This window comes from Streptomyces sp. AP-93, from assembly GCF_022808175.1.
In the GTDB taxonomy this organism is placed as follows: Bacteria; Actinomycetota; Actinomycetes; order Streptomycetales; family Streptomycetaceae; genus Streptomyces.
In genome coordinates this window covers 114,234-169,618 of record NZ_JALGBX010000017.1, presented here as the reverse complement: position 1 = coordinate 169,618, position 55,385 = coordinate 114,234, and the positions used below count along the sequence as shown (strand labels likewise).

Genomic DNA, 55,385 nt, shown 5'->3' with positions numbered 1-55,385 from the left:
GTACCCGGGAGGTGGCGGTGATCCGGCGGGCTCCTGAGAGTTCGGTCTCGGACGAGGTGTGGCTCTACCGGGCCGCGGACGGTGAGGATCCGGCCGCCTTCTCCGCCAGGATCCACGCCCTGGAGCCGCCCGAGGAGCGCCGGCCCCGCTTGGACGCCTACGCGGAGGCGGCCGAACTGGCTTCCGGGAAGCGCGCGTTCCTCGCACTGACCTGCGCGAGCGTGGCCCCCGAGGGCGGTTCGGGGACGGCCTACCGGCTCTTCCCCGGACCCGCCGAAGTACCCGGGTCCTTCGCCCGGGTGACGGCCGGGGACCTCGTGGCCGAGCTGAGCTGAGCCGAGCTGAAAGGCCGTAGGGCTTCGAGTGTCGGCGCGGGCCGATATCCTCTGTGACCATGCTCGCCGACCGTACGACCGCAGAGACGATGTGGCCGACCGCGTACCCACAGGGGTACGCGGTCGTCGACGTGGAGACCACCGGGCTCGCTCGCGACGACCGGATAATCTCCGCCGCCGTCTACCGGCTCGACGCTCAGGGCAACGTCGAGGACCACTGGTACACGCTGGTCAACCCGCTCCGGGACCCCGGGCCCGTGTGGATCCACGGTCTGACCAGCGACATGCTCCAGGACGCGCCGCTCTTCAAGGACATCGCCGAGGAGTTCGCCGGCCGGCTCGCCGACCGGGTGCTGGTCGCGCACAACGCGATCTTCGACTGGCAGATGATCGCCCGTGAATACGCGCGGGCCGAGGCGACCGCCCCGGTGCGTCAGCGGCTGTGCACCATCGCCCTGTCGAAGGAACTGAACCTCCCGCTGCCCAACCACAAGCTGGAGTCGCTCGCCGCGCACTTCGGCGTGGTCCAGCAGCGCGCCCACCACGCGCTCGACGACGCCCGGGTCCTCGCGGAGGCGTTCCGTCCGTCCCTGCACGCGGCCGCGCGGGACAACGTACGGCTGCCCCTGCTGGAATGCCGGCCGCTGACGGAGTGGTCGGACACCCCCGCCGCCCCGCGCGTCGGGTACCAGGCCTCGTACGGAGCAGGCGGCGGGAATGCCGGGTCCAGCTGGCGGGCCTCGCGCAAGCGGCCGCCGTGCCCGTACCCGAACCCGGGCCGGTGGGCGGACGGCACCCCGCTCAAGCAGGGCATGCGGATCGCGTTCTCCGGCGACACCTCGGTGGACCGGGAGCTGCTGGAGGACCGCGCCGTGGAGGCGGGCCTGCACATCGCGACGAGCCTGTCCCGGCTGACGAGCCTGCTCGTGACGAACGACCCGGACTCCTCGACGTCCAAGACGGTGAAGGCGAAGTCCTTCGGAACCCCCGTCGTCGACGAGGCGGCCTTCACCCAGCTGCTGCGGGACGTGGCTCCGGCGCGGGACTGACCGCGGGGATGTCCGGGGGGGACCTCCGGGGGCCGCCCGTTGGGCCGGCCGGGTGCACGCTCGGCGACTCACCCCGGTGGATCTTGTTCCGGCGGTCCGCCCTGCGCAGCATGCCGCGCATGGCACGTTGCGAAGTCTGCGGGAACGATTACGGCATGTCCTTCGAAGTCCACGCACAGGGTGCTGTGCACGTCTTCGACTGCTTCTCCTGCGCCATTCACCGCATGGCGCCCATCTGCGAGCACTGCCGGGTCCAGATCATCGGGCAGGGCGTCGAGGTCGAGGGACAGTGGTTCTGCGGAGGGCACTGCGCCCGCGCGGAGGGGAAGGTGGGCATCACCGACCGCGTCTGACTCCCGTCCCCCTCCCCACGGCCCGTTCCCTCTTCTCTCCTCTCCCCCTCCCCTCACCTCTCCGCCACGACCCCGGACGGCCACCCGGCCGCCGGGGTCCTCGCCGCTGGGGGTACCGTCGTGGGCGTGTACCGCTTTGTGCTGACCCGGCAGTGGGTGTGCCTCACCCTCATCGGCCTCGTCCTGATCCCCGCGATGATCAAGCTGGGCTTCTGGCAGTTCCACCGCCATGAGCACCGGGTCGCGCAGAACGAGCTGATCGAGACGAACCTGCGGGCGAAGCCGGTCCCCATGACCGAGGTCACCTCCCCCGGCCACGTGGTCCCGCGCGCCGACTACTGGCGTGCCGTGACCGCCACCGGCACGTACGACTCCGCGCACGAGGTCGTCGTGCGCATGCGCACCGACAGCGACGACAAGGTCGGCTTCCACGTCCTCACCCCGCTGGTCCTGGCCGACGGCCGGGCGGTGCTCGTCAACCGGGGATGGATCGCGGGCGGCGCCGACCCGCGCGCCTACCCGCCGGTGCCGGCCGCGCCCACCGGCGAGGTCACGGTCACGGGGCGGCTCAAGGCCGACGAGACCAGCGGCGGCAGCGGCATCAAGGACCGCAAGGGCCTGCCGGACCGCCAGGTGATGCTGATCAACAGCGCCCGGCAGGCGCAGTACCTGGGCAGGCCCGTCCTCGGTGGCTACCTGGAACTCACCGCGCCGGTACCGGCCGACGACAAGCCCGAGGTGGTCGCCGAGCCCGACCACGACTCGATCGGGGCGCACATGGCGTACGCCGTGCAGTGGTGGCTGTTCGCCTCCGCCGTGCCGGTGGGCTGGATCGTGCTCGTCCGGCGCGAGAAGCGCGACCGCGAGGCCGCGGCCGCCGACGGGAGCGCCGCATCCGAGCGGGAGCCGGTGGCGACCGCGTAGCGTGTCGGGCATGGATCTTGGACTGAAGGACCGTGTCTACGTCGTCACCGGCGCCACCCGGGGCCTCGGCTACGCTTCCGCCCGCGAACTGACCGCCGACGGCGCCAAGGTGGTGCTGACCGGCCGGGACGCGGGGCGCGCCGAGGCCGCGGCCAAGGCACTGGGCCCGAACGCGGTCGGTGTGGCCGCCGACAACTCCGACCCCGGGGCCGCCTCCCGGCTCGTCGCCGCGGCCCGCGAGCACTTCGGCCGCCTCGACGGCATCCTCATCAGCGTCGGTGGTCCCGCGCCCGGTTCGGCGGCGGACAACACCGACGATCAGTGGACGGCGGCCTTCGACTCGGTCTTCCTCGGCGCGGTCCGCCTCGCACGGGCGGCCGCCGCCGAGCTCTCCGACGGCGGGGTCATCGGCTTCGTCCTGTCGGGCTCCGTGCACGAGCCGATCCCTGGCCTCACCATCTCCAACGGCCTGCGCCCCGGCCTGGCCGGCTTCGCGAAGTCCCTCTCCGTGGAGCTGGGCCCGCGCGGCATCCGGGTGGTCGGCCTGCTGCCCGCCCGCATCGACACCGACCGGGTCCGCGAGCTCGACGCCCTGTACGGGGACGCGGACCTCGCCCGCACCCGCAACGAGGCGGGGATCCCGCTGCGGCGGTACGGCACCCCGGAGGAGTTCGGCCGCTCGGCGGCGTTCCTGCTCTCCCCGGCGGCTTCCTACCTGACCGGCGTCATGCTCCCGGTGGACGGCGGCTCCCGGCACGGCTTCTGACGCCCCGCCCGCGACAGGCCCTACGTCACCCGGCGCGCCCGGCGGGGGGTGACGTGGAGGCGGGCCTCCGTCGGGAGGGCCGGGAGCGCCGCCGAGTCGCGGGCCCGGCCCAGCACCGGGCCGGCGAGGGCCGCCAGTACGTCGGCCGGCACCGCGTGCGGCTCCAGCTCCAGGGCGACCCGCAGGGCCGGGGCCCCGCGCCGCCCCCACAGCGTGACCCGGCACCGGGCCACGCCCTCCACGGCGTCCTGGACGTCGGCCTCGACGGCCCCCTCCAGCGCCCGCCCGCGCAGCACCGCGAACGCCCCGTCCCCGGTGTCCACGAGCACCTCCGCCAGCCGGGCCCGGCGCAGTTGGGACAGCAGCCACCACAGCGCCAGCAGTACGCAGACCCCGAGTGCGGCGAGCACCGCCCACCAGGGCGCCGGCCAGCCCCGCCCGTGCGGCGCCAGCAGCGGTTCGTGGCGGCCCTCGAACGGCCCGGACGCGGTCAGCACCGACGCCCCCGCCGCCAGCAGGACCAGTCCGAGCAGGGCGAGCAGGACCCGGTTCACCGTCCCGAGGGTCACCGGCGGTTCACCCGTACCCTCGGCCGCAGCGCGTGGGCCAGGCCCAGCTCGTCGAGGCCGACGGCCAGCACCGCGTCCAGATCGGCCCGTACGTCGTCCAGTTCGCGGAAGTGGGACACGGCCCGGACCCCGATGTGGGCCCGGCCCACGCTGACGCGCACCGACCGGACCCCGGCCACCTCCATGACCCGGTCGCGCAGCACCTGCGCGGCGGCCTTGCGTTCCAGTCCGCCGCGGACCTCCGGGTGCCCCGAGCTCATCGGGAGGATCCCGCGCAGGCCCGGGGTGAGTGCGTACAGCAGCAGCGCGGCCCCGGCCGCTGCCAGGACTCCGCCGCCGATCAGCACGCCGGGGTCGGCCGGGGTGTGCCGCTCCAGCGCCCGGGAGAGCTCGTCGCGCCAGCGCATCCCCGGGCGGTGGGCCCGTACCGCCGCCAGGTCGTACAGGAACAGCCCCGCCACCCCGAGGACGGCGAACGCCCCGACGGCCGCCGGCAACCGCCGGGGCGACCGGAAGCGGGCGCTCACCGAACCCGCCGGTCCCGCCCGGCGGCGGGCCGCGCGGGGCGCAGGTGTTCGATGTCCACGTCCACCTCGGGTACGGCCATGTCCGCGCACTCCTCGACGCGCAGGGCGACGTGGCGGCGTACGGCCGCGCACTGGGCGGCGAGGTCGGAGGGGTAGGGAAGCTCCAGGACCACCCGTACGCGGGCGATGTCGTGGTGCACGGTGACGGTGGCGTGCGGCGGGGTCGCGTCCGGAGCGGGCCGGGTCAGCGCCTCCCGGGCGGCCTGGGCTGCGATCTTCGCCACGACCCGGTCGGCGATGCGGGTGGCTCCCCGTTCGGCGGCGGGCACCCGGGGCGGGGTGGGGCGGGGCGTGCTCATCGGTCCCGGTCCCCCCGGTCGCCCCGGTCCCGGTCCCGGTCGCGATCACGATCGCGGTCCCCGGGGCGGCCTTGGGGGCGGAAGAAGTCCCCCGGTTCCAGGTCCCCGTCGAGGAACCGGCCCACGACGAAGCCGATGGCGCCGAGCGCGGCCACCAGCAGGAAGGCCCCGAAGCCGCCGAAGTACCCGGCGAACCCCAGTGCCATGCCGGCCACCAGGCCGACGACCGCCATGCTCATGCGGGCTCCTCTACTGCAGTCGGGACTCCGGCTCCTCGTCGTCCTCGTCCGGCAGCTTGACGTCGCTGACCGCGATGTTGACCTCCACGACCTCGAGGCCGGTCATCCGCTCCACCGCCGAGACGACGTTCTCACGGACGGCCCGGGCCACGTCCCTGATCGACACGCCGTAATCCACGACAATCTCGAGGTCGAGGGCGGTCTGCACTTCGCCGACCTCCGCCTTCACGCCCCGGCTGACGGTGGACTTGGCCCCGCCGGGGACGCGGTCGCGGACGGCACCGAAGGTACGGGAGAGGCCGCTGCCGCTGCCCATGGCGTGGACGCCGACCACCTCGCGGGCGGCCAGGCCGGCGATCTTCTCGACCACGCCGTCGGCGATGCTCGTGCGGCCGCGGTCGGCGGGGGGCTTGGCGGTGCTGCCGGTGGCGGCGGACTCGGTCATCTCTGATCCCTTCGCGCGTACGGGCTCCCGACCCACGGTAAGGCGGCGCCCCCGTCGGCGCCCGTCCCGACGCGGCCGCGGGGTGACCGCTGCGCGGGGCGAAGTCCCCTCCCCGCCCTTCGCCCGTTCCCCGGGCGCTGCCCGGACCCCCCTGGGGCTCCGCCCCAGACCCCGCTCCTCAAACGCCGGAGGGGCTGGGACTTGCCACTGCGCGGCAAACCAGCCCCTCCGGGGCGCACGTGCAGCCCACGCCGGCCCGAATCCAGCCCCTCCGGCGTTTGAGGAGCGGGGGGTCCGGGGGCTGGTCCCCGGCAGCGGCGCCGCGGCTAGTCCGACAGGCCGGCCAAATCCCGCAGGCGGCGGCCCTGGGCGGCGCGCTCGGCGACCCGCTGGTCGTCGTAGGGCCGGGCCAGGGAACTCCGGAGCAGCGCCTTCGTCTCGACCACCGCGTCCCGCGGCGGAGCCAGCAGCGCGGTGGTGAGGTCCTGGACGGCCGCGTCGAGTTCGCCCGCGGGGACGACCAGGTTCGCGAGGCCGATCCGTTCCGCCTCCTCGGCGTGGACGAAGCGTCCCGTCGCGCAGATTTCGAGCGCGCGGGCATAGCCGACCGCCGAGGTCAGCGGCTGCGTGCCGCCGAGGTCGGGCACCAGGCCCAGCCCGGTCTCGCGCATGGCGAACTGCACGTCGTCCGCGACGACGCGCAGATCGCACGCGAGGGCAAGCTGGAAACCGGCACCGATCGCGTGCCCCTGAACGGCGGCGACGGAGATGATGTCGTTGCGCCGCCACCAGGTGAACGCCTCCTGGTACTCGGCGATGGTGGAGTCGAGCAGTTCCTCCGAACCGCGCGCCAGGTCAAGGAAGGACGGCTCGCCCTCGAAGCCTTCGGGGGTGAACGCCTGCCGGTCGAGCCCTGCGGAGAAGGACTGCCCTTCGCCGCGCAGCACGACGACCCGGACGGTGCCCGGCAACGACCTTCCAGCCTCCGTCAACGCCCGCCAGAGCGCGGGGGATTGAGCGTTTCGCTTGGCTGGATTGGTCAGTGTCACCGTGGCGACCGTGTCGTCGACGGTGAGCCGTACGCCGTCCTTGTCGAGCAGAGCCATCTGTGTGCCTCCGGTGGTTGTGCCGTCGTTCGGCCGCGATCTCGGCCTAAGTGACTGCACAGTAACCACCCGGCCGGCCATGGAGCCGACCGGGGGTCACCGAAGGACGGTGGAACTGGAACCGTGAAGCTGAATACGGAAAACCGTTGGAACCAAGGGGAACCAAATGGTCAGGCCGTAGCCGCCTTCTTGCCGCGCGTCGCGCCACCGCGACCACGCAGCGTGACTCCGGACTCGCTGAGCATCCGATGGACGAATCCGTAGGACCGGCCAGTCGATTCGGCCAGCGCCCGGATACTCGCACCGGAGTCGTACTGCTTCTTCAGGTCTGCCGCGAGCTTGTCACGCGCGGCGCCGGTTACCCGGCTGCCCTTCTTCAGAGTTTCGGCCACCCGTGCCTCCTCTATGGGAAGTGCGCTCTGGACTTCTCATGATCACCCCTCCCCGGCTTCCTGGCCACCCATTCAGCAAGGTCGGTACGGCGGCATTTCTTCAGCCGTGGACGCAGGAGCAGAACGGAATCTTCTCTTCCGCTGCATGACCTCCGTCACATTTCCGTTCCCCCGGTATGAATGGCCAGGTCAGGGGCCGGAGCGCAGAAGCGGAAGGCCCCGGCCGCACCTCCTGGGAGATGCGGCCGGGGCCTTCGTCAGGCACGGAGCGGTATGAGACCGTCTCACTCAGATGATGGATCACGTCTGAGCCGAATGATCCATAAGCAAAGGATCACGGAAGCGGAAGGGCCTCAGGCGAGCGACACCAGGTCCCGGTAGTCCGGACCCCAGAGGTCCTCGACGCCGTCCGGGAGCAGGATGATCCGCTCCGGCTCGAGCGCCTCGACCGCGCCCTCGTCGTGGGTGACGAGGATGACGGCGCCCTTGTACGTGCGCAGGGCGCCCAGGATCTCCTCGCGGCTGGCCGGGTCGAGGTTGTTGGTGGGCTCGTCGAGCAGCAGCACGTTGGCCGAGGAGACGACCAGCGTCGCCAGGGCGAGGCGGGTCTTCTCGCCGCCGGACAGGACGCCCGCGGGCTTGTCCACGTCGTCGCCGGAGAAGAGGAAGGAGCCGAGCGTCTTGCGTACGGAGACCAGGTCCAGGTCCGGCGCCGAGGAGCGCATGTTCTCCAGGACCGAGCGCTCCGGGTCCAGGGTCTCGTGCTCCTGGGCGTAGTAGCCGAGCTTGAGGCCGTGGCCGGGGACGACCGTGCCGGTGTCGGGCTTCTCGGTGCCCGACAGCAGGCGCAGGAGGGTGGTCTTGCCGGCGCCGTTGAGGCCGAGGATGACCACGCGGGAGCCCTTGTCGATGGCCAGGTCGACGTCGGTGAAGATCTCCAGGGAGCCGTAGGACTTCGACAGGCCCTCGGCGGTCAGCGGGGTCTTGCCGCAGGGCGCCGGGTCCGGGAAGCGCAGCTTGGCGACCTTGTCGGAGACGCGGACGGCGTCCAGGCCCGCGAGCAGCCGGTCGGCGCGCTTGGCCATGTTCTGGGCGGCGACGGTCTTGGTGGCCTTCGCGCGCATCTTGTCGGCCTGCGAGTTCAGCGCCGCGGCCTTCTTCTCGGCGTTCTGGCGCTCGCGCTTGCGCCGCTTCTCGTCGGCCTCGCGCTGCTGCTGGTAGAGCTTCCAGCCCATGTTGTAGACGTCGATCTGGGAGCGGTTGGCGTCCAGGTAGAACACCTTGTTGACGACCGTCTCGACCAGGTCCACGTCGTGGGAGATGACGATGAAGCCGCCGCGGTAGGTCTTCAGATAGTCGCGCAGCCACACGATCGAGTCGGCGTCGAGGTGGTTGGTCGGCTCGTCGAGGAGGAGGGTGTCGGCGTCCGAGAAGAGGATCCGTGCGAGCTCGACGCGGCGGCGCTGACCACCGGAGAGGGTGTGCAGCGGCTGGCCGAGCACCCGGTCGGGCAGGCCGAGGGCGGCGGAGATGGTCGCGGCCTCGGACTCGGCTGCGTACCCGCCCTTGGTGAGGAACTCGGTCTCCTGGCGCTCGTACTGGCGCATCGCCTTCTCGCGGGTGGCGCCGGAGCCGGAGGAAATGCGCTCCTCGTTCATCCGCATCTTCTTGAGCAGCACGTCGAGTCCGCGGGCGGACAGGATCCGGTCGCTGGCCAGCACGTCGAGGTCGCCGGTGCGCGGGTCCTGCGGGAGGTAGCCGACCTCGCCCGAGCGGGCGATGCTGCCGCCGGCCGGCGTTCCCTCGCCCGCGAGGCACTTGGTGAGGGTGGTCTTGCCGGCTCCGTTGCGGCCGACGAGGCCGATGCGGTCGCCCTTGGCGATGCGGAAGGAGGCGTTCTCGATGAGGATGCGGGCGCCGGCGCGCAGCTCGATGCCGGTGGCGGTGATCACGGAAATACTCCAGGGCGGGTCGGGACGGCGGAAGGGGGGCAGGACGCGATGCTTCTACGCCGCTAATCCGCGAGGAGATTTGCCATGGGAGTCATTCTACCGGGGGTGCGCAACTACTTTCGGGCCCGCCCGCCCCCGGCGGGACCGGTGCCGCCCCCACCCCCGTGTCCCCCGTTCGGCCCACGGAACACGCCTCCCCGCCAGGGGGCGTATGAGGATGAACGGGTTGATACTCACCGCAGGGGTGTACTCGTACCCCCCTCGGCAGGAATGGAGGGCGGTGCGGGATGCAGTTCGACGACAACGCCAATCTGGACACTTCCGAGGTCAAGGACGTGCGCGGCAGCCGCATCCCGGGCGGAAAGGCCACGATCGGCGGCGGCATCATCGGATTCATCGCACTGATCATGGGCCTGCTGTTCGGGGTGGGCCCGGAACAGCTGGGCCTGTCCGACGGAAGCCCCGAGCCCGCGTCGACCGCCTCCTCCGCCGCCCAGGTGCAGCAGAGCTGCAAGACCGGGCAGGACGCGAACACCAAGGAGGACTGCCGGCTGGTGGCGGTGATCAACAGCACCCAGGACTTCTGGAAGCAGGAGTTCGCCAGGCGCGGCGCCCAGTACAGCCCGGCGCAGACGGTGTTCTTCACCGGCAAGGTGGGCACCGCCTGCGGGGCGGCCACCTCGGCGGTCGGCCCCTTCTACTGCCCCGGTGACCGGCAGGTCTATCTGGACCTGGGCTTCTTCAACGAGCTCCGCACCAAGTTCGGCGCGAGCGGCGGCCCCTTCGCCCAGGCGTACGTGGTGGCCCACGAGTACGGCCACCACATCCAGAACCTGACCGGCACCCTGCAGAAGGCCCAGGACGGCCGGCAGGGCGCGAACAGCAACGCGGTACGGGTCGAGCTGCAGGCCGACTGCTACGCCGGGGTCTGGGCCCACAACGCGACGAAGACCCCGGACGAGTCCACGGGCAAGCCCCTGATCACCAGCCTCACCGACCAGGACATCAAGGACGGCCTGGACGCGGCGGCCGCGGTCGGCGACGACCGGATCCAGGAGAAGTTCCAGGGCCGGGTGACCCCGGAGTCCTGGACGCACGGCTCGGCCGAGCAGCGCCAGCAGTGGTTCTACCAGGGCTACCGCACGGGCGACATGGCCCAGTGCAACACCTTCCGCTGACTTCGCGCGGCGCCTGCCATGCTGTGACGTGGCTCACTGTCCACCCGCGGACCGTCAGCCCACGGTACGAGAGGGAGTGATCGTCATGGCAGGCGTTCCGTCCATCTGTCCGACCCTGCTGTACGCCGATGCCAAGGCTGCCATCCACCTGCTCACGGAAGCCTTCGGCTTCACCCAGGTCGCGGCCTACGAGGGCGAGGACGGCGCGGTGGTGCACGCCGAGCTGTCCTATGGGAACGGCATGGTGATGCTCGGCAGCAAGGGCACCGGCGGTGCCTTCGACAAGGCGATGGAGACGGCCGGCCCGGCCGGGGTCTACGTACGCGTCGACGACGTGGACGCGCACCACCGCCGGGCCGTCGAGCACGGTGTGGAGATCCTGATGGAGCCGACCGACCAGGACTACGGCTCGCGGGACTACATGGCCCGCGACGCCGAGGGCAACGTGTGGAGCTTCGGGACGTACGCCCCGCAGGTCTAGAACCTGCGGGCGCGTACGCCCCTCCCGCTACGGGCGCTACGCGCCGCCGGTGTGCACCTGGAACGCGGCTCGGCGCACCGCTTTGGCCAGGGCCGGATCGGGATGGGCGGCGGCCAGCGCGACCAGCACCTGCACCGTGCGGGGGTGCCCGACCGCGCGGACCTCGTCCAGCAGCCGCGGAACCGTGGTCCGCACCGCCGAGTCCAGGTGGCGGGCCAGCAGCTCGGCTTCGCCGTGGTCGGCGATGGCGGCCGCGGTGTCCACCCAGAGCCAGGTCTGCTCCTCGGCGGTGAGCACGTCCTGCGCCTCGTCGGGGTCGACCCCGTCGTGCTCGGCGAGCCAGAGCAGGGCGTAGGGGCGCAGCGCGGGCTCCCGGGAGGCCCCCCGCACCTCCGGTTCGGCCGGGGCTCCGACGACGCGCAGGGCTTCGAAGGCGAGCCCGCGCAACAGGGCGTCCTCGCCGCGGGCCGCGTGCAGCAGTTCGGAGACCGCGCGGCCGACGGGCCGGGCGGCGAGCCAGGCCAGGTATTCGGCGCGGGCCGGGCCGGGGGTGAGCCGCGCGCAGCCGTGGAGCATGGCGGCGGCGGACTGTTCGATGTTCCCGGCGGGGCTCTGCGCGGCGACGCAGATCTGCTCCAGCTTGACCCAGACTGCCCAGCTCCCGAGCGGGGTGAGGGTGGCCCGGGCGGGGCCGAGGGTGACGGCGTCCACGGCGGCGAGCCCGCCGAGCGCCCAGCGCAGCAGCCGGGCGAGCGGGACGGGCGGCGCGGCCGGTGCGGGACCGGCCTGCGGGGTCGCGGCGGCCTGCGCCGTGGACTCGTAGGGGACCTCGCACCGCTCGTCGCGCAGTTCGTCGACGCGCTGTCCGAGCAGGTCCAGCAGATCGGGGACGGTCACGGGACCGGCGGAGAGCTGGAGCAGGGAGAGCAGCTGGGGCATGGCCTCGACCACCTCGGCGACGGCCGCGGGGGCGATGTCGGCGGGGGCCGGGTGGACCAGTGACCAGGCGTCGAAGAGGGCGACCCAGCCGCGCAGGACGGCGGTGTCGTCCCGGTTCCAGGCGCGCAGGCGCCAGCCCGGGCGGGCGTGCCCGCCGTGCATCTCGATCAGGCCGGCGAGCCGGGCGCGGTCCCAGCCGACCCGGATCTGGCCCGGCGTCAGGCTCAGCTGGGCGGCGGCGCGTTCGGTTTCGGCGGCGGGCAGGGCGCCCGCCGGGGCGGGCCCGGCGCCGTCCGCGCCGCCGAGGTGCAGCTCGGCCCAGCGGGCGAGCCGTACCGCGTCGGTGAGGGAGGCGCGGGCCCTGTTCGCCAGGTCGGCCGTGGCGGGCGTGCCCGCCGGAGGCCGCGGGGCGGTCCGGGTGCGCCGGTCGGTCACCGCCTTGCGGGCCGTGGCCACGGACCGCGGGGCGACGAGTCGGAGTCTGGAGTCGCGAGCCAACTGCTCATCAGGCTTTCGGGACGTCACGTGAGCAGTCTCGCCCGTCACTGGCCGAAAGCCCAAACGGAACCAGCCATTGCCACAAGGCCCCCTGGGTACAGAACGGGACAACCCACCCTCCCCGCCCCGTCCGCCCCGCAGTCTTCGGACAACTCGTCCGACGGTCCGTCACCCGGTCCGTCACATCAAAGGGGTCAGGAAGCGGCGCAGCACCTCTTCGTACGCGGCGGGATCGGCGTTCCACATCGCCCCGTGGGCGGCGTCGGAAACGGAGTGCAGGGTGACGAGGTCGGGGCGGGCCGCGGCGAGCCGGCGGGAGGGTTCCCAGGGGGCGATCGCGTCGTCGGGGCCGTGGAAGATCAGTACGGGCACCTTCAGCGCGGCCGGATCCGACCCCGGGGCCCGCCGGTCGGCGCGCAGGCCCGCACGGCCCTCCGCGGCCTTGACCGCGAACGGGAGGAGCGGGGCCGGGGTGCGGCGCGCGGCGGCGAGGGCGCGCAGGGTGGCGTGCCAGTCCAGTACGGGCGAGTCGATGACCAGTCCGGAGATCCGGTCGGCCACCGCCGAGCGCTCGAGGGCGTGCAGGGCCATGGTGGCGCCGGTCGACCAGCCGTGCAGGACCACGCGGCGGGCGCCGTAGCGCAGGGCGTAGCGGATGGCGGCGTCGAGATCGCGCCATTCGGACTCGCCGAGGTGGCCGAGGCCGTCCGGTGACTCGGGGGCTCCGAGGTCGCCCCGGTACCCGAGGTCCAGGACGGGGAGCTTGTTGCGGTGGAGGAAGGGCATGACCGTCATCGGGTGCTCGCGGGTGGCGCCGAGCCCGTGGACGGTGATCACCCACGTGTCGCGGGCCGCGGGCACGAACCAGGCGGGCAGCGCGCCGAGCTCCCCGGGGACGTCCACGTCGGCGTGGTCCAGTCCGAGGGCGGTGCGCGGGTTGCCCAGGTGGACCTGGGGGGTGAGGGTGACGCGGGTTCCGGGGTCGAGGCTGCCGTGGGTGACGGCGAGGAGCCGGCGCACCACGGTGTCGGGGCCGTGCGGGGCGTCGGGGAGGACGGGCCCGACCACGGCGTGCACCCCGGGCGCGGTGAGCCCGTAGGTGCCGGGGCGCAGGGAGGCGAGGGACCGGGTCAGCTCGACCCGGCCGGCCGCGGTGGAATGGACGGTGAGCCGGGGGCTGCCGGGGAGCGGGCGGCCGGGCTCGGTCCGCAGGGCCGCGTCGGCGGCGTACCGGCCGGCGAGCGCGGCGGCGGTGACGGCGGCCGCGCCGGCGCCGAGCAGGGTCGTGGTGACGGCCGCTGCCGTCGCTGTGGCGGTACGCACTGCTCCAGTGTCGAGGCGGACGGGTCGGCGGGCCACCGGAGGGAATGACTCCGGCCGGCGCCCCCGAGGGGTGGCACGGAAGGTGATCTAGCTCTCTTCGGGGGTCCCGGGCGTGCGGGCGGGTTACCGGAAGTCCTGCCCCGAAGCGCGCGGACACCCCTGCTGCGACATGCATTAATCGATATATCAACGCACTTCCCGGGACGAAGGTCCCGATCGGGTGCCGTGCCGATACACCGCATGAACCCTGTCAGTTCACCTTCCGTTCATCCAGGTTATCTACGGTCCACGAACCACTGACGTCAAACAGAAGCCTGGGTAAATGGAGCACATAACGCTTCTCCTCGGGATCGTGATCATCACCGCTCTCGTGTTCGATTTCACGAACGGTTTTCACGACACGGCCAACGCGATGGCCACCACCATCTCGACCGGCGCCCTCAAGCCCAAGACCGCGGTGGCAATGTCCGCCGTGCTCAACCTCGTCGGCGCCTTCATGTCCGTGGAGGTCGCCAAGACGATCTCCAAGGGACTGGTCAACGAGGAAGGCATCCAGCCGGAGGTCATCTTCGCCGCCCTGGTCGGCGCGATCCTCTGGAACCTCGTCACCTGGCTGGTCGGACTGCCCTCCAGCTCCTCGCACGCCCTGATGGGCGGCCTGATCGGTGCGGCCGTGGCCTCCGCCGGCATGGGCGCCGTCAACGGCAGCGTCGTCGTCACCAAGGTGCTGATCCCCGCGATCGCCGCGCCGCTGGTCGCCGGCTTCGCCGCGTACCTGGCCACGAAGGTCACGTACAAGGTCGGCAACGGCATGGGTGAGAAGACCTCGGCCAAGGGCTACCGCGCCGGCCAGATCGCCTCCGCGGGTCTCGTCTCGCTGGCGCACGGCACCAACGACGCGCAGAAGACGATGGGCATCATCACGCTGGCGCTCGTCGCCGGCGGCGCCCTCGCGCCCGGCTCCAACCCGCCGGTCTGGGTCATCGTCTCCGCCGGTCTGGCCATCGCGATGGGCACCTACCTGGGCGGCTGGCGCATCATCCGCACCATGGGCAAGGGCCTGACCGACCTGCAGCCGCAGCAGGGCTTCGCCGCCCAGACCTCGGCCGCCAGCGTCATCCTGGCCTCCTCCTCCCTCGGCTTCTCCCTCTCCACCACCCACGCGTGCTCCGGCGCCGTCATGGGTTCGGGTCTGGGACGCAAGGGCGGCGTGGTCCGCTGGTCCACCGCCACCCGCATGTTCATCGCCTGGGGCCTGACCCTCCCGGCCGCGGCCCTGGTCGCCGCCGGTGCCGAGCTGGTCATGCGTACCGGGGACATCGGCATCGCCGGCGTCACGGTCTTCCTGATCGGCTCCTGCGTCGCCATCTGGCTCATCTCCCGCCGCCAGGTCGTCGACCACACCAACGTCAACGAGGTCGGGACGGCCGCCGCCGAGGAGCCGGGTGTCGTCACCACGGCCATCGCGGCCGTCAGCGTACCGCCGGTCACGGCCGCCGCAGTCGGCAGCACCGCCGCGGTGACGGACGAGGAACTGAAGGCCACCATCCCGGCCGCGACGACGACCCCCGCGGCCCCGGCCGCGGCCGTCTGACCCCGAGAACGACAGAGGATTCAGCGGTATGAAGATCGACTGGGAAGCACTCGGCTCCGTCTTCGGGGTCAGCCTCTCCGCCACCGTCGTCCTGGTGACCCTGTTCACCCTGGGCCTGATGGGGCTCTCCAAGCACGAGGCCGCCACCGAACAGGGCGGCGCCGCCACCCTGGCCCGCAGCGGTGCGTACGCCTGCTTCGCGCTCTGCGCGGCGGCCGTGGCCTACGGGATCTACCTGATCGTCGCCTGAGGCGCGGGACGGCACGTACGAAGGCTCCCTCCGGGTTCGTACCGGAGGGAGCTTTCGCATGCCCGGACCCCCTCCCCCGCCACCCCGCCGCAGGTCAACGGCGAGTTGACGGGCCTTCGCGCTGCGTGGTGGACTGCCCGAGCCATTACGGCGGCATGGAGAGGAAGTCCGGTGCGAATCCGGCGCGGTCCCGCCACTGTCACCGGCGCACGCGAGCCTTCGGCCGTGTGCGGCCGGGAGCCAGGAACTCTCGCCGCCGGACACGTCGAACCAGGGCGCGGACCCTGAGTGAGGACATACCTGCCACCATGCGTGCCGATCGCGTCTTCGCGTACGGCGTCACGGCGGGCCTGATCGGCGACCGGATCCTCGGGGATCCGCGCCGAGGGCACCCCGTGGCCGCCTTCGGACGAGCCGCCGCCGCCGTCGAACGCGCCCTGTGGCGCGACGACCGCGCGCGGGGCGCCCTGCACACCCTGCTGTGCGCCGGAGGCGCGGCCGCCGTGGGCGCGCTGGGCGCCCGCGCCGTGCGCTCCCGGCCCGCGGCCGCCCGCATCGCCCTCACCGCCGCCGCCACCTGGGCCGTCGTCGGCGGCACCTCGCTGGGCCGGGAAGCCCGCGCCATCGGCGGGGCGCTCGCCGCCGGGGACGCCGAAGTGGCCCGCGAGCGGCTGCCCCACCTGTGCGGGCGCGACCCGCAGGCGCTGGACGAGCAGCAGATGGCCCGCGCGGTCGTCGAATCGGTCGCCGAGAACACCTCCGACGCCGTGGTCGGGGCCCTGGTGTGGGGCACCGTCGCGGGCGTCCCCGGGCTGCTCGCCTTCCGCGCCGTGAACACCCTGGACGCGATGGTCGGCCACAAGTCTCCCCGCCACCTGCGCTACGGCTGGGCCTCCGCCCGGCTCGACGACGTGGCCGGCTGGCCGGGCGCCCGGCTGACGGCCCTGGCCGCCGTACTGGCCGGGCCCGACCGCCGGGGGGCCGTACGGGCCTGGCGCGCGGACGCCGCCAAGCACCCGAGCCCCAACGCGGGGCCCGTGGAGTCCTCCTTCGCCGGGGCGCTGGGCGTACGGCTGGGCGGGACCCTGGCGTACGCGGGCCGGGTCGAGCACCGGGCCGTGCTCAACGGTGCGGCCGGGCGGCCCGTGGAGGTCGCCGACATCGAACGGGCGGTGCGGCTGTCGCGCCAGGTGACGTGGGTGGCGCTGGGGGCCTGTGTGGCGGCCCGGACGCTGGTCGCCCAGACGCTGGTCTCCCGTATGGCGCACACGAAGAAGAAGGGGCGGCGCGCATGAGCGGCGGCGCGAAGCGCGGCGGGGGTCTCCTCGTCGCCGGTACGACCTCGGACGCGGGCAAGAGCGTGGTCACGGCGGGCATCTGCCGGTGGCTGGCCCGGCAGGGCGTGAAGGTGGCCCCGTTCAAGGCGCAGAACATGTCGCTGAACTCCTTCGTGACGAGGGAGGGCGCCGAGATCGGCCGTGCGCAGGCCATGCAGGCCCAGGCGGCCCGCGTGGAGCCGACCGCGCTGATGAACCCCGTGCTGCTCAAGCCCGGCAGCGACCGGAGCAGCCAGGTGGTGCTGCTGGGCAAGCCGGTGGGCGAGATGAGCGCGCGCGGCTACCACGGGGGGCGCCAGGAGCAGTTGCTCGGCATCGTCACGGACTGCCTGGAGCAGTTGCGGGGCACGTATGACGCCGTGATCTGCGAGGGGGCGGGCAGCCCGGCCGAGATCAACCTGCGCCGGACCGACATCGTGAACATGGGCATCGCGCGGGCCGCGCGGTTCCCGGTGGTCGTCGTCGGCGACATCGACCGGGGCGGCGTCTTCGCGTCCTTCTTCGGTACGACGGCCCTGCTGTCTCCCGAGGACCAGTCGCTGATCGCGGGCTACCTGGTCAACAAGTTCCGCGGCGACGTCACCCTGCTGGAACCGGGCATGGAGATGCTGCGCGGCCTCACCGGGCGCGCCACGTACGGCGTGCTCCCCTTCCAGCACGGGCTGGGCATCGACGAGGAGGACGGCCTGCGGGTCTCCTTGCGGGGTGCGGTACGGGAATCCGTGGTCGCCCCGCCCGTCGGCGAGGACGTGCTGCGGGTCGCGGTCTGCGCGGTGCCGCTGATGTCCAACTTCACGGACGTCGACGCACTGGCGGCGGAGCCGGGCGTGGTGGTGCGGTTCGTGGACCGGGCCGAGGAACTGGCCGACGCGGACCTGGTCGTCGTCCCCGGCACCCGTGGCACGGTCAAGGCGCTGGCCTGGCTGCGCGAGCGGGGCCTGGCGGACGCGCTGGCCCGGCGGGCCGCCGAGGGCCGGCCGGTCCTGGGCATCTGCGGCGGGTTCCAGGTGCTGGGCGAACACATCGAGGACGAGGTCGAGTCGAAGGCCGGCTCCGTGCCGGGGCTCGGGCTGCTTCCCGTGCGGGTCCGCTTCGAGCGGGAGAAGACCCTGGCGCGGCCGGTGGGTTCGGCGCTGGGCGAGCCGGTGGAGGGGTACGAGATCCACCACGGCGTGGCCGAAGTCCTGGGCGGGACCCCCTTCCTGGACGGGTGCCGGGTCGGGGAGGTGTGGGGCACGCACTGGCACGGCTCGCTGGAGTCGGACGGCTTCCGCCGGGCGTTCCTCCGCGAGGTCGCGGCCGCTGCGGGCCGCCGCTTCGTTCCGGCGCCGGACACGTCGTTCTCCTCCCTGCGGGAGGAGCAGCTCGACCTCCTCGGCGACCTGATCGCGGAGCACGCGGACACGGGCGCCCTGATGCGGCTCATCGAGGGTGGCGCCCCGTCGGGCCTCCCCTTCCTCCCGCCGGGCGCGCCATGAGCGGCGCAGCCCTGCGGGGGCTGTCCCCTACCCGCCCTTCCCCCGTTCCCCGGAGCTCCGCCCCGGACCCGTTGCCGCGTGCGGCGCCGTACCCGGGGGCCAGCCCCCGGACCCCCGCTCCTCAAACGCCGGAGGGGCTGGTTTTCGGCTGTGGCCCGCACGTCCAGGCTGACGCCGGCCACATTCAGCCCCGCCGGCGTTTGAGGCGCGGGGTCTGGGGCGGAGCCCCAGGAGGCCCGCGCACGCGTATCCGTACCCACGCTCCAGAAGGGGCCACCGCATGAGCACGCCCTACCCGTTCACCGCACTGGTCGGCCAGAACGACCTGCGCCTCGCGCTGCTGCTCAACGCGGTGAGCCCCGCGGTCGGCGGTGTCCTCGTGCGCGGTGAGAAGGGGACCGCCAAGTCCACCGCCGTCCGCGCCCTGTCCACCCTGCTGCCGCAGGTGGACGTGGTCCCCGGCTGCCGGTTCAGCTGCGCGCCCACCGCCCCGGACCCCGCCTGCCCCGACGGCCCCCACGAGCCGGGACCGGCCGCCGCGCGGCCCGCCCGCATGGTGGAGCTGCCCGTCGGTGCCTCCGAGGACCGGCTCGTCGGCGCCCTCGACATCGAACGCGCCCTCGCCGAAGGCGTGAAGGCCTTCGAGCCCGGCCTGCTGGCCGACGCGCACCGCGGGATCCTGTACGTCGACGAGGTCAACCTGCTCCACGACCACCTCATCGACCTGCTCCTCGACGCCGCCGCGATGGGCGCCTCCTACGTCGAGCGCGAGGGCGTCTCCGTACGGCACGCCGCCCGCTTCCTCCTCGTCGGCACGATGAACCCCGAGGAGGGCGAGCTCCGCCCCCAGTTGCTCGACCGCTTCGGCCTGACCGTCGAGGTCGCCGCCTCCCGGGAGCCCCTCCAGCGGGTCGAGGTCGTGCGTCGCCGCCTCGCCTACGAGGACGACCCCGCGGGCTTCGCGGGCCGCTGGTCCGGGGACGAGGAAGAGGTGCGTGCCCGGGTGGTGGCCGCGCGGGCGCTGCTCCCGCGGGTGCGCCTCGGTGACACCTCGCTGCTGCAGATCGCGGCGACCTGCGCCGGTTTCGAGGTCGACGGCATGCGCGCCGACATCGTGATGGCCCGTACCGCGACCGCGCTCGCCGCCTGGGCCGGGCGGACCGAGGTGCGCAAGGAGGACGTGCGGCAGGCCGCCCTGCTGGCGCTCCCCCACCGGCGCCGCCGCAACCCCTTCGACGCGCCCGGTCTCGACGAGGAGAAGCTGGACCGGATCCTGGACGGGTTCCCCGACGACGAGCCGGACCCCGAGCCCGAGCCGGAGCCGGAGCCGGAGGGGCCCGGTGAAGGTCCGCAGGACGACGGCCCGGACGGCGGCGGCCCCGACGGCGGGGGCGGCGTACCCCCGCAGGGGTCCGGACCGGACGCGCCCGAGGCCGAGTCGGAGGCCCCGGCCCAGCCCGAGCAGCAGCCCGAGCAGCAGCCCGAGACGCAGCCCTCCGCCCAGGAGAAGGAGGCGACGGACGGTCCGGCCGAGCAAGCGCCCGTACGGGCGGCCGAGCCGTTCCGCACCAAGATGCTCAGCGTCCCGGGTCTCGGCGAGGGCGCGTCCGGGCGGCGTTCGCGCGCCCGCACCGCGCACGGCCGCACCACCGGCGCCCAGCGCCCCCGCGGCCAGTTGACGAAACTGCACCTGGCGGCGACCGTCCACGCCGCGGCCCCGCACCAGAAGGCGCGCGGACGCACCGGGCGCGGGCTGGTCGTCCGCAAGGACGATCTGCGGCAGGCGACCCGCGAGGGCCGCGAGGGCAACCTCGTCCTGTTCCTCGTCGACGCCTCCGGCTCCATGGCCGCCCGGCAGCGCATGAGCGCGGTCAAGGGGGCCGTGCTGTCCCTGCTGCTCGACGCCTACCAGCGCCGGGACAAGGTCGGCCTGATCACCTTCCGGGGCTCCTCGGCCGAACTGGCCCTGCCCCCCACCTCCTCCGTCGACGCCGCCGCGGCCCGGCTGGAGAAGCTGCCGACCGGCGGGCGCACCCCGCTCGCCGCCGGGCTGCTCAAGGCCCACGAAGTGCTGCGGATCGAACGGCTGCGGGACCCGAGCCGCAGGCCGCTGCTCGTGGTCGTCACCGACGGGCGGGCCACCTCGGCCGGCGCCGTCGGTGGCCCGCACCATGACACGCCGCGCGAGCTCTCGGCGCGCAGCGCCCGGCTGCTGGCGGCCGGCGGGGTCGCGTCCGTGGTCGTGGACTGCGAGTCGGGGCCGGTCCGGCTCGGGCTGGCCGGCGTACTGGCCGCCGATCTGGGCGGCCCGGCCGTCACCCTCGACGGGCTGCGGGCCGATTCGCTGGCCGGGCTCGTCAAAAACGTACGTACCCCATCCCCGACCCTCAGGAGGGCCGCGTAATGCCGCAGGGACAGCCGTCCGTCGTTCCGGACGACGGACTCACGACGCGTCAGCGCCGCAACCGCCCGCTCGTCTTCGTCCACACCGGGCCGGGCAAGGGCAAGTCGACGGCGGCCTTCGGTCTGGCGCTGCGCGCCTGGAACCAGGGCTGGCCGATCGGGGTGTTCCAGTTCGTCAAGTCGGCGAAGTGGAAGGTCGGCGAGGAGAACGCGCTGAAGGTGCTCGGCGCCTCCGGCGAGGGCGGCTCCGTCGTCTGGCACAAGATGGGCGAGGGCTGGTCCTGGGTCCAGCGCGACGCGCAGCTCGACAACGAGCAGGCGGCCAAGGAGGGCTGGGAGCAGGTCAAGCGCGACCTGGCCGCCGAGACGCACAAGCTGTACGTGCTGGACGAGTTCGCGTACCCGATGCACTGGGGCTGGATCGACGTCGACGAGGTCGTCGAAGTGCTGCGCAACCGTCCCGGCACCCAGCACGTGGTGATCACCGGGCGCAACGCGCCGGAGAAGCTGGTGGAGTTCGCGGACCTCGTCACTGAGATGACCAAGGTGAAGCACCCGATGGACGCCGGCCAGAAGGGCCAGAAGGGCATCGAGTGGTGACCTCGTTCAACGTACCGAGACTGGTCATCGCCGCGCCCTCCTCCGGCAGCGGCAAGACCACCGTCGCGACGGGCCTGATGGCGGCCTTCTCGGAGCGCGGCCTCGCCGTGTCCCCGCACAAGGCCGGGCCCGACTACATCGACCCGGGCTACCACGCGCTGGCCACCGGCCGGCCCGGTCGCAACCTGGACGCCTTCATGTGCGGGCCGGATCTGGTGGCCCCGCTGTTCGCGCACGGGGCCGCCGGATGCGATCTGGCCGTCATCGAAGGCGTGATGGGTCTCTACGACGGGGCGGCGGGGCGGGGCGAACTGGCGTCGACGGCGCAGGTCGCGAAGCTGCTCCGGGCGCCGGTGGTGCTGGTCGTCGACGCGTCCTCGCAGTCGCGGTCGGTGGCGGCGCTGGTGCACGGCTTCGCCTCCTTCGACCCGCAGGTGCGCCTCGGCGGCGTGATCCTGAACAAGGTCGGCTCCGACCGGCACGAGGTGATGCTGCGGGAGGCGCTGGAGGAAGCGGGGATGCCGGTGCTCGGCGTCCTGCGGCGGGCTCCGCAGGTGGCCGCGCCCTCGCGGCACCTGGGGCTGGTGCCGGTCGCCGAGCGGCGGCGGGATGCCCTCGACTCCGTGACGGCCCTGGCCGAGCAGGTCCGCCAGGGCTGTGACCTGGAGGCCCTGATGGCCTTGGCCAGGACGGCCCCGGCCTTGGCGTGCGAAGCCTGGGCTCCGGACCAAGTTCTTCTCCCCCACCCCGCCCCTTCCCGAAACCGGGCTCTGCCCGGACCTGGTCCTCAAACGCCGGACGGGCTGGAAGATGCCGCTCAGCGGCAAATATCAGCCTCGCCGGCGTTTGAGGCGCGGGGTCTGGGGCGGAGCCCCAGCGGCGGCGCCGCACCTGTCATCGCCGTCGCGGGCGGGGCCGCGTTCACCTTCTCCTACGCCGAGCACGCGGAGCTGCTCACCGCCGCCGGGGCGGAGGTGGTCACCTTCGACCCCCTCCGGGACGAAGCGCTCCCACCCGGCACCACCGGCCTGGTGATCGGCGGCGGGTTCCCCGAGGTGTACGCCCCGGAGCTGTCAGCCAACGAGCCGCTCCGCAAGGCCGTCGCCGCCTTCGCCGCGGCCGGCGGTCCGCTGGCCGCGGAGTGCGCGGGGCTGCTGTACCTGGCCCGTTCGCTGGACGGGAAGCCCATGTGCGGGGTGCTCGACGCCGACGCGCGGATGTCGGAGCGGCTCACGCTCGGCTACCGCGAGGCGGTCGCCGTCTCCGACAGCGTCCTCGCACCGGCCGGGACCCGGCTGCGCGGGCACGAGTTCCACCGGACGGTGATCGAGCCGGGCGCCGGCGCCGCACCGGCGTGGGGCTTCACGCATCCGGAACGCCGGGTCGAGGGGTTCGTAGCGGACGGGGTGCACGCCAGCTACCTGCACACGCACTGGGCGGCGGAGCCCTCCGTGGCCCTGCGGTTCGCCGAGGCAGCGGCAGCGGCAGCGCATCGGTGAACCGGAAACGCCCGGGGCCGGCCCGGTCACTCCGCCAGGCCCACGACCAGCCAGATCCCCGCCACTCCGCCCACGGTGCACATCAGGGTGGACAGCGCGGGGTGCTTGTGGTGGGCCTCGGGCAGGATCTCGGCGGCGGCCAGGTACAGCAGGACGCCGCCGAAGAAGCCGAGGTAGGCCCCGAGCGGTTCCTCCGGAAGGGTGAACAGCAGAGTGGACGCGGCGCCCACGACGGGGGCCACCGCGTCCGCGAAGAGCATGAGCAGGGCCTTGCGACGGGCGTTCCCGTACAGCCGGGTGAGGGTGTACGTGTTGAACCCGTCGGCGAAGTCATGGGTGATGACGGCCAGCGCCACGGCCACGCCCATCCCCCCGCCGACCTGGAACGCGGCTCCGAGGGCCACCCCGTCGGCGAGGCTGTGGCCGACCATGGCGGCGGCGGCCGTCAGGCCGACCTGGGGGACCCTCTTGCCGTGGTCCGGGTGCCCGTCGCCGTTCGTGGCCCCGTGGGAGGCCTGACGGACGGCCAGGAGGCGTTCCACGCAGTGCGCGGCGAGGAACCCGCCGACGAAGAGCAGCAGGGCGAGCGGGACTCCGAACAGTTCGTCGCCGGCCGCGTGCATGGCCTCCGGGAGCAGGTCGAGGCCCACGACGCCGAGCATCAGCCCGCCGGCCAGGCCCAGCACGAGGTGGCGGCGGTCGGTGACGCGCTGCGCCGTCCATCCGCCTGCCAGGGTCATCAGGAACGCACCCAACGCCACGATCACGGCCATGTGCCCCTGCATACCGACTCCGCGCCGCCCGCGCACTTCCGCGCCCGGGTGGCGGACCACGGAGGGTTGACGGGCCGGCCGCACACGAGCACGAACACGAACACGACGACGGAGAACGGGTGAACCTGTTGGGCGAGTACGCGACGCAACTGGTCGTCGGGGTCGGCGGCCGCGCGGGCGTGTCCGTGGCGGAGGTGTGCGCGCTGGTGGAGGAGACCCTGCGCGGCGCCGGGCTGGCGTCGGAGTCGGTGACGGCCCTGGCCACCGTGGAGGGGAAGGTGCTGGAGGCGGGGATCGCGGGTGCGGCGGAACGTTTCGGCGTGCCCCTGCTGAGCTACCCCGCCGAGCGGCTGGCCGCGATCCCGGTACCGCACCCCTCGGACGCCGCCCGCGAGGCCGCCGGCACCGCGTCGGTGGCGGAGGCGGCCGCACTCGCCGGCGGCGGGGAACTCCTCGTGCCCAAGCGCCGGTCGGTGGCGGCGACCTGCGCCGTCGCCACGGCCCACACCCACGACCTGCGCCACCACGGGGACGCGGAGGTCTCGGACGGGGGCGCGGGGCTCGTCGATCTCGCGGTGAACGTACGGTCCCACACCCCGCCGCAGTGGCTGAAGGACCGGATCGCGGCTTCGCTCGACGTCCTGTCCGCGTACCCCGACGGCCGCTCCGCCCGCGCGGCCGTGGCCCTTCGCCACGGGCTGCCGGTCGAGCGGGTGCTGCTGACCGCGGGCGCCGCGGAGGCGTTCGTACTGATCGCGCGGGCGCTGGGCGCCGTACGGCCCGTGGTGGTGCATCCGCAGTTCACCGAGCCGGAGGCGGCCCTGCGCGACGCGGGCCACCAGGTGGAGCGGGTCGTGCTGCGGGCGGCCGACGGCTTCCGGCTGGACCCGGCGGCGGTACCCGAGGAGGCCGACCTCGTGGTGGTCGGGAACCCGACCAACCCGACCTCGGTGCTGCACCCGGCGGCGACCCTGGCGGCGCTGGCCCGGCCCGGGCGGATCCTGGTGGTCGACGAGGCCTTCATGGACGCGGTCCCCGGCGAACGCGAGGCGCTGGCCGGGCGGACGGACGTACCGGGCCTGGTGGTGCTGCGGAGCCTGACCAAGACCTGGGGCCTGGCCGGGCTGCGCATCGGCTATGTCCTGGCCGAGCCCGGGGTGATCGCGAAGCTGGCGGCGGCGCAGCCCCTGTGGCCGGTGTCCACGCCCGCGCTGGTGGCGGCCGAGGCGTGCGTGGCCCCCGCGGCGCTGGCCGAGGCGGAGGCCGCGGCCCGGCAGATCGCGGTGGACCGGGAGCACCTGCTCGCGGGGCTCGCGGAGTTCGAGGAGATATCGGTGGCGGGGACGGCGGCGGGGCCGTTCGTGCTGATCCGGGTCGAGGGCGCGGCGGAGATCCGCACCCGCCTGCGCGCGCTGGGCTTCGCCGTGCGCCGCGGGGACACCTTCCCGGGCCTGGACCGCTCCTGGCTGCGACTGGCGGTCCGCGACCGCGCGACGACGGGCCGCCTCCTCCAGGCCCTCGACCTGGCCCTCGCGGGCACGCTGACCAGGAGCTGAAGGCACAACCACCGGGGTGGGCCCCGCCCCCGCCCGCGCGGGCCTCACCCCCACGGCGCGTTTCCGTGAGTCGTACACGGGGACGCCCTCACCAGTGCGCGACTATTTTCGCAGGCAGCGACCGCGCGACACCGGGGGGTACGGGGATGAAGACAGTCGGGAAGATAGGTGCGGCCGTGGCCGGACTGGCCGTGGTGGGAGGCGCCGCCTACGGCGTGACGCACCTGGCCGGCCGGGACGGCGGCGGGTCGGCCGAACAGCGTCTGGGGGCCAAGCCGGGGGCCGCGGCGAGTCCGGGCCGCGACGCCGCGGCCGGAGCCACAGCCGGAGCCGGTGCCGGTGCCGGTGCCGGAGCCACGGCCACAGCAGTGCCCGACGGGAAGCCGTTCACCCTCGTCGGCACCGGCGACATCATCCCGTACCCGTCGATCATCCAGCGGGCCGCCGACGACTCCGCGGAGAAGGGCGGATACGACTTCCGGAAGATACTCGCCGGGGTCAAGCCCATCGTCTCCGCCGCCGACCTGGCGATATGCCACCACGAGATACCGTACGGCCGGCCCGGCGGCCCCTACACCGGATACCCCCTCTTCAAGGCCCCGCACCAACTGGCCGACGCCCTCAAGGACACCGGCTACGACAGCTGCTCGACCGCCTCGAACCACACCCTGGACGACGGGTACGACGGCCTCGCCCGCGTCCTCGACCACCTCGACCGCGTCGGCATCCGCCACGTCGGCTCGGCCCGCGGCGCCGAGGAGGCCAAGGCCCCGGCCCTGCTCGAAGCCGGCGGGGCCGAGGTCGCGCAACTGGACTACACGTACGGGACGAACGGCATCCCGCTCCCCGACGGCAAGCCCTGGGCCGTGAACCTGATCGACCCGGCGCGGATCATCGCCGACGCCCGCGCCGCGCGCGCGGCCGGCGCGAACGTCGTCGTCCTCAGCGTCCACTGGGGCTCCGAGTGGCAGACCGCCCCGGACCGGCAGCAACTGGACCTGGCCCGGGCACTGACCGCCTCGCGCGGGGCGGACGGCCTCCCCGACATCGATCTGATCCTCGGCACCCACAACCACGTGCCGCAGCCGTACGAGAAGGTCAACGGCACCTGGGTGGTGTACGGCATGGGCGACCAGGTGGCCAGCTTCTACGAGGCCGAGAAGGCCCGCGGCAACATGTCCTCGGTCCCCCGCTTCACCTTCGCCCCGGCGGCCGCGCATCCGGGCCGCTGGGAGGTGGTGAAGGCCGAGTACCTCACCCAGTTCTCGGACATGCGGCCGCCGTTCCGCGTCGTCTGCACCTCCTGCGAGGCAGCCGCCTCCTCCGGCGACGGCGCGTACGCCGCCGCCGACCGCGAGATCACGAAGGCCGTGATGTCACGCGGCGCCGCAGAGCAGGGACTGACGCGCGCGACGAAGTAGGGCGCGGCGGCGGCGGGCGGTGCGGGCCCGGCGGCTGCCCCCACCCCCGGCGCCCGCCCCGAAGGACACGTCCCCGGCCTACGAGGCCCTGCCCCGCCGGGTCACGACCAGTGCGGCGGCGCCGAAGCCGAGCAGGAGCAGCGCACCGCCCGTCACGAACGGGGTGAGCGAGCCGCCTCCGGTCTCGGCGAGGCCGGCCGGGGACCCGGAGCCGCCCGCGGTCCCCGTCTGGGGCTTGATGTTTTCGGGCAGCTTCGAAGCACTGGCGCTGGGGGCGGGGGCGGCCGGGGACTCGCAGCGGGCCTCGGCGAGCACGATCTCGCCCTCGACCTGGGCGACGTTCAGATCGAGGGGGTTCACCGAGACCTTGAGCCGCAGCGCGGCCGCGGCGGCCGTGGTGGAGGTGGTCTCGGCGGCGGAGAGCTCCAGGCTCACCAGGCCGACCTTGGGGACCTCGACCTTGGTGGGGCCGCCCGCCGAGAGGGTGACCTTCTTGCCCAGGACGGTCACGGCGCCCAGGACGTTGGAGGTGGCGACCGGCTTCCTGCCCGCCTCGCAGACGGCCTTGGAGCTGACCTTCTCCACCTGGATCAGGGACAGCAGGGGCAGGCCCGGTACGTGGACCCGGGCCTTGGCGAGGTTGGCCTCCGCCACGGCCCGGTGGGAGTCGGCGGTGGCCTTGGAGGTGGCGACGTCGGCGCGCAGGATGCGCACCGGCCTCCCTCCGTCGACCCCGTCGAGGGTGACGGTCAGCGCCGTCTTCTCGGCGTCCGCCGGGGCGCTGACCTCGTTGAGGGTCGCCTTCAGCGGGACGTGCACGGTCTTGTTGAGCAGGCCCACGTCCAGCGTGGTGCGCAGGACGACGGCGCTTGCCTTGCCTTCGCCCGGGCGGGATCCGGTGGAACCGGCGGAGCCGGTGGCGAAGGCGGGCGGGGCGGCGAGGAGGGCAACCGCTCCCGTGGCGACGAGCGCGGCCACGGGCATGCGGAAGGTGTTGCTGTTCAAGGTGGTGGAACCCCCAGGGAGATGGGAGCCGTCGCGCCGCCAATGGGGGACATTGCGCGCGCCGACGGCCTCGACCCCGGAATCTTTACGCACTGAGAGTGAACAGGGGTGAACCCGACGTGAGTTCACCCCAAAGGGTGGTTTCCAGGCATAGGTTCGAATAAATACGCCTCACCCGGAACGGGAGTTCCCTCTCATCCCGGGAATCCTGTCCGCCGGGACCCGTGCCGGGCGTACACAACGACCGCGCGGCCGCCGGCGTCACGCCCCGTCAACTCCGGCGCCCTCGCACCCCATCGGCCTCGCACCCTCGGGCGCCCCATCGGCCCCATCGGCCCCATCGGCCCCGTGCCCCTCAGGCCACCACCGTGCCGTTCACCACCACCCGCAGCGGCTCCGCCAGCGCCCGTACGTCGGCCCGCGGATCTGCCTCGTAGACCACCAGGTCGGCCGGCGCGCCCTCGGTCAGGCCGGGCCTGCCGAGCCACTCGCGCGCGCCCCAGGCCGTCGCCGAGAGGGCCTGCAGCGGCGGGATCCCGGCCTTGACGAGCTCGCCGACCTCGGCCGCGACCAGGCCGTGCGGCAGGGAACCCCCCGCGTCCGTCCCGACGTAGACCCCGATGCCCGCGTCGTAGGCGGAGCGGACGGTGTCGTAGCGCCGCTCGTGCAGCCGGCGCATGTGCGCCGACCACCGCGGGAACTTCGCCTCGCCGCCCGCGGCCATCTTCGGGAAGGTCGCGATGTTCACGAGGGTCGGGACGATGGCCACCCCGCGCTCCGCGAACAGCGGGATGGTGTCCTCGGTCAGCCCCGTGGCGTGCTCGATGCAGTCGATGCCCGCCTCGACCAGGTCCCGCAGGGAGTCCTCGGCGAAGCAGTGCGCGGTGACGCGCGCCCCGAGGCGGTGGGCCTCGGCGATGGCGGCCTCGACCTCGGCGCGCGGCCAGCAGGCCGTCAGGTCCCCGGCCTCGCGGTCGATCCAGTCCCCGACCAGCTTGACCCAGCCGTCGCCGCGCCGCGCCTCGCGGCCGACGTACTCGACGAGGTCGGCGGGCTCGATCTCGTGGGCGAAGTTGCGGATGTAGCGGCGGGTGCGGGCGAGGTGCCGGCCCGCCCTGATGATCTTCGGCAGGTCCTCGCGGCCGTCGATCCAGCGGGTGTCGGACGGGGATCCGGCATCACGGATGAGGAGGGTGCCGGCGTCCCGGTCGGTCAGGGCCTGCTGTTCGGCAGTGTCCGCGTCCACCGGCCCGTGGGCGTCGAGCCCGACGTGGCAGTGCGCGTCGACCAGGCCGGGGAGCACCCACCCGGTGACCTCGGTGACCTCCCGGGCACCGCGCGGACGCTCGTAGGAGATCCGGCCGCCCACCACCCAGAGCTCGTCGCGGACCTCCTCGGCCCCGACCAGTACCCGCCCCTTGACGTGCAGTACCCGCCCTTTGACGTGCGGCAGCCCCGGACTCGCGCCGTCACCGTTGACCTCGTCGCTCATGGCCGCACTCTATGCGCGGGCTCGGTAGGCTCTCCAGGTCGGTCCGGACTTTTCCGGACGAACGGCCCAGGACCGCAAGAGCCGTCCCGGACTCGGAGCACGACCACAGACCCAGAGCACGACCCCAGACCGAGAGAACGAAGAGAGCGGCGCCGTGACCCACCCCCTCCTGGACCTTCCGCCCCTGACCGCCGCGCGCTTCGCGTCGATCGAGCGGGGGGTCGCGGAGCTGCTCGGGACCCGGGCCGACGTGGTGATCACCCAGGGCGAGGCCCTGCTGCCGCTGGAGGGGTGCATCCGGTCGGGCGCGCGGCCCGGTTCGACCGCGCTGAACGTGGTGACCGGCCCCTACGGGACCACCTTCGGCAACTGGCTGCGCGACTGCGGGGCGAGCGTCGTGGACCTGGAGGTCCCCTTCGACACGGCCGTGTCCGCGGCTCAGGTGGACCGGGCCCTGTCGGAGCACCCGGAGATCGACTTCGTCTCCCTGGTCCACGCGGAGGCGGCCACCGGGAACACCAACCCGGTGGCGGAGATCGGCGAGGCCGTACGGGCCCACGGGGCGCTGTTCATGCTGGACGCGGTGGCCTCGGTGGGCGCGGAGCCGCTGCTGCCGGACGCCTGGGGCGTGGACCTGTGCGTGATCGGCGCACAGAAGGCGATGGGCGGACCGGCGGGCGTCTCCGCGGTGTCGGTCTCCGACCGCGCCTGGGCCCGCTTCGCGGAGAACGCCTCGGCGCCGCGCCGCTCGTACCTCTCCCTGCTGGACTGGAAGGAGCGCTGGATCGACAGCGGGCGCACGGCCCTGCCGCACGCGCCGGCGCAGCTGGAGATGCTGGCGCTGGAGGCCTGCCTGGACCGGATCGCCGCCGAGGGCCTGCCGGCGGTGACGGCCCGCCACGCCGCCGCGGCGGCGGCGACCCGCGCGGGCGCGGTGGCGCTGGGCATCGCCCCGTACGTCGGCCGGGACGAGGCGGCGGCCCCGGTGGCCACCACCCTGCGGGTCCCGGAGGCCTCCCTGGTGGTGGCGAAGGCCCTGGCGGCGGATCCGGCGGCCCCGCTCGCGGCGGGCGGCGGCGCGCTGGCCCGGGAGATGGTCCGGGTCAACCACTACGGCACAGCGGCCTCCCCGGACACCGTCGGCGCCTGCCTGACGGCCCTGGCCGCGGCCCTGTCGGTGGACCCGGCCGGGGCTCTCGCGGCGGCGGGCTCCGCCTGGTCGGCGGCGGCCCCGCCCTCCGCCTGATCCGGTCAGCCCTCCAGGAGGTTCAGCAGCCGGTCCACGTCCGCCTCGGTGTTGTAGAGGTGGAAGGAGGCCCGCAGATGGCCCGCGCGGGCGGACGTGACCACACCGGCGGCGAGCAGGGAGGCCTGACGGCCGGCCAGGCCCGGCACCGAGACGATCGGAGATCCGCCCGGGACGGGCTCGTGGCCCAGGCGGGCGAGGCCCGCGCGGTAGCGGGCGGCCAGTGCGGTGTCGTGGGCGTGGACGGCGTCGATGCCGATCCGCTCCAGCAGGGCCAGCGAGGACTCGGCGGCGTGGTAGGCCAGGAAGGCCGGGGACTCGTCGAAGCGCCGTGCCCCGTGGGCCAGTTCCCGCAGCGGGCCGTAAATGGCGTCCCACATGTCGGCGAGCGCCACCCAGCCGGCGTGCAGCGGGGTCAGGGCGTCCTGGGCCTCCTGCGAGACCGTGAGGCAGGAGACCCCGCGCGAGGCAAGCAGCCACTTGTACCCGGCGGTGACCGTGTAGTCGTAGGGGCTCGCGTCGAAGGGCAGCCAGCCCGCCGCCTGCGAGGCGTCGACCAGCATCCGCGCCCCGTGCGCGGTGGTCGCGGCGCGTACGGCCGCCAGGTCCGCCGTACGCCCGTCGGCGGACTGTACGGCGCTCAGCGAGACCAGTGCGGTGTCCGGGCCGACGGCTTCGGCGAGGGACTCCAGCGGGGCGAAGCGGACCTTGAGGTCGTCGCGCACCACGAAGGGGTTGATGACCGAGGCGAACTCCCCCTCCGGGCACAGGACTTCGGATCCGGCCGGGAGGGAGGCGGAGACCAGGCCGACGTGGGTGGAGACGGCCGAGCCGACGGCCACCCGGTCCGCCCGGACCCCGACGAGGCGGGCGAACGCCTCCCGGACCCGTTCGACGCGGCCGAAGTCGCCGAAGCCGGCCGGGAGTCCGGCCCCGGCCGCCTCCGCGAGCCGCCGCACCTCGGCGACGGCGGCTCGCGGGAGGATCCCGCAATTGGCGGTGTTGAGATAGGTGGTGGAGTGCGCGAACTCGTCGCGGACGGCTTCGGGCGCAAGGAGGTCCATGACCTTCACTCTGCGCCAGGACCACCCCAAAGTCCATTGCCGAGTTTGGCGCACCATACCAAAGGATTACTTATGACGACGCCTTACGGGCGCGGCACCGCGCACGCGCCGTCGGGCTCGCACGCCTCGCCCTCGGGGGCGGCGGGCACGAGGACCTCGCGGCCGGCCCAGGCCTGCTCCAGCGCCTGCGTGAACACCTCGGCGGGCTGGCCCCCGGAGATCCCGAGGCGACGGTCGAGCACGAAGAACGGTACGGCGTTCGCGCCCAGCTCGGACGCTTCGCGCTCGTCGGCCCGCACCTCGGCGGCGTACGCCGACTCGTCGGCCAGCACCGCGCGGGCCTCCGCCTCATCCAGTCCGGCCTCGACGGCGAGCTCCACGAGGACCTCGGGGTCGAAGACGGAGCGCTCCTCGCCGAAGTTGGCGCGGTAGGCGAGGTCGAGCAGCTCTTCCTGGCGGCCGCGGTCGGCGGCCAGGTGCAGCAGGCGGTGGATGTCGAAGGTGTTGCCGTGGTCACGGCCCTCGGTGCGGTATGTCAGCCCCTCGGCGCGGGCGCTCGCGGCGACGTGCTCCTCCATGCCGCGGGCCTCTTCGAGGGTGCGGCCGTACTTCTTGGCCAGCATCTCCACGACGGGCGCCACCTGGCCCTTGGGTCCGTTCGGGTCGAGCTCGAAGGAGCGGTAGACCACCTCGACCTCCTCGCGGTGTGCGAAGCCGGCCAGCCCCTTGGCGAACCGGGCCTTGCCGATGTAGCACCACGGGCAGGCGATGTCGCTCCAGATCTCGACGCGCATGTTCCTTCTTCTCTCCACGGAGTCAACTGTTCCGTGTTCAACCATCCGCGGCGGCGTCTCATTCCCCGGACGGGTCATCCCTCGGACGGGTCCCCGACCGTGTCCACCGTGAGCCACAGGATGCGGTGGGAGCCCGCGGCCCGGGCGCCGGCGGGGTCCGGGAGCCAGCCGTGGGTGGCGTAGAAGGCCTGGGCGCGGAGGTTGTGCTCGTAGACCTCCAGGCGGACCCTGCGGATGCCCGCGCGGCGCCAGGCGTCGAGGCAGGCGGCGTGCAGGGCCGCCCCGGTGCCCCGGCGCCAGTGGACGGGGTCCACGTGCAGCTGGGTGAGGGTGGTCTCGCCGTCGGCGGTGCGGAAGGCCGCCACCCCGGTGAGCTCGCCGTCCCGCTCTGCGCAGAGCACCCCGCCGTCGGCCGCGTCCCGGGCCACCGCCCTGGACCAGCCCTCACGGGTCCGCGCCAGTTCGGCGGCGCCGCCATAGACCTCTTCGGCTGTCCGGCCCCGGTAGTAGGTGGCGCGGGCCCGGGTGTGGAGGGCGGCGATGGCGTCGAGGTCTTCGGGCTGCGCGGTCCTGATCATGGGAAGGAGAACGCGCCGGGAATCCTGCCGGTTCCCGGCGCGGCCCAGTTCTACTTCTTCAGCCAGGCCTGCATCATCTTCTGCGCCACCGGGGCGGCCAGCTTGCCGCCGCCGATCTCGGAGCGGTCGGTGTCCGAGTTCTCGATCACCACGGTGACCGCGATCTGCTTGCCGTTCATCTTTCCGTACGTGGTGTACCAGGCCAGCGGCGGCAGGCTGTTGTTCACGCCGCGCTGGGCGGTACCGGTCTTGGCTCCCGACTCGACGCCCGGGATCTGGACGTTCTTGCCGCCGCCTTCGGTGGCGACCGTCCGCATGGCGTCCTGGACCATCGAGGCGGTCTTCGCGCTCATCACCTGCTCGGACTTCGGGTTCTTGAAGCTCTCCAGCACGTTGCCGTTGGAGTCGGTGACCTCGGAGACCTCGTGCGGGGAGACCAGCTTGCCGCCGTTCTCGATCGCGGCCGTCACCATGGCCATCTGGAGCGGGGTGGCCTGGACGTCGAACTGGCCGATACCGGTCTGGGCAACCTGGTCGACCGACATCTTCTCCGTCGGGTACTTGCTGGACGGGGTGGTCCAGACGGGCGTCTTCTGCACCACGTTGAAGCCGAGCTTCTCCGCCATGGCGCGCATCTTGTCCTGGCCGAGCTTGTGGGCGAGGTCCGCGAAGACGTTGTTGCAGGACAGCTTCAGCGCGTTGCGGGGGGTCGCGTTGTTGCAGAGCGAGTCGTCCACCTCGCTGCGCAGCTTGGTCCGCGTCCCGGGGATCGTGTAGTCGCCGGGGATCCCGGTCGGCGTGTCGATGTTCGTGACCAGGCCGTTCTCGATGGCCGCCGCCAGGGTGACCAGCTTGAAGGTGGATCCGGGCGCCTGCGGCTTGCGCAGGGCCGTGTTCTCCATGGCCTTGCCCTTGTCGGCGCTGAGCTCCTCCCAGGCCTTCTGCTCCGCCTCTCCGGCGCCGGAGATGGTGCCCGGGTCGAAGGAGGGGTTGTTCACGACGGCGAGGATCTCGCCCGTCGCCGGGTCGAGGGCCACGGCCGAGCCCTGCTTGCCCTGCAGCGCGTCCCAGCCGGCCTTCTGGACGTCCTTGTCGATCGTGGTCAGGACGTTGCCCGGGGCGGCCCGCTTGTTGGTGAGCGTGTCCATGATCGTCTTGAGCCGGTTGTCGGTGCCGTTGAGGATGTTCTTGTAGACGCCCTCCAGCATGCTCGACCCGAAGGCCTGGGAGCTGTAACCGGTGATCGGCGCGTACAGCGGCCCGTCGGTGTAGGTCCGCTTGTACCGGAAGTCCTTGCCGCCGGTGTCCTTGGAACCGGTGATCGCCTCCCCGCCCACGATGATGTTCCCCAGCGGGTTCTCGTACTTCCCGATGAGGTTGCGCCGGTTGTTGGTGTCGTCTGCGAGGGCCTGGCCTTGGTATGCCTGCACCCAGGTGACCCGCACCAAAAGGGCCAGCACCAGAAGCAGACAGAAGACCGACGCACGCCTGATCGTCTTGTTCATCCCCCAGAAGGACGTCCCGGCCGTCCCAGCCGTTCCGCTCTGCCCCGATTGTGGCGGAGTTCTCAGCCTTTCTTCATGAGGAAGCCCCCCTCGTACGCCGCGATGACCGCCTGGGTCCGGTCCCGGGAGCCGGTCTTGGCCAGGACCGCGGCCACGTGCGTCTTGACCGTCTGCGGGCCGACCCCGAGCCGCTCGCTCACCTCGTGGTTGGAGAGCCCGGTGGCCATCAGCCGCAGTACGTCGGCCTCCCGGTCCGTGAGCCGGGCGACCCAGCGCGCGGCGGCCGGGCCGGCCCCGGGCGCGGTGTGGGCGGCGGCCAGGGAGCGGACGGCCGCCGGAAAGAGCAGCGAGTCCCCTCGGGCCACGAGCCGGACCGCGGCGGTCAGCTCGTCGGGGGCGGCCCGCTTGAGGAGGAACCCGGCGGCTCCCGCGCGCAGCGCCTCGTACACGTAGGCGTCGTTCTCGAAGGTGGTGACCACCACGATCCGGGGCGGCTCGGCCATGGTGGCGAGGATCCGCTCGGTGGCCCGGATGCCGTCGATCTCCGGCATCCGCACGTCCATCAGCACCACGTCAGGGGCGAGCGCCCGCACCACGGCCACGGCCTCGGCTCCGGTGGCCGCCTCCCCGACGACCTCCAGGTCGGGCTCGGCGTCGAGGATGACCCGCAGGGCGGTACGCACCATCCGCTCGTCGTCGGCCACGACCAGCCGCAGCGGCGGGCGGGCCGGCGGGCCCGACAGCGCAGTCACCTGCGGGGCCACCGGCGCGACCTCCGGCGGGGTCGTAGGCGGGGCCGCCGGCGGGGGCGTAGGCGGGAGCTGCGGCGACAGGGTCGGCGGCGGGAGCCGCGGCGGGGGCGGCGGGGTCGGCGACGTCATCGGGCGCCCTCCCCGAGGGGGAGGACGGCTCGCAGTCGCCACCGGCCCTCGTGCCACCCGGCCTCGACTTGCCCGCCGAGCAGCGAGGCACGCTCGGCGGCGCCGTGCAGCCCGCGGCCCCCGGTGGTACGGGCCCCCGGAGCGGCCGCCGCGTCGTTCGTCATGGTGATCTCCAGTTCCTGGTACCCACCGTGCTTCTGGTGTCCACCGTGCTCCTCGCATCCACCCGATTTCCCCTGCCCACCGGACTCACCCTTTCCACCGGACTCGCCCCGCCCGCCCGGTTCCCCGTGTCCACCGCGCGCCCGTACGAGGATCCGCAGGTCGACCGGGCCCGTGCCGTGCCGCAGCGCGTTGCTCAGCCCCTCCTGGACGATCCGGTACGCCTCGCGGGAGGCGATCGCCGGAAGCCACGCCCAGTCACCGGCCGGTCCCGGGTCCTGGCGGGCGGTGATCGGGGTCCCGGAGGCCCGGCTGCGGGCCAGCAGCCCGTCGAGGTCGGCGGCGAGCGTCGGAGCGGCGGGCAGGCCGGTGCCCCCGGCGCCCGCTCCGTCGCCCTCGCGCAGCAGGCCGAGGACGGCGTCCAGCTCCCCCACCGTGCGCCGGGTGGTGTCCTCGATCGCGGCCAGCGCCTCCCGTACGAAGCCGGGGTCGCTGTCGAGCACCCGCCGGGCGGCGCTCGCCTGGAGGGTGACCGCGCTCAGGGCGTGCCCGACGGCGTCGTGCAGTTCCCGGGCGAGCCGGTTGCGCACGGCCAGGTCCGCGGCGCGTTCCTCGGCGGCCGCCAGCCGGTCCGCCGCCGTCGGCCCGAGCAGTACGGGCGCCAGCCGGGCCAGCAGCGCCCCCGCCCCGGCGGCGCACAGGACGAGCCCGGCCAGCAACCCGATCCCGAGCAGGGGGGCCGCGTACGGCTCGGCCTGTGCGTCGAACGGGCCGAGCCCGACCGGCAGTTCCCGCAGCGCGCTCACGAAGGGCAGGGCGAGCAGCACCACCGCCATGGGCGGTACCGCCAGGCTCATCCCGCTGACCAGTGCGCCGACCCCCAGGTGCAGGGTCCACCAGGCCGAGGCCCGCCCCCGGGCCGCCCAGCTCCGGGCCCGCCCCTCGGCCAGCAGCTCCCCCGGCACCGCGCACATGGCCCGTACCGCGGCCACCGACATCGGCCGGACCAGTCCGAACAGCCCGCTCACGGCGACGATCGGCAGGGCCAGGGCATAGGCGGCGAAGTTGAGCAGCAGGGAGGTACGTGCGTCGCTCCCGCTGCCGAGGCCCCCGACCACCACCTGCGTGAGCAGGAAGTACGGCATCAGCAGGGCCCCGCCGAGTATCAGGTGCACCCAGCGCAGCCGGGCCCGCGCCCCCAGCAGCCGGCTCAGGCCGGCCCTCCCCCTCGCCGTCACCCCCACCCGCGTCACACCGTGCGGCGGGAGGCGAGGAACCGGGTGAGGACGAGGGCCCCGAGTATTCCGGTGATCATCTGGCCAGCGTAGGCCAAGTGGAGCATCGCGGAAGGCTGTTCGCCCTCGGGGTCCGGGCCCAGCACGGCGATCAGCATCCACGCTCCCCAGCTCAGCGCCGCCGCCGACCCGATCCACGTGAGCGCCAGCGGTCCTCGCACCGGTCGCTCTCCGCCCCGGGCCAGCAGCAGCGCCCCGGCGGCGGCGATGAGGGCGCACATCGCGTGGACCGCGCTGACCACTCCCGTCTCCGCGGAGTACGCCGCGACCTGCTTCGCGGTCAGCCCTGCCGTGCCTCCGAACGCCCAGTACAGGTACACCGAGGCCACCGCCGTGCCCGTCACCGCCGAGGCTCCCGCCACCACCCCCGTGGACGACGGGAGCCTCTTCCCCAGCACGCCCTGCCAGCGCCGACCCCAGCGCTCCCGCGCATAGGGCACGAACAGCCCGGCCAGGGCGAGTCCTTGAAGCGTGAAGCCGCCGTAGACGACGTTGAACACCCACGGGTCGAGGAAGGGCTCCTGGGCCGCCCCCGCCGCCTCGTCCGCCCCCATGCCCAGCGCCTTGACGAGCATCTGGCCCGGGAACCCGGTCAGGATCGGGGTGAGCAGGCCGGTGGCGGCGAAGACGGGGATGGCCAGCAGCCACGACGGCACCCGCATGCCCCAGGGGCGGGTGAGCGCCAGAACGATCAGGATCACGGTGGCGTCCATGACCAGCGTGACGGCGTTGGCCACGGTGAAGAACAGCCCGGGCTCCAGGAGCACGCTGCCGTCGGGTATCCCGATGCGGCTCCCGCCCAGCCAAGCGGCCTTCAGGCCCAGGTACGGAAGGGTGGCGGCCAGGGCCACCGCCCGCATGATCCGCCGCCCGGTCCCCATGACGGGGGCCGCGGACGGCCTCGTGGCGTACGTCGTGTCGCTCGGGTGAACCGCTCGTGTGGTCATGCCTCAACGGTCCCGGTTCGACGCCCCCGCCACCTCCCCCTTGAAGGGGAACCGCCTCCCCCGCCCGGGGGAGGAACCAGGCAGTCCACCGCACCACCTGCGCCTGCGGCCCGCCTCACATCCGCCGCGTCACCACCGACAGCCGGTCGCGCGCCGCGAACAGCGCCGCCTTGATGCCCCGTTCGTGCCCCGGCGTCAGCCGCGCCACCGGCACCGAACAGCTCACCGCGTCCCGCGCCGGCGTCCGGTACGGCACCGCCACTCCGAAGCAGCGCAGTCCGAGCGTGTTCTCCTCCCGGTCCACCGCGTACCCCTGCTCCCGTACCAGTGCCAGCTCCTCGATGAGGCGGTCCCGGTCGGTGATGGTGTGCTCGGTGACGGCTTCGAGCCGCCGCGGCAGCAGTGCGCGTACCTCTGCGTCCGTGTGCGTGGCCAGCAGCGCCTTGCCGAGCGCCGTCGAGTGCACCGGCAGCCGCCTCCCGACGCGGGTGAAGGGCCGCAGGTAGTGCTGGGACTGCCGGGTCGCGAGGTAGACCACGCTCGTCCCGTCCATGCGGGCCAGGTGGATCGTCTCCGTCGTGTCGTCGGAGAGCCGGTCCAGCGTGGGCCGCGCCGCCGCGACCACCTCGTCCCCGTCGATGTACGAGCTGCCGACGAGCAGCGCCCGCACGCCGATGCCGTACCGCGTGCCCGTCGCGTCCGTCTCCACCCAGCCCAGGTTCACCAAGGTGCGCAGCAGCATGTAGAGGCTGGATTTGGGCAGGGAGAGGTCGCTCTGGATGTCGGCCAGGCTGTGCAGCCCCGGCCGGGAAGCGAAGTGCTCCAGCAACTGGACCGTGCGTACCGCCGACTTGACGGCCGCCGGCGCCCCCGGGCCCCCCGCCTCAGCTGTGGTCGTCATCCGCCTTGGTGCCCCTCTGTCTCTTGCTGTCACTTGTCAACCCGGAAGACACGGAAATAGAGTCCACGGTGGATGTGATCATTCATCCAACGGAACAGCGTTCACAATACTGAACGCATCCGCGCGGGTCAGCGTAGATCCAGGAGGCAGTTCGCCATGGCAGCAACACCAGTCTGGAGTGTGGACCCCCGCACCGGGAAGCACCGCGAGCAGGTTGCGGTGGAGGCCACACCCCGGGAGGTGGACGAAGCCGTGCGCGCGGCCCACGCCGCCCGCGGCTCGCTGGCCGACGCCGCGCGGCGCGCCGCCTTCCTGCGCGCCGCCGCCGATCTGCTCGACGAGGCGGCCGCCCACGTCATCGAGGCCGCCGACGCCGAGACGGCGCTCGGCCCCGGCCGGCTCACCGGGGAGCTCGCCCGCACCACGGGCCAGTTCCGCGCCTTCGCCGACGCCGTGGACGAGGGCTCCTACCTCGACGTCCGCATCGACCGCGCCGATCCCACCACCGCCCCGCCCCGCCCCGAACTGCGCCGCTACAAGGTGGCGCTGGGCGTGGTCGCGGTCTACGCCGCCTCCAACTTCCCCCTCGCCTTCTCCGTGCCCGGCGGCGACACCGCCAGCGCGCTGGCCGCGGGCTGCCCGGTCGTGGTCAAGGCGCACCCCGACCACCCGGCCACCTCCGAGCTGTGCGCCTCGCTGCTGCGCCGGGCCGCCGTCGCCGCCGGGCTGCCGGCCGAGGTCGTCGCCGTGGTCCACGGCTTCGACGCGGGCCTGGAGCTGATCCGGCACCCGCTGGTCAGCGCCGCCGGGTTCACCGGGTCCATCCGGGGCGGGCGGGCCCTGTTCGACGCCGCCGCCGCACGGCCCGTACCGATCCCCTTCCACGGGGAGCTCGGTTCCCTGAACCCGGTCGTGGTCACCCCGGCGGCCGCCGCCGAGCGCGCCGAGGAGATCGGCGGCGGGCTGGCCGGCTCGGTCACGCTCGGCGTCGGCCAGTTCTGCGTCAAGCCCGGCCTGGTCCTCGTACCCGAGGGCGCGGACGGGGACCGGCTCGCGGGTGCCCTCTCCGATGCCCTCGTGAAGACCGAGCCCGGGGTGCTCCTCGACCACCGGATGCGGGACAACTTCGTCGCCGGGGTCCGCGAACGCGCCGCGCTGCCCGGGGTCGACGCGCCCGTCACCCCCGGCGCGGGCGGCGAGCACACCGTCGGCGCGGGCTTCCTGAGCGTGCCCGCGCGGACCCTGCTGGAGGGCGGGCCCTACGAGGTGCTCCTGGAGGAGTGCTTCGGCCCCGTCACCGTGGTGGCCCGGTACGCCGGCCAGGACGAGGCCGCCGCCCTGCTCGGGCGGCTCCCCGGAAACCTCACCGCGACCCTGCAGCTGTCGGCCGCCGAGGCGGACGGCGGCCCGGGTCCGGCGGCGGAGCTGATCTCCCAGGTCACGACGCTGGCGGGCCGGGTCCTGGTCAACGGCTGGCCGACCGGTGTGGCGGTGGCTCCGGCCCAGCACCACGGCGGCCCCTACCCGGCGGCGACCTCCCACTCCACCTCGGTCGGCGGCACCGCGATCGAGCGCTGGCTGCGCCCGGTGGCCTACCAGTCGGTGCCGGACGCCCTGCTCCCGGCGGAACTCCGCGAGGCCAACCCCCTGAACCTCCCGCGACGGGTCACGGGAGGCTAGGCCGGGCTGCCAGGGAGGCGCGGCGGGGTCAGGCGCTCAGGACCCGGGCCTTCTCCGCCGCGAACTCCTCGTCGGTGAGCAGGCCCTGGGCCTTCAGTTCGGCCAGCGCGGTGAGCTGGCCGACCCGGTCGACCGCGGGAGCCGGCGCGGCGGCCGGCTGCTGGGCCTGCTGCGTCTGCTGCGCCTGCTGCCAGGCCTGCTGCTGCGCGGCCGCCTGGGCCGCCGCCTGGTTGACGAGGGCCTGCTGCTCGGCGTCCGCCGCCGCCTGCTGCTGCGCGCTGCGCTCGGCCTGGCCCCGCTGCATCCTGCCGGAGACCGCGGTGGCCGTTCCCGCCACCACCGCCGTACGGGCCATCGCTCCCAGCAGTCCCGGGCGCCCCATGCGTCGACGCATGTCTCTCCTCCCCTACTTCTCGGTCAGTGCGGCGACGGCTCGTTCGACGCCGTCCCGTGGAATGCGTTCCATGAAGAGCACCTGCCCGTTGGACTCCCGTACCGCCGAGGCCAGGCGCGTGGCCCAGGCGTTCTCCCACACCACCACCAGCGCGGAGGACTCCGGGGCGAGGCCCTGCGCCACGGTCTCCAGATCCTCGTCGCTCAGCAGGTCGAACTCCTCGCCGAGGACCCGCTCGAACTGATCGGCCACCTCGGAGTCGGCGAGCTCCACCACGGACACCGCGCCGTCCCGCTCCTTGCGGACGAACGTGAGGTCGAGGATGCGCACCACTCCGCTCTCCTGGAGTTCGCGCAGGGCCGGGGCGACATCGCCGTTGAACCGATTGCCGTCGAAGGTGACCACGGCGACGTCCACCGGGCCGATCGATTCGACCGTAAGAGCTGCACCAGCAGGCATGAGCAAACCTCTTCCGTAGCGCATGAAATCACCGCAAAAGGGATCTTACTCGGCAGGGCTGGCACCGCATCGCGACGCGGGTCGAGGAATTGCGTTGCAGGCCGCCGCCCGGGGACGGCACCCTCGGCCCATGCCGAAACCTCACGGATTCTCGTACGAACAACGGGGCGACCAGAGTGTCGTCATCCACCACCAGGGCCGGTCCGCGGCCACCCTCCGGGGCGGGCGCGCCGCCGCGTTCCTGGCCGAGGTCGAAGCCGGCGACGCCCAGCTCGTCATGGCGCGCTGGACCGGCTCCTACAAGTTCGGCAACGAACGGACCGCCAGGAACCACCCCCGCAACCGGGGCCGCGTCTGAGGCGCGGGCGGGGCGAGAGTGAAGAAACGGGAAACCGGGTGAAAGCAAGGGAACGGCAAAGCCACCTCGGTCGTTCTCCCGGCATGACCGCTATGACCCCTGGTTCCAACCTGCCGCTCGATGCCGTCCGCGTGACGGTCGACGTGGCTGCCCCGGTGCGGCTCGACGTGTCCGCGCTGCTCCTCGCCGCCGACGGCAAGGTGCGTTCCGACGCCGATTTCATCTTCTTCAACCAGCCGTCCGGCCCCGGCGTCACCTACCGCTCGGGCGGCGGCACGGCGCCGGACTCGATCACCGTGGACACCGGTTCGGTCCCGCCCGGCATCGAGCGGATCGTCATCACCGCCAGCCCGGACGCCGCGGGCCAGACCTTCCAGGGCATCGAGCCCACCGCCACCGTCCGGGACGCCGGCAGCGGAGCGGTGATCTCCGCCTTCACCCCGCCGCAGCTCGGCACCGAGACCGCCCTGGTGGTCGTCGAGGTCTACCAGCGCGGCGGCGTGTGGAAGGTGCGCGCGGTCGGCCAGGGGTACGCGAACGGCCTCGCCGGCATCGCGACCGACTTCGGCGTCTCGGTGGAGGACGAGCCGGCTCCGGCGGCCGCCGCCGCCCCGGCCCCCGTCGCCCCGCCCGCACCGCCCGCGCCCCCGGCTCCCCCGGCGCCGCCCACGTACGCAGCCTCGCCCTGGCTCACCAGCGGCGCACCCGGAGCGACCCCGGCGCCCGCACCGGTCGCTCCCGCACCGGTCGCCCCCGCGCCGGTCGCGGCTGCCGCCCCCGGCGCCGGGAAGATCAACCTCGACAAGGGCCGGGTCAGCCTCCAGAAGAACCAGACCGTGTCCCTGGTCAAGGGCGGCCGCCCGCTGCTCTCCCAGGTCAAGATGGGCCTCGGCTGGGAGCCCGCGTTCCGCGGCCGGGACATCGACCTGGACGCCTCGGTCATCGCGTACGGCCCGCAGCGCAACCACATCGACAGCTGCTACTTCGGCAAGCTGTCCATCCTGGGCGGGTCGGTCAAGCACTCGGGCGACAACCTCACCGGCGAGGGCGCGGGCGACGACGAGGTGATCGTCGTGGACCTCGGCCGGCTCCCCGCGGACGCGACGGGCCTCGTCTTCACGGTCAACTCCTTCTCCGGCCAGAAGTTCACCGAGGTGGCCAAGGCCTACTGCCGCCTCATCGACGCCGCGACCAACGAGGAGCTGGTCCGCTTCGACCTCACCAGCGCCGAGCCGCAGACCGGCGTGATGATGGCCAAGCTGATCAAGCAGTTCTCCGGCGAATGGGAGATGACGGCCATGGGCGAGTTTGTGAAGTCGCGCACAGTGCGGGGCATGGTCAAACCGGCCGCGCAGGCACTCTGAGCAGGTGAGCGGGCACATGGAGCGACGGACACCCTCCCCGGGTGATCTGTTCCACCCTTAATGCGGAGGTGGCTGTCAGTGCCCGCCCGTAGCCTTGGAACCATGCACCAGACACTCCAGCCCGCGGGCCCCGCGCGCCCGTCCGCCGCCGAGGCGAACGAGGCGATCCGGCAGCTCGTCGAGAGCCGGGTGGACGGCGAGTGGCCCTCCGAGGCGTACGAGTTCCTCCTCGAAGAGTGGGCCGCGGCCAGCCGCGCCGAAGCTCAGTAAACGAACAGACGAACAGACGAACAGGTGAGACGACGAGAAGAGCCGCCGGGCCCGAAGGCCCGGCGGCTCTTCTCATGTCCGCCGCTCGCGGATCAGCGCCGGCGCCGCCACGGTCCCGTGACGGCCAGCATGATGCCCGGGTCCTGGATGCTGACGAACAGCGTCCGCCCGTCCGGCGAGAAGCAGACGCCCGCGAACTCCGAGTACTCCGGCTCCTCGGCCGTCCCCAGGTTCATCTCGTTGCGGGCCAGCGGGTACGTACGACCCGACTCGGTCGCTCCGAACAGGTGCTGCAGCCCCGAGCCGTCCTCGGCGATGATCACACCGCCGTACGGGGAGACCGTGATGTTGTCCGGGCCGTCGTACCCGCCGTCCGCCGACGGGTCGGCGTTCACCCCGAGCAGGACCTGCAGCCGCACCGTGCGCCGCTTGGGGTCGTAGAACCACACCTGGCCGTCGTGCGCCGCGCCCGGGCTCTCCGCGCGGGCGTAGGAGGAGACGAAGTACGCCCCGCCGTCGGCCCACCACATGCCCTCCAGCTTGCGCGCACGGGTCACGGCCGCCTCGCCGAACTGCTTGCGCACCGCCACGGTGCGCCCGTCGCGGTCCGGGACCGGCACCCAGTCCACCCCGTAGGTGGTCCCGATCTTCGTCGCCCGCGAGAGGTCGTCGACGAACAGCCCCGCACTGTCGAAGCACTTCGCGGCCGCCAGCACACCGGCGTCGTCGGCGAGGGTACGGAGCTTGCCGCGCCCGTGGCGGAAGCCGCTCGGCGGGGTCCAGCGGAAGAGCAGCCCGTTGGGGTTGGAGGCGTCCTCGGTGAGGTAGGCGTGGCCCTGGCGCGGGTCGATGACCACGGCCTCGTGGTCATAGCGCCCGAACGCCTTGACCGGCTTCGGGTCGAGGTTGGCGCGGCGGTCGTGCGGGTCGACCTCGAAGACGTAGCCGTGGTCCTTGGTCATGCCGTTCTTGCCGGCGAGGTCCGAGTTCTCCTCGCAGGTCAGCCAGGTGTTCCAGGGGGTGGAGCCGCCCGCGCAGTTGGTCGACGTACCGGAGATGCCCACCCATTCGGCGACCTCGCCGCCGCGCCGGACCTCGACGACCGTGCAGCCACCGGCCGCGGCCGGGTCGTAGACGAGGCCCTCGGTGAGCGGGACGGGGTGCGTCCAGTTCGTGCGCGGGCCCTTCAGCTCGTGGTTGTTGACGAGGAGGGTGACTCCCCGGTGGCCCTCGAAGGCGGCCGTGCCGTCGTGGTTGGACGGGGTGCTCTCGCCCGACTCGAGCGCGGTGACACCGCTGTGGGTGATCACGCGGTAGGCGAATCCGGCGGGGAGGGCCAGGATGCCGGCCGGGTCTGACACGAGCGGGCCATAGCCGCAACCGTGGCCGTGGCCGTGGCTGCCCTGACCCTGTTCACGACCCGCGTCCTGCGGCGCGCCGTCGTCCGCGGCGAGGGCCCCGGGGGCCGTGGCGAGGGCGCCGACCGTTCCGGTGAGCGCGACTCCCGCACCCGCGAGTGCGGTGCGGGTGGTGAAATCTCTGCGGCTGAGCGGCATCGGGTCTCCAGGGGTGGGGAGGTGGTGCGCCTGTCGTGCGGTCGTCGGCGCACACGCTCCCGCCCGCACGTGAACGCCGACTGAACTACCCGGGAATACGGACCGACCCCTTGACCGGTGACCGCGTTGGCCGAGTCCCTTTCGGGAACGGCTGGTTACCGCCGCCTCACACGCCGCGCGAACGCGCCTTGAACGCGGCCTTCCGGGCCTCCTTGGCGGCCTTCTTGTCGGGGTGCAGCCGCCCCATCGCCTCCAGCACGTGGGCCGTCGCCGGGTGCTCCACCCGCCAGGCCTGCTCGAAGAACCCGGCGTGATGGGCGGTCAGCGATTCGATCAGGAGCGGCAGCTCCGCCTCGGCACCCTCCCCGCCCTCGGCTCCCCCGCCGCTCCCGCCGCCCGTGGCGAGCTGCGCCGCGATCGTGTCGACCGTCAGCCAGAACACCATCTCCTGGTCCGGCGCCGGTACGTCGGCCACCCCGCGCTCGGCCAGCCAGACCCGGGCGAGTCCGCCGAGCTCCGCGTCGTCCAGGACCGCGCGGACGGCCGGCTCGGCCTCCGCTCCGGCCGGCGCCAGGGCCTGCTGGCAGCGCAGCCGGCGCAGCGGGGCGTCCGCATCGGCGCCGCGCGCCGCGGCGAGCAGTTCCGTGACGGCTTCGGGTACGGGGCGGCCGGCCAGCCACTCTTCGATCTCGGCCTGGGCGGCGGCCTCGGAGTAGTGGGAGACCACGTCGAGCAGCACGTCCGCGCCCTTGTCCGCCAGTTCGCCGACGGCCGGGGCCTCGACGCCCGCTTCCAGCATGCGGGCCCGGATCCCGTACAGCCCGAGCGGGGTCAGCCGTACCAGCCCGTACCGGGCGACGTCGTCCTCGTCGGGGGCGGCGCCCCCGCCCGCGCTCGCGAGGAACTCCTCGTCCTCGGCCTCCGCCATCAGGTCCTCGTCGACGGGGCGGAACTCGACCAGCCCGATCGGCTCCAGCTGCCGGAACTGGTCGTCGAGGCGCATCATCGCGTCCGAGACCTGCTCCAGTACGGCGTCGGTGGGATCACCCATGTCGTCCGGCACCACCATCGAGGCGGCGAGCACCGGGAGCGGCACCGGGCCGTCGGCCGTGCCGCCTTCGGTGACGGCGAGCAGGTAGAGGTTGGCGAGGACCCCGTCGAGGAAGTCGGCCTCGCGGCGCGGGTTCCAGTCGAGCTGGTCGAAGTCGATCTCGCCTCCCGCGTCGAGGGCGTCGACGAGGTCGTCCAGGGCGGGCACCGCCGCGTCGGCGAGGACGGTGTCCAGGGCGGCCAGCCACAGGTCGAGCACGTCGCCCGGGGTTCCGCCGGTCACCAGGGCCAGGTCCTCGCCGGGCTCGGCGGTGCCGAACTCCCCCTCCTCCTCGGCCCCTTCCCCGCCGGCGGAGCCGTCCTCCTCCGGTTCGGTGACGTCGACGAGGCCGGTGTCGACGGCCACCCGCCAGGCCTGGCTCGCGTGGGCGGCGGAGTCCTCGTCGGCGGGGTCGAGGCCCAGCAGGGCCACGGCCTCGGGCAGCTGCCCGGCGACGAGCTCGCCACCGGTGTCCACACGGGTGTCCGGTCCGGCCCAGCGGGCGAGGCGCACGGCGCGGGCGAACAGCGGGGCGGCCAGGGCCTCGCGGGCCAGTTCCGCGTCGGGCAGCAGCCGTACCGGCGGCAGCGTGGGGTGCGAGTCTGCGGACATGGGGCGGTTCTCCTCGCGGGCACGGGTGGTTCGGGTACGGGTGGTTCGGGTCGGGGTGGTTCGCGTGCGGGTAGTTCGCGCACCGGTGGTACGCGTGCGGGTAGTTCGCGCACCGGTGGTACGCGTGCGGGTAGTTCGCGCACCGGTGGTACGCGTGCGGGTCGTACGGCGCCCCAGAGTAGACGCATTTCGGGCGCACCCCGCGGCCTCTCCCCTTTGGTTCATCCCACAGTCAACCTGCGTATCCCCTGTAGGGCTTGACAACTTCGCCGGTCACGAAGGAAATTGACGCGCGTAGATATCTGCTTCCTCCTCCACACACCGGAGTTCCCGCCCATGCGCTCCTCGCATCCCCGTTCCGCCGCCGTCGCGGCCCTCGTCGCCACCGCGCTGGCCACCGGCCTGCTCGCGGGCACCGCCGACGCGGCCGAAGGCGCCGTGTCCGCCGATCCGATACGCATCCACGACATCCAGGGCACCACCCGGATATCCCCGCTGGTCGGCAAGCAGGTCACCGATGTGGCGGGCGTCGTCACGGGCGTTCGTACGTACGGTTCGCGCGGCTTCTGGATCCAGGACCCCGACACGGACGACGACGACGCCACCAGCGAGGGCGTGTTCGTCTTCACCAGCTCGGTCCCGACCGTCGCGGTCGGCGACGCCGTCACGGTCTCCGGCCTGGTCGGCGAGTACGTCCCCGGCGGCGTCTCCTCCGGCAACCAGTCGGTCACCCAGATCTCCAAGCCCGTCGTGACCGTGGTCTCCTCCGGCAACGCGGTGCCCACGGCCACCGCCGTCAACGAGTACTCGGTCCCCTGCGCTTACGCCCCGGACGGCGACCCGGCCGCCGCCGGCAGCATCAACGGCCTGACCCTGGAGCCCTCGCGCTACGCCCTGGACCACTACGAGTCCCTGGAGGGCATGAACATCGCGATCGGCACCTCGCGCGTGGTCGGCGCCACCGACCCGTACGCGGAGCTGTGGGTGACGGTTAAGGGCTGGGAGAACAACACCAAGCGCGGCGGCACGCTCTACGGTTCGTACGACTCGCAGAACACCGGCCGCCTCCAGATCCAGCAGCTCGCGCCCCTCGCGCAGCAGCCGTTCCCGGTGGCCAACGTCGGCGACAAGCTGACCGGCCGCACCGAAGGCCCGCTGGACTTCAACCAGTTCGGCGGCTACACCCTGGTGGCCCGTACGCTCGGCACGGTCAAGGCGGGCACCCTCGCCCCGGAGAAAACCAAGGCGCAGGCCGCGGGCGAGCTCGCGGTGGCCACGTACAACGTCGAGAACCTCGACCCGTCCGACCCGCAGGAGAAGTTCGACAACCTGGCGAAGGCGGTCGTCGAGAACCTCGCCTCCCCCGACATCCTCGCCCTGGAGGAGATCCAGGACGACAACGGCGCCAAGAACGACGGCACGGTCTCGGCCGAGGCCACGCTGACGAAGTTCACCGAGGCGATCACGGCCGCGGGCGGCCCGGCCTACCAGTGGCGGACCATCAACCCGGAGGACAAGAAGGACGGCGGAGAGCCCGGCGGCAACATCCGTCAGGTGTTCCTCTTCAACCCGGCGCGGGTCTCCTTCACCGAGCGCGCCCCGGGCGACGCCGTGACGGCGACCGGTGTGGTGCAGGAGAACGGCAAGGCCGCCCTGACCCACTCCCCCGGCCGGATCGACCCGGCGAACCCGGCGTGGGTGGACAGCCGCAAGCCGCTGGCCGGCGAGTTCGTCTTCCGCGGCAAGACCGTCTTCGTCATCGCCAACCACTTCGGCTCGAAGGGCGGCGACGAGGGCCTGACCTCGCACCACCAGCCGCCGGTGCGCAAGTCGGAGGCGAAGCGGCTGCTCCAGGCGCAGGCGGTGAACGGCTTCGTCAAGGACATCCTGGCGGCCGAGAAGAACGCGAACGTCCTCGTCGTCGGTGACATCAACGACTTCGAGTTCTCGGCGACGACGAACGCGCTGGCGGACGGCGGGGCACTGTACCCGGCGATCAAGTCGCTGCCGAAGTCGGAGCGTTACTCGTACGTCTTCCAGGGCAACGCACAGGTGCTGGACCAGATCCTGACCAGCCCGGGGATCAAGAAGTTCACGTACGACAGCGTGCACATCAACGCGGAGTTCTCGGACCAGAACAGCGACCACGACCCGCAGATCGTGCGCTTCCGCCCGTAGCGGCGCCGCCGAAGGGGCCGGGCCGCACCGCCGCCCGGCCCCTTTGGCATGATCCGCGCATGATCTTCCGCACCGCAACGCGTCAGGACCTGCCCGCCGTACTCGCCCTGCTGGCCCAGGACGACGACCCGGCCGGGACCGAGGCCGGGGCTCCGGCCGCCGAGCCGGTCTCCGAGGCCCACGAGCTGGCCTTCGCCGCGATCGATGCGGACCCGCGCAACGAGATGCTGGTCCTGGAGGAGGACGGGGACCTCGTCGGCTGCCTACAGCTGACGTACGTCCCGGGCCTCGGCCAGGGCGGGCGGGAGCGGGCCCTGGTGGAGGCGGTACGGATCCGCGCGGACCGGCGGGGCGGCGGGCTCGGGGCCCGCCTGATGGAGCTGGCGGCGGACCGGGCCCGCGAGCGCGGCTGCGGCCTGATGCAGCTCACCAGCAACAAGCGGCGCAGCGCCGCGCACCGCTTCTACGAGCGGCTGGGCTACGCCCGGAGCCACGAGGGCTTCAAGCTGCCGCTGGCCTGACCGGGAGGGGCGGGCGGTCGGGGCCGTCGGAGCCAAGGACGGGACCTTTGGCCCTGGCGTGACGCTCAGCACATCCCTACCCATTCGGGCGGTTCTGGTGTTGAGTGTCCCCACGCCCGATCTTGTACCGCACTCCAGCACTCCTTTGGAGGACCGCGTGTTCCCCTCCATCTCCCTCGCTCAGGAAATCGGCATCGCCGTCCTGCTCGTGGCCGCCGCCGTCTGGCTGATCGGCCTCGGCCACATGCTGTGGGACAGCCGTTTCCACCACCCGGAGCCAGGCACCTTCGAAGGCCTCTCGGTCATCCCCGCCCAGCGCGGCACCGCCGGCCACCCGATGGAGTCGGTGGAACTGACCGAGGCGGAGCAGCAGGCCTTCGCCGGCCTGGTCCGCACCATCCCCCTGCGCTGACGCCGCCGTGCGGAGCCACGTAGGCGAGCTCCCTCCCCCGCTCGGGGCGGGAGGGAGCTCACCACGCACGGTGCCCTCCCACCCCGTCGGGGTGGGAGGGCACCGGCACGTTACGACGGGACCGGGGTCGGTCAGTTGTGGCTGTGGAGGACCTCGTTCAGGCCGCCCCAGGCCGCCTTGTACGGGCGGGCCTCGACGGCGCCGGTGACCGAGTTGCGGCGGAAGAGGATGTTGTTGGCGCCCGAGAGCTCCAGGGCCTTGACGATCTGGCCGTCCGGCAGGGTGACGCGGGTGCCCGCGGTCACGTACAGGCCCGCCTCGACGACGCACTCGTCACCCAGCGCGATGCCGACGCCCGCCTCGGCGCCGATCAGGGTGCGCTCGCCGATCGAGATGATCTGCTTGCCGCCGCCCGACAGGGTGCCCATGGTGGACGCGCCGCCGCCGATGTCGGAGCCGTCGCCGACCACGACGCCCGCGGAGATCCGGCCCTCGACCATGGAGGTGCCCAGGGTGCCGGCGTTGAAGTTGACGAAGCCCTCGTGCATGACGGTGGTGCCCTCGGCGAGGTGCGCGCCGAGGCGGACACGGTCCGCGTCGGCGATGCGCACGCCCTTGGGGGCGACGTAGTCCGTCATCCGCGGGAACTTGTCGATCGAGGTGACCTGGAGGTGCAGGCCCTCGGCGCGTGCGTTCAGGCGGACCGTCTCGACCTGGTCGATCGCGACCGGGCCCAGCGAGGTCCAGGCGACGTTGGCCAGCAGGCCGAAGACGCCGTCCAGGTTCTGGCCGTGCGGCTTGACCAGGCGGTGGCTGAGCAGGTGCAGGCGCAGGTACGCGTCGTGCGCGTCCAGCGGCTTGTCCTCCAGGGAGGCGATCACGGTGCGGACGGCTACGACCTCGACGCCGCGGACCGCGTCCTGGCGGATCGCCTTGGGCGCGGTGGCGCCCAGCAGCTCGACGGCCTGTTCGGCGGTGAGGCGCTCGGTGCCGGCCGGGCCGGGCTCGGCGACCAGCTGGGGGGCGGGGAACCAGGTGTCGAGGACGGTGCCGTCGGCGGTGATGGTGGCAAGTCCGGCGGCGACGGCGCCGGTGGTACGCGTAGCAGTCATGCCCGAAACCTAACCGGCGACGGCCCGCGGTCGCGAACCGGTCTCATGTGCCGGGCGCTCGCGTCGCCGCGCCCCGCGCGAACCCATGACCAGGACCGTCCCGCCCGCGGCTGCGCCGAGTACCGCGCACAGCGGCCACAGCAGGCCCGGCGCGGCGCCGTACAAGGCTCCGCCGAGGGGCGCGGGGCCTCTACCCGATCCGGGACATCTGGGCGAGCGTGGCCGCCGCCCTCGCGGCGGTCCGCGGCGCGTAGGGCGGGGCGCGCCCGCCGGGACCCGACCCCCGGCCGGACCGCCCGCCGGGGCCGCCTCCCGGCCGCCCGGCCCGGGGGAACGCCCCGGCCCGGCCGCCGTCGGGGCCGCCGCGAAGGCCGCCGTCAGGCCCGCAGTACCCGCCGCAGGATCCCGCAGGCGTACGCCTCGTCGTACTCCGCCCCCGTCAGCAGGACCTGCAGGCTGATCCCGTCCATCACCGCCACCAGCGCCCGCGCCGTCGCCGGGTCCACCCGGTCCGACAGCGCCGCGGAGACGGCCTCGCACCATTCGGCCGCGACGGGGCGCAGCGCGGGGCGGCGCAGGGCGGCCAGGTAGAGCTCGTACTCCAGCTCCGCCCGCGCCCGGTCCGCCCCCAGGAACTCGCCCAGCAGGGCGGCCAGGGCGCCCGCCAGGTCCGCACCCGGATCGGCCAGCGCCGCCGAGTCCGCCACCGCCCGGGCGAATCCCTCGTTTGCCTGCCGCAGCGCCGCGACCAGCAGGTCGTCCAGGCTCTTGAAGTGGTACGTCGTGGAGCCGAGCGGTACGTCGGCCTCCGCGGCCACGCTGCGGTGGCTGAGCCCCGCGATGCCCCGGGCGCCCACCACCCGGATCGCCGCGTCGATGATCCGGTCCCGCCGGTCCGGGTCGTAGCGGCGCACCGAGCCGGCCATCAGCGGGCGACTCCCGTCACGGCGGCGGCAGCGGCAGTGGGCAACTGACAAGGCATGCGTACGACAGTACACACGGCCGCGCACGGTCGGCCGCACACCGCCGTGCAGTGCCACCCACCGCCGCCCCGGCGGGGCATCAGTGCGTGGTCCCCCCGAGGTTCAGCAGCACGACCCCGGCGATCACCAGCGCGATGCCGCCGATCTTCGCGGCCGTCGCCGCCTCCCCCATGAAGACCATGCCGATCGCTGCGATCGCCGCAGTGCCCACTCCGGCCCAGATCGCGTACGCCGTCCCGACCGACATCGACTTCAGCGTCTGCGCGAGCAGCGTGAAGGCGATGACGTAGCCCACCAGCGTGATCAGCGAGGGCCACAGCTTGGTGAAGCCCTCGCTGTACTTCATGGCGGTGGTACCGGCGACCTCTGCGGCGATGGCGGCGGCGAGCAGTATGTAGGGCATGCGTACGACTGTACACATCGTTATGGACGACCGTACATATCCGCGTGTCCCCGGGACTTTCCCGGCCCCGGCCGCTACGGTGTCCGCGCCGCGGCACCGAGGCACGCGCACCGGGGGACGGGAGATCCGCATGACCCAGCACGGGACGCGGCGCGATACGGGACACGGGACGCAGCACGGGACCCGGCTGCCGACAGGGCGGTCGACAGGGCCTTGGACACCCTGGGGCGGCGGGTGGCTTCTCCGCAGCCTCCCCGGCCCGGGGTGATATCCCTGCGGCCGCTCACCCCCGGCGAGATACTCGGCGGCGCCTTCGCCGCCCTCGCCCGGTACGGGGGCCGCCTCGCCACCGCCCAGGCCTCGGCCAGCTCGGCGCCCTGCTGACCTGCGCCCTGGCCGCCGCCCTGACCGAGGCCTGGGCGGCGTACGCTGTCCGGTTGCCGTTCACCTTCGCCGGGGCGCTCAGCGTCTCTGATGAGCTCAGGATTCCTGGGCGGACCTGGGTTTCAGGTCGGCGCGGAAGGCGGCTTGTGGTGCTGGGCAGGTTGTGGACGCCTGCGGGTGGGCCGCGTGTCCGTGCCGCTGGATGCGGCCGGGTGCTCATCGTGTGCGGTGCCTGCCGCCTGTGCCGCCGCTGGGTGCGGCGATTCGGTGGCTACAGCAACCTCCCCGCCGGACGCTTTCCGCCCGGTGTGGACCCGGGCGGGGCGGGGACCCCGCGTCGCTTGCTGGGCACGGGGCGGATTCTCATGGGCCCACCTCCAAGCGGCAGGCCGTTCTGCCCCGTACAACGAGGGCCCAGCCACCAGGACACGGCCGAAGGTGCGATCAACGGATCAGCGGATCGCCCACGAACCCCAGGCTAATCAACCATCCGCACGCGCCCCTGATCCCGGCGGTGGACGGCGGCTTCGTCGGCGTCGTGCACGCGATCCTCACCGCACTCGGCGCGATGGTCGCGCAGACGCTGCTGCTCTGCTTCCCGCAGCTCACCGCCGGCCTGCTCTACGCAGACCGGCGGCTGCGCCGCGAGGGCCTGGCGTCGGAGCTGGAGCGGCAGTCCCAGGAGCTCAGTTCAGCGTGAACCAGGCCGCGCGGGACTTCTTCCACTCCGGGTGGTCGAGGTCCTTGGCCTCGGTGCCGTCGCCGTACAGGTCGGCGGAGCCGCTGTCGGTGATCAGCTGGACGCCGGCGCCGGGGACCCGCAGGTCGGGGACGCGGACCACGGCTTCCCAGCCGCCGGGGTCGGTGGTCGGCAGGTCGGCCCGCTTGACCGGGGCGTGGCCCGGGACGCCGTCCCACTGGTAGAGGGCGTAGGGGTCGGAGTTGTCGTCCGCCGCCCAGGAGCCGGCCAGGACCAGGTACTGGTCGGCGGCGTTCTTGCGGATGTCACGGATCGCGAGCCCGCCGAGGTCCATCTCGATCGGCTCGCCGAAGACCGGCTCGGCCGCGCCGGCCACGACCTGGTCGATGTTGGTGACGGGCACGACCAGTGCCTCGCCGCCGGGCACGGCGGGCGCCAGCGGGGCGCGGAAGCCCAGGTAGGCGGTGGTCCTGGAACCCGGGGCGAACTCCAGGCCCTCCACGTTGAAGCCGTCGATGCTCTTCGGGATCTTGCCGGCCGCCGTGCCCGCCGCGAAGCCGTAGCGGTTCCCGTTCGCCGTGTCCCAGGCGATCAGGTCCTCGCGCAGGCCCTTGTACGCGGAGCCGAAGACGATCTCGGTGTCGGCGCCCGTCCCGGTGAGCCTGGTGGTGAAGACGGTGTTGCGCTCGGCCTTGTACTTGCCGTCCTTGTTGTTGCCGAGCGAGCCCGTCCAGTAAACCGTGTCGCCGACCCGGGCGGCCGCCTCGATGTCGGCTTCCTTCTTGATGCCGAGCGCGGGGCCGAGGTCCCAGGTCTTCACCGGGGCGCCCGAGCGGAAACGGTCGTACAGGCGCAGCACGTTGGTCTCGTCGTCGGCCACCAGCGCGTAGCCGCCGCCGACGTCCACGGCGGCCGAGGAGTCGGCGGAGCCCGTGAGGTAGCGGGTGGCGAAGGCGCCGGTGCCCACCCGCGCCGAAGCGGCGTAGGAGAGGGTGGCCGTGGCCGTCCTGCCGCCGCGGCCGGTCACCCGGAGCGTGAGGTCGGTGTAGCCCTGGGCCTGCGGGCGGACGGTCAGCTCGCGGTCGCCGTGGCCGGTCCTGCCGATGCGCACGTCGCCGGGCCCGGCGACCGCCGGGTTGCTGGAGGAGAGGACGTCGACCTTGAGGAAGGCGGCGGGTATCCCCTCCTGCGCGATGCGTCGAGAAGATTCGGCCACCGTGGCCAACTCCCGGTGCACGCGGCCCGTCCGCCGGGAAAACAGCGGACCCCCGGCACACCCGTGCCGGGGGTCGTCTGTTCACTCGGCCGTAGGACGGCCGTCGTTCTCGGGCCGGGCGTCGGTCAGACGTTGAAACCGAGCGCGCGCAGCTGCTCGCGGCCGTCGTCCGTGATCTTGTCCGGGCCCCACGGCGGCATCCACACCCAGTTGATGCGCAGTTCGCTGACGATGCCGTCCGTAGCCGACTTCGCCTGGTCCTCGATGACGTCCGTCAGCGGGCAGGCCGCCGAGGTGAGGGTCATGTCGAGGGTCGCGATGTTCGCGTCGTCTACGTGGATGCCGTAGATCAGGCCCAGGTTGACGACGTCGATGCCCAGCTCGGGGTCGACCACGTCGTAGAGGGCCTCGCGGACCTCTTCCTCGGTGGCCGGCTTGATGGACGCCTCGGGCGTCGCGTTCTCGGTCATGCCGTCTTCCTCTCGGCGTCGCCCAGTGCCTGGGCGGTCGCGTCCTTCCAGGCCATCCAGCTCAGCAGAGCACACTTCACCCGGGCCGGGTACTTGGAGACGCCGGCGAACGCGACCGCGTCCTCCAGCACCTCCTCCATGGCCTCGTCGGGCTCGATCTTGCCCTTGGACTGCATCAGCTCCAGGAAGACTTCCTGGATCTTGCGCGCCTCGCCCAGCTCCTTGCCGACGAGCAGCTCGTTCAGTATCGACGCGCCGGCCTGGCTGATGGAGCAGCCCTGGCCCTCGTACGAGATGTCGGTGAGCGTCTCGCCGTCGTACTTCACGCGCAGGGTGATCTCGTCACCGCACGTCGGGTTGACGTGGTGCACCTCGGCGTCGCCGTCGCGCAGGCCTCGCCCGCGCGGGTGCTTGTAGTGGTCCAGGATCAGCTCCTGGTACATGGATTCCAGCTTCACTGCGCCCTCGTCGCCTTCGTCGCTTCGTCTTATCCGAAGAAGTTCCGTACGTGCTCCAGCCCGTCGATCAGTGCGTCGACCTCGGCCGGAGAGGAGTACAGATAGAAAGACGCTCGCGTCGTCGCCGGAATTCCGTACCGGAGGCAGACCGGGCGGGCGCAGTGGTGTCCCACGCGGACCGCGATGCCCTGCTCGTCCAGTACCTGGCCGACGTCGTGCGGGTGGATGTCACCGAGCACGAAGGAGATCGCGGCGCCGCGGTCCTCGGCCGTGGTCGGGCCGATGATGCGCAGGTCCGGGACCTCCGCCAGGCGCTTGATCGCGTACTCGGTGATCGCGTGCTCGTGCGCGGCGATCTTGTCCATGCCGATCGCGGTCAGGTAGTCCACGGCCGCGCCGAGGCCGACGGCCTGGGCGATCGGGGGCGTACCGGCCTCGAACTTGTGGGGTGCCGGGGCGTACGTCGAGGAGTGCATCGAGACGGTTTCGATCATCTCGCCGCCACCCAGGAAGGGCGGCAGGTCCTCGAGCAGCTCCTGGCGGCCCCAG

General features: G+C 73.2%; 57 protein-coding genes, 1 pseudogene and 1 riboswitch (2 of these 59 cut by a window edge). Of the genes and pseudogenes, 26 read left to right on the top strand and 32 right to left on the bottom strand.

Annotated elements, in window-relative coordinates; translation table 11 throughout:
• From MTF69_RS26645 to MTF69_RS26625, 5 genes are all read left to right on the top strand, one after another.
• Positions 1-335 carry the 3' end of an MXAN_6230/SCO0854 family RING domain-containing protein gene (locus MTF69_RS26645; protein ID WP_308401458.1) on the top strand. It extends 2,287 nt beyond the left edge of the window, so the window shows 335 of its 2,622 coding nt (coding positions 2,288-2,622); its start codon lies off the left edge, out of view; it ends in the stop codon at positions 333-335.
• A gap of 59 nt (positions 336-394) precedes the next feature.
• Positions 395-1,384 (top strand): DEDDh family exonuclease, encoded by a 990-nt coding sequence (locus tag MTF69_RS26640; protein ID WP_243338506.1) that lies wholly within the window; start codon positions 395-397, stop codon positions 1,382-1,384.
• A gap of 119 nt (positions 1,385-1,503) precedes the next feature.
• Positions 1,504-1,737 (top strand): hypothetical protein, encoded by a 234-nt coding sequence (locus MTF69_RS26635; RefSeq protein ID WP_112453882.1) that lies wholly within the window; start codon positions 1,504-1,506, stop codon positions 1,735-1,737.
• A 126-nt stretch (positions 1,738-1,863) separates the two neighbouring features.
• Positions 1,864-2,661 (top strand): SURF1 family protein, encoded by a 798-nt coding sequence (locus tag MTF69_RS26630; RefSeq protein ID WP_243338504.1) that lies wholly within the window; start codon positions 1,864-1,866, stop codon positions 2,659-2,661.
• A 10-nt stretch (positions 2,662-2,671) separates the two neighbouring features.
• On the top strand, positions 2,672-3,427 hold the full coding sequence (locus tag MTF69_RS26625; protein ID WP_243338493.1) for an SDR family oxidoreductase: 756 nt from the start codon (positions 2,672-2,674) through the stop codon (positions 3,425-3,427).
• A 20-nt stretch (positions 3,428-3,447) separates the two neighbouring features.
• On the opposite strand, the gene MTF69_RS26620 is transcribed toward MTF69_RS26625, so the two are convergent.
• The 8 genes from MTF69_RS26620 to MTF69_RS26585 form a co-directional block, all read right to left on the bottom strand.
• A complete protein-coding gene (locus tag MTF69_RS26620) occupies positions 3,448-3,996 on the bottom strand; it encodes an alkaline shock response membrane anchor protein AmaP (RefSeq protein WP_243338492.1) in 549 nt (182 codons plus the stop codon).
• Positions 3,993-4,523, bottom strand: coding sequence for a DUF6286 domain-containing protein (locus MTF69_RS26615; protein ID WP_243338490.1), 531 nt, complete (start codon positions 4,521-4,523; stop codon positions 3,993-3,995). The genes MTF69_RS26620 and MTF69_RS26615 overlap by 4 nt, the downstream gene beginning before the upstream one ends.
• Complete coding sequence (locus MTF69_RS26610) at positions 4,520-4,882, bottom strand: hypothetical protein (protein WP_243338488.1); 363 nt, start codon at positions 4,880-4,882, stop codon at positions 4,520-4,522. Before MTF69_RS26610 ends, MTF69_RS26615 begins: the two co-directional genes overlap by 4 nt.
• Positions 4,879-5,121: a hypothetical protein gene (locus tag MTF69_RS26605; RefSeq protein ID WP_243338487.1), complete on the bottom strand. Its 243-nt coding sequence runs from the start codon at positions 5,119-5,121 to the stop codon at positions 4,879-4,881. Before MTF69_RS26605 ends, MTF69_RS26610 begins: the two co-directional genes overlap by 4 nt.
• Positions 5,122-5,131: 10 nt before the next feature.
• Positions 5,132-5,566 (bottom strand): Asp23/Gls24 family envelope stress response protein, encoded by a 435-nt coding sequence (locus tag MTF69_RS26600; protein WP_243338485.1) that lies wholly within the window; start codon positions 5,564-5,566, stop codon positions 5,132-5,134.
• Positions 5,567-5,892: 326 nt separating this feature from the next.
• Entirely contained in the window at positions 5,893-6,672 is a 780-nt protein-coding gene (locus MTF69_RS26595) for an enoyl-CoA hydratase/isomerase family protein (RefSeq protein ID WP_243338483.1), read from the bottom strand.
• Positions 6,673-6,842: 170 nt separating this feature from the next.
• Positions 6,843-7,064 carry a helix-turn-helix domain-containing protein gene (locus MTF69_RS26590; RefSeq protein ID WP_204357858.1) on the bottom strand — a complete coding sequence of 74 codons (222 nt, stop codon included), beginning with the start codon at positions 7,062-7,064 and terminating at the stop codon, positions 6,843-6,845.
• Positions 7,065-7,417: 353 nt separating this feature from the next.
• Positions 7,418-9,016, bottom strand: coding sequence for an ABC-F family ATP-binding cassette domain-containing protein (locus MTF69_RS26585; RefSeq protein WP_243338481.1), 1,599 nt, complete (start codon positions 9,014-9,016; stop codon positions 7,418-7,420).
• Between the two features lie 287 nt (positions 9,017-9,303).
• Here MTF69_RS26585 and MTF69_RS26580 point away from each other — a divergent pair, with 287 nt between their 5' ends.
• Positions 9,304-10,194, top strand: a complete 891-nt coding sequence (locus MTF69_RS26580) for a neutral zinc metallopeptidase (protein ID WP_243338479.1) — start codon at positions 9,304-9,306, stop codon at positions 10,192-10,194.
• A gap of 85 nt (positions 10,195-10,279) precedes the next feature.
• Entirely contained in the window at positions 10,280-10,675 is a 396-nt protein-coding gene (locus MTF69_RS26575; protein ID WP_243338477.1) for a VOC family protein, read from the top strand.
• A 36-nt stretch (positions 10,676-10,711) separates the two neighbouring features.
• Here MTF69_RS26575 and MTF69_RS26570 read toward each other — a convergent pair whose 3' ends face one another.
• Positions 10,712-12,139, bottom strand: a complete 1,428-nt coding sequence (locus MTF69_RS26570) for a hypothetical protein (RefSeq protein WP_374323884.1) — start codon at positions 12,137-12,139, stop codon at positions 10,712-10,714.
• Between the two features lie 153 nt (positions 12,140-12,292).
• Positions 12,293-13,435 (bottom strand): S9 family peptidase, encoded by a 1,143-nt coding sequence (locus tag MTF69_RS26565; RefSeq protein ID WP_243338475.1) that lies wholly within the window; start codon positions 13,433-13,435, stop codon positions 12,293-12,295.
• 322 nt (positions 13,436-13,757) lie between these two features.
• Between MTF69_RS26565 and MTF69_RS26560 the strand changes: the two genes are divergently transcribed.
• From MTF69_RS26560 to MTF69_RS26530, 7 genes and pseudogenes are all read left to right on the top strand, one after another.
• Positions 13,758-15,029 (top strand): inorganic phosphate transporter, encoded by a 1,272-nt coding sequence (locus tag MTF69_RS26560; protein ID WP_243338474.1) that lies wholly within the window; start codon positions 13,758-13,760, stop codon positions 15,027-15,029.
• Between the two features lie 28 nt (positions 15,030-15,057).
• Complete coding sequence (locus tag MTF69_RS26555) at positions 15,058-15,279, top strand: hypothetical protein (RefSeq protein WP_243338472.1); 222 nt, start codon at positions 15,058-15,060, stop codon at positions 15,277-15,279.
• Between the two features lie 159 nt (positions 15,280-15,438).
• A riboswitch (cobalamin riboswitch) is annotated at positions 15,439-15,529 on the top strand.
• Positions 15,530-15,587: 58 nt separating this feature from the next.
• Positions 15,588-16,574, top strand: coding sequence for a cobalamin biosynthesis protein (locus MTF69_RS26550; protein WP_243338469.1), 987 nt, complete (start codon positions 15,588-15,590; stop codon positions 16,572-16,574).
• Positions 16,571-18,378: pseudogene (locus MTF69_RS26545) on the top strand (cobyric acid synthase). Before MTF69_RS26550 ends, MTF69_RS26545 begins: the two are co-directional and overlap by 4 nt.
• Entirely contained in the window at positions 18,375-20,498 is a 2,124-nt protein-coding gene (locus MTF69_RS26540) for a putative cobaltochelatase (RefSeq protein ID WP_243338465.1), read from the top strand. The pseudogene MTF69_RS26545 and the gene MTF69_RS26540 overlap by 4 nt, the downstream one beginning before the upstream one ends.
• Positions 20,498-21,097 carry a cob(I)yrinic acid a,c-diamide adenosyltransferase gene (gene cobO, locus MTF69_RS26535; protein ID WP_243338462.1) on the top strand — a complete coding sequence of 200 codons (600 nt, stop codon included), beginning with the start codon at positions 20,498-20,500 and terminating at the stop codon, positions 21,095-21,097. Before MTF69_RS26540 ends, cobO begins: the two co-directional genes overlap by 1 nt.
• Positions 21,091-22,596, top strand: a complete 1,506-nt coding sequence (locus tag MTF69_RS26530) for a cobyrinate a,c-diamide synthase (RefSeq protein WP_243338461.1) — start codon at positions 21,091-21,093, stop codon at positions 22,594-22,596. Before cobO ends, MTF69_RS26530 begins: the two co-directional genes overlap by 7 nt.
• A 26-nt stretch (positions 22,597-22,622) precedes the next feature.
• Here the strand turns inward: MTF69_RS26530 and MTF69_RS26525 are convergent, their stop codons facing one another.
• Positions 22,623-23,369 (bottom strand): ZIP family metal transporter, encoded by a 747-nt coding sequence (locus MTF69_RS26525; RefSeq protein ID WP_243338459.1) that lies wholly within the window; start codon positions 23,367-23,369, stop codon positions 22,623-22,625.
• 119 nt (positions 23,370-23,488) lie between these two features.
• Between MTF69_RS26525 and cobC the strand changes: the two genes are divergently transcribed.
• On the top strand, positions 23,489-24,925 hold the full coding sequence (gene cobC / locus MTF69_RS26520) for an Rv2231c family pyridoxal phosphate-dependent protein CobC (protein ID WP_243338458.1): 1,437 nt from the start codon (positions 23,489-23,491) through the stop codon (positions 24,923-24,925).
• Positions 24,926-25,071: 146 nt separating this feature from the next.
• Positions 25,072-26,346: a CapA family protein gene (locus MTF69_RS26515; protein ID WP_243338456.1), complete on the top strand. Its 1,275-nt coding sequence runs from the start codon at positions 25,072-25,074 to the stop codon at positions 26,344-26,346.
• 78 nt (positions 26,347-26,424) lie between these two features.
• Here MTF69_RS26515 and MTF69_RS26510 read toward each other — a convergent pair whose 3' ends face one another.
• Both MTF69_RS26510 and MTF69_RS26505 read right to left on the bottom strand, forming a co-directional pair.
• Positions 26,425-27,351, bottom strand: a complete 927-nt coding sequence (locus MTF69_RS26510; protein ID WP_243338454.1) for an SCO1860 family LAETG-anchored protein — start codon at positions 27,349-27,351, stop codon at positions 26,425-26,427.
• Positions 27,352-27,706: 355 nt separating this feature from the next.
• On the bottom strand, positions 27,707-28,843 hold the full coding sequence (locus tag MTF69_RS26505) for an amidohydrolase family protein (protein WP_243338452.1): 1,137 nt from the start codon (positions 28,841-28,843) through the stop codon (positions 27,707-27,709).
• Positions 28,844-28,997: 154 nt separating this feature from the next.
• Here MTF69_RS26505 and MTF69_RS26500 point away from each other — a divergent pair, with 154 nt between their 5' ends.
• Positions 28,998-30,089, top strand: coding sequence for an aminotransferase class V-fold PLP-dependent enzyme (locus MTF69_RS26500; protein WP_243338451.1), 1,092 nt, complete (start codon positions 28,998-29,000; stop codon positions 30,087-30,089).
• Between the two features lie 5 nt (positions 30,090-30,094).
• Here the strand turns inward: MTF69_RS26500 and MTF69_RS26495 are convergent, their stop codons facing one another.
• From MTF69_RS26495 to MTF69_RS26460, 8 genes are all read right to left on the bottom strand, one after another.
• On the bottom strand, positions 30,095-31,153 hold the full coding sequence (locus MTF69_RS26495; protein ID WP_243338450.1) for an aminotransferase class V-fold PLP-dependent enzyme: 1,059 nt from the start codon (positions 31,151-31,153) through the stop codon (positions 30,095-30,097).
• A gap of 83 nt (positions 31,154-31,236) precedes the next feature.
• Positions 31,237-31,947: a DsbA family oxidoreductase gene (locus MTF69_RS26490; RefSeq protein ID WP_243338448.1), complete on the bottom strand. Its 711-nt coding sequence runs from the start codon at positions 31,945-31,947 to the stop codon at positions 31,237-31,239.
• Positions 31,948-32,021: 74 nt separating this feature from the next.
• Positions 32,022-32,525 (bottom strand): GNAT family N-acetyltransferase, encoded by a 504-nt coding sequence (locus tag MTF69_RS26485; RefSeq protein ID WP_243338446.1) that lies wholly within the window; start codon positions 32,523-32,525, stop codon positions 32,022-32,024.
• 50 nt (positions 32,526-32,575) lie between these two features.
• Positions 32,576-34,030 carry a penicillin-binding protein 2 gene (locus MTF69_RS26480; RefSeq protein WP_243338445.1) on the bottom strand — a complete coding sequence of 485 codons (1,455 nt, stop codon included), beginning with the start codon at positions 34,028-34,030 and terminating at the stop codon, positions 32,576-32,578.
• 62 nt (positions 34,031-34,092) lie between these two features.
• Positions 34,093-34,746: a response regulator transcription factor gene (locus MTF69_RS26475; protein ID WP_279346284.1), complete on the bottom strand. Its 654-nt coding sequence runs from the start codon at positions 34,744-34,746 to the stop codon at positions 34,093-34,095.
• A 161-nt stretch (positions 34,747-34,907) separates the two neighbouring features.
• Complete coding sequence (locus MTF69_RS26470) at positions 34,908-36,311, bottom strand: sensor histidine kinase (protein WP_243338443.1); 1,404 nt, start codon at positions 36,309-36,311, stop codon at positions 34,908-34,910.
• Positions 36,312-36,322: 11 nt separating this feature from the next.
• Entirely contained in the window at positions 36,323-37,315 is a 993-nt protein-coding gene (locus tag MTF69_RS26465) for a hypothetical protein (protein ID WP_243338441.1), read from the bottom strand.
• A 115-nt stretch (positions 37,316-37,430) separates the two neighbouring features.
• Positions 37,431-38,216, bottom strand: coding sequence for an IclR family transcriptional regulator (locus tag MTF69_RS26460; RefSeq protein WP_243338439.1), 786 nt, complete (start codon positions 38,214-38,216; stop codon positions 37,431-37,433).
• 156 nt (positions 38,217-38,372) lie between these two features.
• Here MTF69_RS26460 and MTF69_RS26455 point away from each other — a divergent pair, with 156 nt between their 5' ends.
• Complete coding sequence (locus MTF69_RS26455) at positions 38,373-39,896, top strand: aldehyde dehydrogenase (NADP(+)) (protein WP_243338437.1); 1,524 nt, start codon at positions 38,373-38,375, stop codon at positions 39,894-39,896.
• 28 nt (positions 39,897-39,924) lie between these two features.
• Here MTF69_RS26455 and MTF69_RS26450 read toward each other — a convergent pair whose 3' ends face one another.
• Together MTF69_RS26450 and MTF69_RS26445 are read right to left on the bottom strand one after the other, a co-directional pair.
• Entirely contained in the window at positions 39,925-40,290 is a 366-nt protein-coding gene (locus MTF69_RS26450) for an SHOCT domain-containing protein (protein WP_243338435.1), read from the bottom strand.
• Positions 40,291-40,302: 12 nt separating this feature from the next.
• Positions 40,303-40,749, bottom strand: a complete 447-nt coding sequence (locus MTF69_RS26445) for a DUF6325 family protein (RefSeq protein ID WP_243338434.1) — start codon at positions 40,747-40,749, stop codon at positions 40,303-40,305.
• 130 nt (positions 40,750-40,879) lie between these two features.
• Here MTF69_RS26445 and MTF69_RS26440 point away from each other — a divergent pair, with 130 nt between their 5' ends.
• From MTF69_RS26440 to MTF69_RS26430, 3 genes are all read left to right on the top strand, one after another.
• The gene (locus MTF69_RS26440) at positions 40,880-41,107 is read left to right on the top strand and encodes a hypothetical protein (RefSeq protein WP_243338432.1); all 228 of its coding nucleotides are present in this window, start codon (positions 40,880-40,882) and stop codon (positions 41,105-41,107) included.
• A gap of 92 nt (positions 41,108-41,199) precedes the next feature.
• Positions 41,200-42,471, top strand: coding sequence for a TerD family protein (locus MTF69_RS26435; RefSeq protein WP_243338431.1), 1,272 nt, complete (start codon positions 41,200-41,202; stop codon positions 42,469-42,471).
• 102 nt (positions 42,472-42,573) lie between these two features.
• Entirely contained in the window at positions 42,574-42,741 is a 168-nt protein-coding gene (locus tag MTF69_RS26430) for a hypothetical protein (protein ID WP_243338429.1), read from the top strand.
• Between the two features lie 92 nt (positions 42,742-42,833).
• On the opposite strand, the gene MTF69_RS26425 is transcribed toward MTF69_RS26430, so the two are convergent.
• Positions 42,834-44,297: an alkaline phosphatase PhoX gene (locus MTF69_RS26425; RefSeq protein ID WP_243338427.1), complete on the bottom strand. Its 1,464-nt coding sequence runs from the start codon at positions 44,295-44,297 to the stop codon at positions 42,834-42,836.
• Positions 44,298-44,463: 166 nt separating this feature from the next.
• A complete protein-coding gene (locus tag MTF69_RS26420; protein ID WP_243338426.1) occupies positions 44,464-45,999 on the bottom strand; it encodes a hypothetical protein in 1,536 nt (511 codons plus the stop codon).
• Between the two features lie 336 nt (positions 46,000-46,335).
• Here MTF69_RS26420 and MTF69_RS26415 point away from each other — a divergent pair, with 336 nt between their 5' ends.
• The 3 genes from MTF69_RS26415 to MTF69_RS26405 all read left to right on the top strand — a co-directional run bounded on the left by MTF69_RS26415 (position 46,336) and on the right by MTF69_RS26405 (position 49,110).
• Positions 46,336-48,177, top strand: a complete 1,842-nt coding sequence (locus MTF69_RS26415; RefSeq protein WP_243338603.1) for an endonuclease/exonuclease/phosphatase family protein — start codon at positions 46,336-46,338, stop codon at positions 48,175-48,177.
• A 59-nt stretch (positions 48,178-48,236) separates the two neighbouring features.
• Positions 48,237-48,698, top strand: coding sequence for a GNAT family N-acetyltransferase (locus MTF69_RS26410; protein WP_243338423.1), 462 nt, complete (start codon positions 48,237-48,239; stop codon positions 48,696-48,698).
• Between the two features lie 157 nt (positions 48,699-48,855).
• Positions 48,856-49,110 (top strand): hypothetical protein, encoded by a 255-nt coding sequence (locus MTF69_RS26405; protein ID WP_243338422.1) that lies wholly within the window; start codon positions 48,856-48,858, stop codon positions 49,108-49,110.
• Positions 49,111-49,241: 131 nt separating this feature from the next.
• Here MTF69_RS26405 and dapD read toward each other — a convergent pair whose 3' ends face one another.
• The 3 genes from dapD to MTF69_RS26390 form a co-directional block, all read right to left on the bottom strand.
• Entirely contained in the window at positions 49,242-50,222 is a 981-nt protein-coding gene (gene dapD / locus MTF69_RS26400) for a 2,3,4,5-tetrahydropyridine-2,6-dicarboxylate N-succinyltransferase (protein ID WP_243338420.1), read from the bottom strand.
• Positions 50,223-50,599: 377 nt separating this feature from the next.
• The gene (locus MTF69_RS26395; RefSeq protein WP_243338418.1) at positions 50,600-51,148 is read right to left on the bottom strand and encodes a TetR/AcrR family transcriptional regulator; all 549 of its coding nucleotides are present in this window, start codon (positions 51,146-51,148) and stop codon (positions 50,600-50,602) included.
• 136 nt (positions 51,149-51,284) lie between these two features.
• The gene (locus MTF69_RS26390) at positions 51,285-51,608 is read right to left on the bottom strand and encodes a multidrug efflux SMR transporter (RefSeq protein WP_243338416.1); all 324 of its coding nucleotides are present in this window, start codon (positions 51,606-51,608) and stop codon (positions 51,285-51,287) included.
• Between the two features lie 234 nt (positions 51,609-51,842).
• Between MTF69_RS26390 and MTF69_RS26385 the strand changes: the two genes are divergently transcribed.
• Entirely contained in the window at positions 51,843-51,992 is a 150-nt protein-coding gene (locus MTF69_RS26385) for a hypothetical protein (RefSeq protein ID WP_243338415.1), read from the top strand.
• A 514-nt stretch (positions 51,993-52,506) separates the two neighbouring features.
• Entirely contained in the window at positions 52,507-52,692 is a 186-nt protein-coding gene (locus MTF69_RS26380) for a hypothetical protein (protein ID WP_243338413.1), read from the top strand.
• Here the strand turns inward: MTF69_RS26380 and MTF69_RS26375 are convergent.
• The 4 genes from MTF69_RS26375 to MTF69_RS26360 form a co-directional block, all read right to left on the bottom strand.
• Positions 52,679-53,929 carry a hypothetical protein gene (locus MTF69_RS26375; RefSeq protein ID WP_374323865.1) on the bottom strand — a complete coding sequence of 417 codons (1,251 nt, stop codon included), beginning with the start codon at positions 53,927-53,929 and terminating at the stop codon, positions 52,679-52,681. The genes MTF69_RS26380 and MTF69_RS26375 overlap by 14 nt on opposite strands.
• Positions 53,930-54,033: 104 nt before the next feature.
• Positions 54,034-54,378, bottom strand: a complete 345-nt coding sequence (locus MTF69_RS26370; RefSeq protein WP_073913993.1) for a metal-sulfur cluster assembly factor — start codon at positions 54,376-54,378, stop codon at positions 54,034-54,036.
• A complete protein-coding gene (gene sufU, locus MTF69_RS26365; protein ID WP_243338411.1) occupies positions 54,375-54,836 on the bottom strand; it encodes a Fe-S cluster assembly sulfur transfer protein SufU in 462 nt (153 codons plus the stop codon). The genes MTF69_RS26370 and sufU overlap by 4 nt, the downstream gene beginning before the upstream one ends.
• A 29-nt stretch (positions 54,837-54,865) precedes the next feature.
• On the bottom strand, positions 54,866-55,385 hold the 3' end of the coding sequence (locus MTF69_RS26360; protein WP_243338409.1) for a cysteine desulfurase. The gene runs 737 nt beyond the window's last position; 520 of the gene's 1,257 nt are visible here — the last part of the coding sequence; its start codon lies beyond the right edge, outside the window; its stop codon occupies positions 54,866-54,868.

Coding starts and splice junctions, on each gene's coding strand:
- MTF69_RS26460 (WP_243338439.1), bottom strand. CDS start 38,216: ATGACGACCACAGCTGAGGCGGGGGGCCCGGGGGCGCCGGCGGCCGTC.
- MTF69_RS26525 (WP_243338459.1), bottom strand. CDS start 23,369: ATGGCCGTGATCGTGGCGTTGGGTGCGTTCCTGATGACCCTGGCAGGC.
- MTF69_RS26395 (WP_243338418.1), bottom strand. CDS start 51,148: ATGGCCGGCTCGGTGCGCCGCTACGACCCGGACCGGCGGGACCGGATC.
- MTF69_RS26595 (WP_243338483.1), bottom strand. CDS start 6,672: ATGGCTCTGCTCGACAAGGACGGCGTACGGCTCACCGTCGACGACACG.
- MTF69_RS26605 (WP_243338487.1), bottom strand. CDS start 5,121: ATGAGCATGGCGGTCGTCGGCCTGGTGGCCGGCATGGCACTGGGGTTC.
- MTF69_RS26480 (WP_243338445.1), bottom strand. CDS start 34,030: ATGAACAAGACGATCAGGCGTGCGTCGGTCTTCTGTCTGCTTCTGGTG.
- MTF69_RS26410 (WP_243338423.1), top strand. CDS start 48,237: ATGATCTTCCGCACCGCAACGCGTCAGGACCTGCCCGCCGTACTCGCC.
- MTF69_RS26435 (WP_243338431.1), top strand. CDS start 41,200: ATGACCCCTGGTTCCAACCTGCCGCTCGATGCCGTCCGCGTGACGGTC.
- MTF69_RS26635 (WP_112453882.1), top strand. CDS start 1,504: ATGGCACGTTGCGAAGTCTGCGGGAACGATTACGGCATGTCCTTCGAA.
- MTF69_RS26580 (WP_243338479.1), top strand. CDS start 9,304: ATGCAGTTCGACGACAACGCCAATCTGGACACTTCCGAGGTCAAGGAC.
- MTF69_RS26440 (WP_243338432.1), top strand. CDS start 40,880: ATGCCGAAACCTCACGGATTCTCGTACGAACAACGGGGCGACCAGAGT.
- MTF69_RS26430 (WP_243338429.1), top strand. CDS start 42,574: ATGCACCAGACACTCCAGCCCGCGGGCCCCGCGCGCCCGTCCGCCGCC.
- MTF69_RS26490 (WP_243338448.1), bottom strand. CDS start 31,947: ATGCGCGTCGAGATCTGGAGCGACATCGCCTGCCCGTGGTGCTACATC.
- MTF69_RS26550 (WP_243338469.1), top strand. CDS start 15,588: ATGCGTGCCGATCGCGTCTTCGCGTACGGCGTCACGGCGGGCCTGATC.
- MTF69_RS26370 (WP_073913993.1), bottom strand. CDS start 54,378: ATGACCGAGAACGCGACGCCCGAGGCGTCCATCAAGCCGGCCACCGAG.
- MTF69_RS26455 (WP_243338437.1), top strand. CDS start 38,373: ATGGCAGCAACACCAGTCTGGAGTGTGGACCCCCGCACCGGGAAGCAC.
- MTF69_RS26485 (WP_243338446.1), bottom strand. CDS start 32,525: ATGATCAGGACCGCGCAGCCCGAAGACCTCGACGCCATCGCCGCCCTC.
- MTF69_RS26495 (WP_243338450.1), bottom strand. CDS start 31,153: ATGGACCTCCTTGCGCCCGAAGCCGTCCGCGACGAGTTCGCGCACTCC.
- MTF69_RS26420 (WP_243338426.1), bottom strand. CDS start 45,999: ATGTCCGCAGACTCGCACCCCACGCTGCCGCCGGTACGGCTGCTGCCC.
- MTF69_RS26465 (WP_243338441.1), bottom strand. CDS start 37,315: ATGACCACACGAGCGGTTCACCCGAGCGACACGACGTACGCCACGAGG.
- MTF69_RS26425 (WP_243338427.1), bottom strand. CDS start 44,297: ATGCCGCTCAGCCGCAGAGATTTCACCACCCGCACCGCACTCGCGGGT.
- MTF69_RS26505 (WP_243338452.1), bottom strand. CDS start 28,843: ATGAGCGACGAGGTCAACGGTGACGGCGCGAGTCCGGGGCTGCCGCAC.
- cobO (WP_243338462.1), top strand. CDS start 20,498: ATGCCGCAGGGACAGCCGTCCGTCGTTCCGGACGACGGACTCACGACG.
- dapD (WP_243338420.1), bottom strand. CDS start 50,222: ATGACTGCTACGCGTACCACCGGCGCCGTCGCCGCCGGACTTGCCACC.
- MTF69_RS26450 (WP_243338435.1), bottom strand. CDS start 40,290: ATGCGTCGACGCATGGGGCGCCCGGGACTGCTGGGAGCGATGGCCCGT.
- MTF69_RS26625 (WP_243338493.1), top strand. CDS start 2,672: ATGGATCTTGGACTGAAGGACCGTGTCTACGTCGTCACCGGCGCCACC.
- MTF69_RS26390 (WP_243338416.1), bottom strand. CDS start 51,608: ATGCCCTACATACTGCTCGCCGCCGCCATCGCCGCAGAGGTCGCCGGT.
- MTF69_RS26575 (WP_243338477.1), top strand. CDS start 10,280: ATGGCAGGCGTTCCGTCCATCTGTCCGACCCTGCTGTACGCCGATGCC.
- MTF69_RS26600 (WP_243338485.1), bottom strand. CDS start 5,566: ATGACCGAGTCCGCCGCCACCGGCAGCACCGCCAAGCCCCCCGCCGAC.
- MTF69_RS26445 (WP_243338434.1), bottom strand. CDS start 40,749: ATGCCTGCTGGTGCAGCTCTTACGGTCGAATCGATCGGCCCGGTGGAC.
- MTF69_RS26555 (WP_243338472.1), top strand. CDS start 15,058: ATGAAGATCGACTGGGAAGCACTCGGCTCCGTCTTCGGGGTCAGCCTC.
- MTF69_RS26640 (WP_243338506.1), top strand. CDS start 395: ATGCTCGCCGACCGTACGACCGCAGAGACGATGTGGCCGACCGCGTAC.
- MTF69_RS26560 (WP_243338474.1), top strand. CDS start 13,758: ATGGAGCACATAACGCTTCTCCTCGGGATCGTGATCATCACCGCTCTC.
- MTF69_RS26415 (WP_243338603.1), top strand. CDS start 46,336: ATGCGCTCCTCGCATCCCCGTTCCGCCGCCGTCGCGGCCCTCGTCGCC.
- MTF69_RS26540 (WP_243338465.1), top strand. CDS start 18,375: ATGAGCACGCCCTACCCGTTCACCGCACTGGTCGGCCAGAACGACCTG.
- MTF69_RS26610 (WP_243338488.1), bottom strand. CDS start 4,882: ATGAGCACGCCCCGCCCCACCCCGCCCCGGGTGCCCGCCGCCGAACGG.
- MTF69_RS26515 (WP_243338456.1), top strand. CDS start 25,072: ATGAAGACAGTCGGGAAGATAGGTGCGGCCGTGGCCGGACTGGCCGTG.